Origin of the sequence: Streptomyces vulcanius (genome assembly GCF_042653945.1) — a bacterium.
GTDB classification, from domain to species: Bacteria; Actinomycetota; Actinomycetes; order Streptomycetales; family Streptomycetaceae; genus Streptomyces; species Streptomyces mangrovi.
The window spans coordinates 1-55,227 of the sequence record NZ_JBHSFK010000063.1; the positions used below are offsets into that span (position 1 = coordinate 1).

At 68.5% G+C, this 55,227-nt stretch carries 55 protein-coding genes and 5 pseudogenes; 41 read left to right on the forward strand and 19 right to left on the reverse strand.

Features of this window, described 5'->3' with window-relative positions; genetic code table 11:
* Positions 1–562 (reverse strand): annotated as a pseudogene (locus ACFPIH_RS52195) (IS5 family transposase); the annotation flags it as partial.
* 183 nt (positions 563–745) lie between these two features.
* Here ACFPIH_RS52195 and ACFPIH_RS52200 point away from each other — a divergent pair.
* A complete protein-coding gene (locus tag ACFPIH_RS52200; RefSeq protein ID WP_381167406.1) occupies positions 746–1,990 on the forward strand; it encodes a helix-turn-helix domain-containing protein in 1,245 nt (414 codons plus the stop codon).
* A 123-nt stretch (positions 1,991–2,113) separates the two neighbouring features.
* Entirely contained in the window at positions 2,114–2,719 is a 606-nt protein-coding gene (locus ACFPIH_RS52205) for a hypothetical protein (protein ID WP_381167408.1), read from the forward strand.
* Positions 2,720–2,775: 56 nt separating this feature from the next.
* Here ACFPIH_RS52205 and ACFPIH_RS52210 read toward each other — a convergent pair whose 3' ends face one another.
* Together ACFPIH_RS52210 and ACFPIH_RS52215 are read right to left on the reverse strand one after the other, a co-directional pair.
* Complete coding sequence (locus ACFPIH_RS52210) at positions 2,776–3,264, reverse strand: TrmO family methyltransferase domain-containing protein (protein ID WP_381167410.1); 489 nt, start codon at positions 3,262–3,264, stop codon at positions 2,776–2,778.
* A gap of 66 nt (positions 3,265–3,330) precedes the next feature.
* On the reverse strand, positions 3,331–4,719 hold the full coding sequence (locus tag ACFPIH_RS52215) for a tetratricopeptide repeat protein (protein WP_381167412.1): 1,389 nt from the start codon (positions 4,717–4,719) through the stop codon (positions 3,331–3,333).
* 297 nt (positions 4,720–5,016) lie between these two features.
* Here ACFPIH_RS52215 and ACFPIH_RS52220 point away from each other — a divergent pair, with 297 nt between their 5' ends.
* The 10 genes from ACFPIH_RS52220 (at position 5,017) to ACFPIH_RS52265 (ending at position 12,394) form a co-directional block, all read left to right on the forward strand.
* Complete coding sequence (locus tag ACFPIH_RS52220; RefSeq protein ID WP_381167414.1) at positions 5,017–5,511, forward strand: ATP-binding protein; 495 nt, start codon at positions 5,017–5,019, stop codon at positions 5,509–5,511.
* A 440-nt stretch (positions 5,512–5,951) separates the two neighbouring features.
* A complete protein-coding gene (locus ACFPIH_RS52225; RefSeq protein ID WP_381167416.1) occupies positions 5,952–6,281 on the forward strand; it encodes a hypothetical protein in 330 nt (109 codons plus the stop codon).
* Between the two features lie 255 nt (positions 6,282–6,536).
* On the forward strand, positions 6,537–6,932 hold the full coding sequence (locus tag ACFPIH_RS52230; protein WP_381167418.1) for a hypothetical protein: 396 nt from the start codon (positions 6,537–6,539) through the stop codon (positions 6,930–6,932).
* Complete coding sequence (locus ACFPIH_RS52235) at positions 6,929–8,503, forward strand: sensor histidine kinase (RefSeq protein ID WP_381167420.1); 1,575 nt, start codon at positions 6,929–6,931, stop codon at positions 8,501–8,503. The genes ACFPIH_RS52230 and ACFPIH_RS52235 overlap by 4 nt, the downstream gene beginning before the upstream one ends.
* A 147-nt stretch (positions 8,504–8,650) precedes the next feature.
* A complete protein-coding gene (locus ACFPIH_RS52240; RefSeq protein ID WP_381167421.1) occupies positions 8,651–9,070 on the forward strand; it encodes a roadblock/LC7 domain-containing protein in 420 nt (139 codons plus the stop codon).
* Positions 9,070–9,510, forward strand: a complete 441-nt coding sequence (locus ACFPIH_RS52245; RefSeq protein ID WP_385879203.1) for a DUF742 domain-containing protein — start codon at positions 9,070–9,072, stop codon at positions 9,508–9,510. The genes ACFPIH_RS52240 and ACFPIH_RS52245 overlap by 1 nt, the downstream gene beginning before the upstream one ends.
* Positions 9,511–9,517: 7 nt before the next feature.
* Complete coding sequence (locus tag ACFPIH_RS52250) at positions 9,518–10,156, forward strand: GTP-binding protein (protein ID WP_381167425.1); 639 nt, start codon at positions 9,518–9,520, stop codon at positions 10,154–10,156.
* Positions 10,156–10,782 (forward strand): GAF domain-containing protein, encoded by a 627-nt coding sequence (locus tag ACFPIH_RS52255; protein ID WP_381167427.1) that lies wholly within the window; start codon positions 10,156–10,158, stop codon positions 10,780–10,782. The genes ACFPIH_RS52250 and ACFPIH_RS52255 overlap by 1 nt, the downstream gene beginning before the upstream one ends.
* A gap of 83 nt (positions 10,783–10,865) precedes the next feature.
* A complete protein-coding gene (locus ACFPIH_RS52260; protein ID WP_381167429.1) occupies positions 10,866–12,038 on the forward strand; it encodes an acyl-CoA dehydrogenase family protein in 1,173 nt (390 codons plus the stop codon).
* Between the two features lie 197 nt (positions 12,039–12,235).
* Positions 12,236–12,394, forward strand: a complete 159-nt coding sequence (locus ACFPIH_RS52265; RefSeq protein ID WP_381167431.1) for a DUF5999 family protein — start codon at positions 12,236–12,238, stop codon at positions 12,392–12,394.
* A gap of 52 nt (positions 12,395–12,446) precedes the next feature.
* Here the strand turns inward: ACFPIH_RS52265 and ACFPIH_RS52270 are convergent, their stop codons facing one another.
* Positions 12,447–12,965 carry a P-loop nucleotide/nucleoside kinase family protein gene (locus ACFPIH_RS52270; RefSeq protein ID WP_381167433.1) on the reverse strand — a complete coding sequence of 173 codons (519 nt, stop codon included), beginning with the start codon at positions 12,963–12,965 and terminating at the stop codon, positions 12,447–12,449.
* A gap of 89 nt (positions 12,966–13,054) precedes the next feature.
* A complete protein-coding gene (locus ACFPIH_RS52275; protein ID WP_381167435.1) occupies positions 13,055–13,279 on the reverse strand; it encodes a hypothetical protein in 225 nt (74 codons plus the stop codon).
* Here ACFPIH_RS52275 and ACFPIH_RS52280 point away from each other — a divergent pair.
* The 13 genes and pseudogenes from ACFPIH_RS52280 (at position 13,278) to ACFPIH_RS52340 (ending at position 21,597) form a co-directional block, all read left to right on the forward strand.
* Complete coding sequence (locus tag ACFPIH_RS52280) at positions 13,278–13,460, forward strand: DUF6302 family protein (protein WP_381167437.1); 183 nt, start codon at positions 13,278–13,280, stop codon at positions 13,458–13,460. The genes ACFPIH_RS52275 and ACFPIH_RS52280 overlap by 2 nt on opposite strands.
* A 5-nt stretch (positions 13,461–13,465) precedes the next feature.
* Positions 13,466–13,690, forward strand: a complete 225-nt coding sequence (locus tag ACFPIH_RS52285) for a DUF6302 family protein (protein WP_381167439.1) — start codon at positions 13,466–13,468, stop codon at positions 13,688–13,690.
* Between the two features lie 93 nt (positions 13,691–13,783).
* On the forward strand, positions 13,784–14,497 hold the full coding sequence (locus tag ACFPIH_RS52290) for a hypothetical protein (RefSeq protein ID WP_381167441.1): 714 nt from the start codon (positions 13,784–13,786) through the stop codon (positions 14,495–14,497).
* Positions 14,497–14,922 (forward strand): HAD hydrolase-like protein, encoded by a 426-nt coding sequence (locus tag ACFPIH_RS52295; protein WP_381167443.1) that lies wholly within the window; start codon positions 14,497–14,499, stop codon positions 14,920–14,922. Before ACFPIH_RS52290 ends, ACFPIH_RS52295 begins: the two co-directional genes overlap by 1 nt.
* Positions 14,923–15,184: 262 nt before the next feature.
* A pseudogene (locus ACFPIH_RS52300) lies at positions 15,185–15,952 on the forward strand (glycoside hydrolase family 15 protein); the annotation flags it as partial.
* Positions 15,953–16,125: 173 nt separating this feature from the next.
* On the forward strand, positions 16,126–16,647 hold the full coding sequence (locus ACFPIH_RS52305; RefSeq protein ID WP_381167445.1) for a helix-turn-helix transcriptional regulator: 522 nt from the start codon (positions 16,126–16,128) through the stop codon (positions 16,645–16,647).
* Positions 16,644–17,987: an MFS transporter gene (locus ACFPIH_RS52310; RefSeq protein ID WP_381167447.1), complete on the forward strand. Its 1,344-nt coding sequence runs from the start codon at positions 16,644–16,646 to the stop codon at positions 17,985–17,987. The genes ACFPIH_RS52305 and ACFPIH_RS52310 overlap by 4 nt, the downstream gene beginning before the upstream one ends.
* A 100-nt stretch (positions 17,988–18,087) precedes the next feature.
* The gene (locus ACFPIH_RS52315) at positions 18,088–18,378 is read left to right on the forward strand and encodes a hypothetical protein (protein WP_381167449.1); all 291 of its coding nucleotides are present in this window, start codon (positions 18,088–18,090) and stop codon (positions 18,376–18,378) included.
* Positions 18,375–18,797, forward strand: coding sequence for a hypothetical protein (locus ACFPIH_RS52320; RefSeq protein WP_381167451.1), 423 nt, complete (start codon positions 18,375–18,377; stop codon positions 18,795–18,797). The genes ACFPIH_RS52315 and ACFPIH_RS52320 overlap by 4 nt, the downstream gene beginning before the upstream one ends.
* On the forward strand, positions 18,794–19,096 hold the full coding sequence (locus tag ACFPIH_RS52325; RefSeq protein WP_381167453.1) for a helix-turn-helix domain-containing protein: 303 nt from the start codon (positions 18,794–18,796) through the stop codon (positions 19,094–19,096). Before ACFPIH_RS52320 ends, ACFPIH_RS52325 begins: the two co-directional genes overlap by 4 nt.
* Positions 19,093–19,704, forward strand: a complete 612-nt coding sequence (locus ACFPIH_RS52330) for a DUF6624 domain-containing protein (RefSeq protein ID WP_381167455.1) — start codon at positions 19,093–19,095, stop codon at positions 19,702–19,704. The genes ACFPIH_RS52325 and ACFPIH_RS52330 overlap by 4 nt, the downstream gene beginning before the upstream one ends.
* Positions 19,705–20,030: 326 nt before the next feature.
* Complete coding sequence (locus tag ACFPIH_RS52335; protein WP_381167457.1) at positions 20,031–20,963, forward strand: hypothetical protein; 933 nt, start codon at positions 20,031–20,033, stop codon at positions 20,961–20,963.
* Positions 20,964–21,003: 40 nt separating this feature from the next.
* Positions 21,004–21,597 carry an AAA family ATPase gene (locus ACFPIH_RS52340; protein WP_381167459.1) on the forward strand — a complete coding sequence of 198 codons (594 nt, stop codon included), beginning with the start codon at positions 21,004–21,006 and terminating at the stop codon, positions 21,595–21,597.
* On the opposite strand, the gene ACFPIH_RS52345 is transcribed toward ACFPIH_RS52340, so the two are convergent.
* Positions 21,534–21,959, reverse strand: coding sequence for a helix-turn-helix domain-containing protein (locus ACFPIH_RS52345; RefSeq protein WP_381167461.1), 426 nt, complete (start codon positions 21,957–21,959; stop codon positions 21,534–21,536). The two genes, ACFPIH_RS52340 and ACFPIH_RS52345, sit on opposite strands and share 64 nt — an antisense overlap.
* Before the next feature lie 293 nt (positions 21,960–22,252).
* On the opposite strand from ACFPIH_RS52345, the gene ACFPIH_RS52350 reads away from it, so the two are divergent.
* The 7 genes and pseudogenes from ACFPIH_RS52350 (at position 22,253) to ACFPIH_RS52380 (ending at position 30,291) form a co-directional block, all read left to right on the forward strand.
* Positions 22,253–23,476 carry a class I SAM-dependent methyltransferase gene (locus ACFPIH_RS52350; protein ID WP_381167463.1) on the forward strand — a complete coding sequence of 408 codons (1,224 nt, stop codon included), beginning with the start codon at positions 22,253–22,255 and terminating at the stop codon, positions 23,474–23,476.
* A gap of 127 nt (positions 23,477–23,603) precedes the next feature.
* Positions 23,604–24,320 carry a uracil-DNA glycosylase family protein gene (locus ACFPIH_RS52355; protein WP_381167465.1) on the forward strand — a complete coding sequence of 239 codons (717 nt, stop codon included), beginning with the start codon at positions 23,604–23,606 and terminating at the stop codon, positions 24,318–24,320.
* 91 nt (positions 24,321–24,411) lie between these two features.
* Complete coding sequence (locus ACFPIH_RS52360) at positions 24,412–25,191, forward strand: nucleoside 2-deoxyribosyltransferase (protein ID WP_381167467.1); 780 nt, start codon at positions 24,412–24,414, stop codon at positions 25,189–25,191.
* A gap of 170 nt (positions 25,192–25,361) precedes the next feature.
* A complete protein-coding gene (locus ACFPIH_RS52365; protein ID WP_381167469.1) occupies positions 25,362–27,146 on the forward strand; it encodes an AMP-binding protein in 1,785 nt (594 codons plus the stop codon).
* Positions 27,143–28,276, forward strand: a pseudogene (locus ACFPIH_RS52370) (beta-ketoacyl synthase N-terminal-like domain-containing protein); the annotation flags it as partial. The gene ACFPIH_RS52365 and the pseudogene ACFPIH_RS52370, both read left to right, overlap by 4 nt.
* Positions 28,277–28,402: 126 nt before the next feature.
* A pseudogene (locus ACFPIH_RS52375) lies at positions 28,403–29,248 on the forward strand (beta-ketoacyl synthase N-terminal-like domain-containing protein); the annotation flags it as partial.
* 41 nt (positions 29,249–29,289) lie between these two features.
* Positions 29,290–30,291 (forward strand): thioesterase domain-containing protein, encoded by a 1,002-nt coding sequence (locus tag ACFPIH_RS52380; RefSeq protein ID WP_381167471.1) that lies wholly within the window; start codon positions 29,290–29,292, stop codon positions 30,289–30,291.
* Between the two features lie 76 nt (positions 30,292–30,367).
* On the opposite strand, the gene ACFPIH_RS52385 is transcribed toward ACFPIH_RS52380, so the two are convergent.
* Positions 30,368–30,757: a hypothetical protein gene (locus tag ACFPIH_RS52385; RefSeq protein ID WP_381167473.1), complete on the reverse strand. Its 390-nt coding sequence runs from the start codon at positions 30,755–30,757 to the stop codon at positions 30,368–30,370.
* A 573-nt stretch (positions 30,758–31,330) separates the two neighbouring features.
* Here ACFPIH_RS52385 and ACFPIH_RS52390 point away from each other — a divergent pair.
* Positions 31,331–32,347, forward strand: coding sequence for a phosphotransferase enzyme family protein (locus ACFPIH_RS52390; protein WP_381167475.1), 1,017 nt, complete (start codon positions 31,331–31,333; stop codon positions 32,345–32,347).
* A gap of 163 nt (positions 32,348–32,510) precedes the next feature.
* On the opposite strand, the gene ACFPIH_RS52395 is transcribed toward ACFPIH_RS52390, so the two are convergent.
* Complete coding sequence (locus ACFPIH_RS52395; protein WP_381167477.1) at positions 32,511–33,038, reverse strand: NUDIX domain-containing protein; 528 nt, start codon at positions 33,036–33,038, stop codon at positions 32,511–32,513.
* Between the two features lie 396 nt (positions 33,039–33,434).
* On the opposite strand from ACFPIH_RS52395, the gene ACFPIH_RS52400 reads away from it, so the two are divergent.
* The 6 genes and pseudogenes from ACFPIH_RS52400 (at position 33,435) to ACFPIH_RS52425 (ending at position 38,518) form a co-directional block, all read left to right on the forward strand.
* Positions 33,435–35,375, forward strand: a complete 1,941-nt coding sequence (locus ACFPIH_RS52400) for an ATP-binding cassette domain-containing protein (RefSeq protein WP_381167479.1) — start codon at positions 33,435–33,437, stop codon at positions 35,373–35,375.
* Between the two features lie 208 nt (positions 35,376–35,583).
* Positions 35,584–36,042 (forward strand): hypothetical protein, encoded by a 459-nt coding sequence (locus ACFPIH_RS52405; RefSeq protein WP_381167481.1) that lies wholly within the window; start codon positions 35,584–35,586, stop codon positions 36,040–36,042.
* Between the two features lie 177 nt (positions 36,043–36,219).
* Complete coding sequence (locus tag ACFPIH_RS52410; RefSeq protein ID WP_381167483.1) at positions 36,220–36,489, forward strand: hypothetical protein; 270 nt, start codon at positions 36,220–36,222, stop codon at positions 36,487–36,489.
* 32 nt (positions 36,490–36,521) lie between these two features.
* Entirely contained in the window at positions 36,522–37,271 is a 750-nt protein-coding gene (locus ACFPIH_RS52415) for a class I SAM-dependent methyltransferase (RefSeq protein WP_381167485.1), read from the forward strand.
* Positions 37,272–37,320: 49 nt separating this feature from the next.
* Positions 37,321–37,464: pseudogene (locus ACFPIH_RS52420) on the forward strand (NUDIX domain-containing protein); the annotation flags it as partial.
* 268 nt (positions 37,465–37,732) lie between these two features.
* Complete coding sequence (locus ACFPIH_RS52425) at positions 37,733–38,518, forward strand: PIG-L family deacetylase (RefSeq protein WP_381167487.1); 786 nt, start codon at positions 37,733–37,735, stop codon at positions 38,516–38,518.
* On the opposite strand, the gene ACFPIH_RS52430 is transcribed toward ACFPIH_RS52425, so the two are convergent.
* The 9 genes from ACFPIH_RS52430 to ACFPIH_RS52470 all read right to left on the reverse strand — a co-directional run bounded on the left by ACFPIH_RS52430 (position 38,510) and on the right by ACFPIH_RS52470 (position 47,887).
* Entirely contained in the window at positions 38,510–39,028 is a 519-nt protein-coding gene (locus ACFPIH_RS52430) for a GNAT family N-acetyltransferase (RefSeq protein ID WP_381167489.1), read from the reverse strand. The genes ACFPIH_RS52425 and ACFPIH_RS52430 overlap by 9 nt on opposite strands.
* Before the next feature lie 950 nt (positions 39,029–39,978).
* Positions 39,979–40,965 (reverse strand): L-histidine N(alpha)-methyltransferase, encoded by a 987-nt coding sequence (gene egtD, locus ACFPIH_RS52435; RefSeq protein WP_381167491.1) that lies wholly within the window; start codon positions 40,963–40,965, stop codon positions 39,979–39,981.
* Between the two features lie 36 nt (positions 40,966–41,001).
* Positions 41,002–42,216 (reverse strand): MFS transporter, encoded by a 1,215-nt coding sequence (locus tag ACFPIH_RS52440; protein WP_381167493.1) that lies wholly within the window; start codon positions 42,214–42,216, stop codon positions 41,002–41,004.
* 62 nt (positions 42,217–42,278) lie between these two features.
* On the reverse strand, positions 42,279–43,532 hold the full coding sequence (locus ACFPIH_RS52445) for an ATP-grasp domain-containing protein (RefSeq protein ID WP_381167495.1): 1,254 nt from the start codon (positions 43,530–43,532) through the stop codon (positions 42,279–42,281).
* A gap of 128 nt (positions 43,533–43,660) precedes the next feature.
* Positions 43,661–44,053 (reverse strand): Rossmann-fold NAD(P)-binding domain-containing protein, encoded by a 393-nt coding sequence (locus tag ACFPIH_RS52450; protein WP_381167497.1) that lies wholly within the window; start codon positions 44,051–44,053, stop codon positions 43,661–43,663.
* 816 nt (positions 44,054–44,869) lie between these two features.
* Positions 44,870–45,562, reverse strand: coding sequence for an HAD family hydrolase (locus ACFPIH_RS52455; protein WP_381167499.1), 693 nt, complete (start codon positions 45,560–45,562; stop codon positions 44,870–44,872).
* Positions 45,559–46,728, reverse strand: a complete 1,170-nt coding sequence (locus ACFPIH_RS52460; RefSeq protein ID WP_381167539.1) for an MFS transporter — start codon at positions 46,726–46,728, stop codon at positions 45,559–45,561. The genes ACFPIH_RS52455 and ACFPIH_RS52460 overlap by 4 nt, the downstream gene beginning before the upstream one ends.
* A 258-nt stretch (positions 46,729–46,986) precedes the next feature.
* Positions 46,987–47,343, reverse strand: coding sequence for an SH3 domain-containing protein (locus tag ACFPIH_RS52465; protein WP_381167501.1), 357 nt, complete (start codon positions 47,341–47,343; stop codon positions 46,987–46,989).
* A gap of 421 nt (positions 47,344–47,764) precedes the next feature.
* Positions 47,765–47,887, reverse strand: a complete 123-nt coding sequence (locus tag ACFPIH_RS52470; RefSeq protein WP_381167503.1) for a hypothetical protein — start codon at positions 47,885–47,887, stop codon at positions 47,765–47,767.
* Positions 47,888–48,599: 712 nt separating this feature from the next.
* On the opposite strand from ACFPIH_RS52470, the gene ACFPIH_RS52475 reads away from it, so the two are divergent.
* On the forward strand, positions 48,600–49,694 hold the full coding sequence (locus tag ACFPIH_RS52475) for an ATP-dependent DNA ligase (RefSeq protein WP_381167505.1): 1,095 nt from the start codon (positions 48,600–48,602) through the stop codon (positions 49,692–49,694).
* On the opposite strand, the gene ACFPIH_RS52480 is transcribed toward ACFPIH_RS52475, so the two are convergent.
* Entirely contained in the window at positions 49,636–51,549 is a 1,914-nt protein-coding gene (locus tag ACFPIH_RS52480; protein WP_381167507.1) for a helix-turn-helix domain-containing protein, read from the reverse strand. The genes ACFPIH_RS52475 and ACFPIH_RS52480 overlap by 59 nt on opposite strands.
* 1,216 nt (positions 51,550–52,765) lie before the next feature.
* Between ACFPIH_RS52480 and ACFPIH_RS52485 the strand changes: the two genes are divergently transcribed.
* Positions 52,766–53,440, forward strand: coding sequence for a TetR family transcriptional regulator (locus tag ACFPIH_RS52485; RefSeq protein ID WP_381167508.1), 675 nt, complete (start codon positions 52,766–52,768; stop codon positions 53,438–53,440).
* 77 nt (positions 53,441–53,517) lie between these two features.
* Here the strand turns inward: ACFPIH_RS52485 and ACFPIH_RS52490 are convergent, their stop codons facing one another.
* Entirely contained in the window at positions 53,518–54,510 is a 993-nt protein-coding gene (locus ACFPIH_RS52490) for a cytochrome P450 (protein WP_381167510.1), read from the reverse strand.
* Between the last annotated feature and the right edge of the window lie 717 nt (positions 54,511–55,227).

A 55,227-nucleotide genomic window follows, 5' to 3' on the forward strand; every position in this document is an offset into this window, starting at 1 on the left:
CCCTTGTCGGCGTGCAGCTTGGCGGGCTTGCGTCGGCGTGGGCCGCGGCGGGAGCGGATCGGCGGGATCCCGCGGACCAGGGGCTGCAGGGCCTGGCTGTCGTGGAGGTTGGCGCCCGATATGCCGATGGAGATGGGCAGACCGGTCCGCTCGGTGATCAAGTGGATCTTCGACCCTTTCTTGCCGCGATCAACAGGATTCGGACCTGTCAGGTCCCCCCTTTCAAGGCCCGCATGTTCACCGAGTCGATCGCGCACCTCGACCAGTCCAGGTCTCCGCGAGCACCGAGTTCGTCCAGCACCAGGCGGTGCAGTTTGGCCCAGACCCGGGCTCTGCTCCATTCGCTGAACCGGCGGTGCGCGGTCGGCCCCGACGGGCCGAAGGTTGGCGGTAACTGCTTCCACGTACACCCTGACGTGGCCACGAACACAATCGCGGCCAGCACCTCGCGATCCCCATACCGTCGCCGGCCACCACCTTGAGGCCGTGTCGGGGCCGGTGGCACCACCCGCGCGAACAACTCCCACAACTCATCCGGCACCAGACGCTCCACGATGTCCACGACCGCAGACTATCGAACGCGCCAAATGAGATGACCTCTAACGCGCCGCTGGTGGCACAGCGTGGATCAGACAGCCCCGTGAACACGACAGCGGCCTCCGCCAAAGACGAAGGCCGCTGAGCGCATTCACCGGGGCGGCGCCCCGGGTACCGTTCTGTTGTCGACGCAGAACGGAGCTTCACTATGCCCGAAGACATGGACGCTCACATCGGTGCTCGCGTTAGGGTCGCCCGCAATGCGAAGGGGCTCACCCTAGAGGAGCTGGCCGGGCTGCTCGGCCGTACTGGGGACTGGTTGGGCAGGGTGGAGACCGGGCGGATCCCGCTCGACCGCTATTCGCTGATTACCGACATCGCAGAGAACTGCGATGTCGACGTGGTGTGGCTGCTCGGTCAGCCGTACCGGCTGCAGCAAAACGGCGGAAACATCGCCCACTCCTACATTCCGGCCATGCGGACCAGCATGCGCCGGTCCGGCCTCATCCTCTCCGGTCATCCGGGGCTGAACCCGCAGGGGATTCCAGTCCCGCTGGCGGAGATGCGGACAAGGTCCCGCCAGGCCAACGCCGCTAGGCAGAACGCAGACCTCCCGAAGGTCGCCATGCTGCTGCCCGGCTTGATCGAGGACCTCAACACCGCCCTGCTCGTCTGTGAGGGCAGCGACCGGGAGGAGGCACTGCGGCTCCTGGTGGACGCCGCCCGTACGGCTCGGATGGTGTTGAACCAGCTCGGCTACCCGGACTTCGCTTGGTCCTCCGCCGAGGTTGCCGCGAACGCCGCGACCCAGGTGGATGACCCGCTGGTGAAGGCGCAGGTCGCTTGGGACCGCTGCGGTGCCCTGCTGCATCAGGCGTCGCTCCCCGAGACCGTGGCCGTCGCCGAGGCAGCACTACGCGATCTGGAACCGCTTGCCTCGGCTCGTCAGCCAGCGAACGAAGTTCTTTCCCTTCGGGGCGCACTGCACCTGCGCTGCGCGATTGCTCACGCCCGCGGGTCCAGGGCAGATGATGCCTGGGCACGTGTTGACACGGCCCTGGAAGACGCCGACCGCCTTGGTGCGGAGTGGTACGACCTCGACGCGCACACCGTATTCGGCAGGGGCACCGTCGCGGTACACGCCGCCGAGGTCGGCGTCGAGATAAACCAGCCTGACGCGGGACTGTCCAAGGTACGTAACGTCTCCGTGGAGGACATCCCCAGCAAGGAGCGGAAGATCCACTATCAGATCGACAAGGCGCGTGCTCTGCGGCGCATGAACCGGTTGCCCTCCGCCGTGATGACGCTGAAGCAAGCATCGGTTGAGGCGCCCTACTACGTGAATTCTGATCCGATGGCCCGCGCCCTGGTGAAGGACCTGGCCGGCGTTGGCGTTCCGTCGCAGGCGAGTGTTCTATCGTCCCTGGTACGCAGCATGGAACTGGTGCACTAGCGTCGAACGCCAGTACTGCGGCGGGAGTTGAAAAACTACCCGGAAAATTCTTCCGGGTCGCGGGCGGTTTCTTGGTCCATCGTGATGTGTCGTCGCTGACGACACATCCGCAAGGGGATCGCCATGTCGCCGCAGCTCATCAACACTCAAGACGCCGCCGTCTGCGGTGCTGCGTACACCAGCATCTTTGGGTGGTCGATCACCCCTGGGCATAGGCACCGGCCCAGGGGCGGCTGCACGTGTGGCGAGTCGAGCGCCTGCCCCGGATCCGGCGCGCACCCGCTGCCTGGACCGCTGATCCCCAGCCCAGCGGACGGGCTGGCCGCAGAGCTGAATGCGTCGCCCGGGGCCGCGCTGATCGCCCCCACTGTCCCCTTCGATGCCCTTGTGCTGCCGAAGTGGAGCGGTCTCTCAGTTGTGATGTGGCTCGATCGCTACGGCAAGGCCGTGCCGTGCATTCTGTACGGCGAGGACAAGGCCGTGCTGCTTGTTCTGCCAGCCACCGGCCGCTACGCACTGCCCGAGGGCACAAGCCCCTCGACCGTGGAGGTCCGGTCCGGCCCCGAGCAGTGGGTCGCTCTGCCGCCTTCCCACGGCATGCGATGGGAACAGCCGCCGTGGCACGACCAGACCCACCACCCGCTGCCGCTGATCCACGGCAAAGACCTGCTGGCTCCCCTGGCACGGGCACTCCAAGCGACAGCCGAGCCCAGTGGAGCACGGCTGTGAACCTCAACGACCAGACTTCAGCCGCGCCGCCCCTGCCCGCACACAAGGGTGTCCAGTTACGGGCGCTCCTCGGCGTTCGCCCAGTAATTCGCGAGCATCTCTGTGGGCCAGGCAGGCTGGCACACGGGGCCGCGCGGCAGCATCTCTTTGAATACGGCCACGAGATCGACGATCGGTGTGCCGTCGTCGGCGTCCAGGTCCTCCACGTACAGGTCCAGCCCCTCGACGTGCAGCAGGCGCGGGTACGAGACCGCGATGCGGGCGGGGCGTCGGTGATTATGGTGTACGTACGTGCCGGTGGCCGGCCACTCCGGGTTGTCGCGAGGGCTTCGTGCGTGAAGGGCGACATCGTCCGGCGATCCGGCGTGGAAGTACCAGACGACCTGCAGGTGGGAGAACTCCTCGATTCCCTGCAGCGTTTCTGCGGGTGTCTTGGGGTTCAGACGGATGATCGACTGGACCCCGCCCTTGTAGTCGTCGAGGCGGCTAGCGTGCCCGCCGACGACCGTTGCAATCACCGGCACTTGAATGTGCGCATCGAACACGTACTGCCCTTCGTCGGGGCCAGGAGACCACTGCTCCTGAGCCGTTCTGGCGCTCTGCAGTGTGCGTCAGGCTACGTTGCCGAGTACCGCACGGGCTTTCGCATCCAGTTCCGTGACGTGGCTGCCCGCACGGTTTCGGAACGGGCTGAGGGCACGGCGCATCTGTACGACAGTCTCCCGGGCCCGGCCGGACTGTACTCCGGCCATGGCGTCCAGTGCCCTGTGCCATGTTGCACACGCGGCGTCGAGCTGACCTTGCTGGATCTGGACGGCTCCGAGGTAGCCCAGCGTCACGGAGTGGGTCCGCTGGAACTGCTGGCGCCTGGTGCGCACGCTGTGCTGGAACTGTCGCTCGGCGCCCTTGGGGTCACCGAGGTCGCGCAGCGCCGCGGCGGTCTCGTGGGCGAGGCTGGCTTCGCCGAAGAAGAACACGCGGCCAGGTTCGTCGTCTCCCCCGGAAGCGTGGCTGAGGTCGCTCTCGGCCTGGAGCAGGGTGGCCAGTGCCGCCTTTTTCTGGCCTGTGGCAGCAAGGCCGCGGGCGTGGACGACGCCCAGCAGGGCTCGCTCCCGCCAGGTGGCGTTGGTGTACCGGCGGGCGGACAGCGAGTCTTCGGACAAGCGCACGGCCTCGCCGGGCTGGTTCAGGTCAACGGCCTGGTGGGCCATGGCCCGGATGATGTGCCCGGCCAGCGGTGCGTCCCCGGCCTCCTCGGCGAGTTGTGTTCCGACACGGAACCATTGCAACGCCACCGTGTGCTCGCCGGCGTCGAAAGCGGTCCAGCCGGCGAGGTAGGCCAGTTCTCCTGCTGCCGAACTCATGGCCCTGCGCACGTTTTCGGAGGGGTAGTGGCCGGAGAGGAACTCGGCGACTTCGTTACGGAGGTAGGCCACGAGAGCGCTCCGGCCGACGCCTCGGCCGCCGCGCTGCTGGTCGCGGCGGGAGAAGAACGCCGCCATCTCTTGGACGTTTTCCACGTCCTGGGCGGTGACCGTGTGCATCGACAGCGGCTTGCGGCTGCGTGCGCGTTCGGCCGCCTCCTCCCAGCACGATTCATTCGGCAGCGCCAGGCCGGCAACCGAGTACGCCGAGTTGACCAGCACGCGCCGGCGATCCATGTCCATGTCCGTACCCCCGAGCGTCACCAGCGTCGTCAAGGTGTCGACGCTCCACTCGGGCGGCTCCAGCTCGGTCCCGGACTCGGGTGCCAGGCCGATGTCGGCGAGTGTGACGACGCGGCCAAGACCACGCGAGAGCGTCTCGCACAAAATACCGGGTGCCCGGCCGCTGGGCTTGGTGCCACCAATCCAGCGGGCGATGGACGACTGGTTCGTTGCGTCCAGTTCGTGGGCACCGTTCTCCGCCGCCACGGCTCGGAATCTGGCAACCAGACGTGCTTGTGGCAGGCCCACCTCCTTGACCACAGCTTCCAGCCTGACGTTGCGCGTGCGCCCCATGGTGCACCCCTGTCCCCGAAACGATCTTGCATCACGTGCATTGGACCCCCGTCCCCGACGGGATACCAACTGGCCCACAGACGCGGTTCTCTCGTGAAGACGATATTCCTCCAACGCCCCTGCGTTTTTAGGGAATCGGCCACCTCATGCATACGCGCTCGGGCTGTGACCAAAAACAGCCCTTCACAATCCGGCCAGAAGGAACCGAACGTGCACTACCTGAAGCGGAGAAGAGCCAGCGGCTGTCGGCCGCATGCCGTCGTCGAGCACGACGGCGCGGTCCGAGGAGCGTGCGCAGTGACCAGAACCCCGATCGACGCGCTTGCTATCGCAGGGGACTTGACGAAGCCATCGGACGGCGAGGCGCCGCGCTGCTTCCAAACCGCGGACGCCCTCCGCGCCGACCTGGCTTCCATCCCCCCGACGCGCCGCAGGCTGCGCGCCTTCCTGTGCCGGTCGGGCCTGGGGGAGATCGCAGACATGGCCGCCCTGCTCTCCACGGAGCTCCTGGCCAACGCCGTGACGCATGGCTGCAGCGAGTTCCCCCCGAAGACCGAGGTCACCATGACAGCGACGTACGACGGCCAGCGACTACGCCTGGCGGTACACGATCCGTCCGACAGCCAACCGTGCCTGCGCGCGGCTTCCGAGGACCAGGAACACGGGCGCGGCCTGATGCTCGTGGCTTCTCTCGCCGACCGGTGGGGAGTCACTGCGAAGGCCAAAGGCACTGGAAAATCGGTCTGGTTGGAACTCGAGTGCTCCTCCTCCCAGAGCGAGGAGGGCCTGTGAATATCCCCAGCCCGGCAGTCGTCACATCTCTCTCCGGCCGTTCGGAGCATGCCCTCATCCGTTCGATCGCCGTGCCGGCTCCCCCTTAGCCGGGCGACGACAGGGTCTCCGTTCTGGTGCCGCGCCGTCCCCGTCCCGCTGCGGCCCGGCACCAGAACGGGTTCGTCCCCCAGCCCACGACGTCACGACAGCGGCGTGGGGGCACGCCCGATGAAGAGCCTGCAGATCACCACGTTGTTCCCTGCCCTGATCGCCGTGGCTCCTTGCCGTGAAATGCCGCGCCGGCCCATTCGACCGACGGAATTCCCGTCCTGACCGGAGAGCTGATGCTTCCCCTGCTGACCACTCGCTTTCCCTGGCGGATTCAACCCGGCGAGACTCCCCTCCCGCCCATACTCCCAAGCGACTTCGATGTCGTCCGCGTCAGCATGGGCCTCGGCATGGCTTCGATCGACGCGATGCTCGACGCAAGCCGCGAGGTCGGGCCGCTGCTGTGCTGCATCACCCACCGCGTGCTGGTCATCCCGATCGGGTCCGGCACCGCTGACCGGTGGCAGGCACCGCATTCCGCTTGCAGTAGCGGCCCGGCCTTCCAATGCCTCACCAGCGGGTACCAGCCGCTGTGCCGAGCCCGGTTCTGGCTCAGCGTGCCTGAGCCGACGGCGGCCGCGGTCACGGAGCGGGCATGCCTTCACGAGTCGCTCAGTCAGACGCGAGCCCGGATGCGGCAGGTCTGCGGCACGCGTGGGCTCGAGGTCTGCCATGCCTGACTACATCGCGCTCGCCCAGGTCGCCATCACCACCAGCTGCCGTCGGCGAACCCGCGCCGCGTACACCTCGAACCCGGGAGTTCCGCAGTGAAGCCGCCGACGCAGCGCACCGTCCCATTCGTGCGCCCGACCGACTCAGCACCGACGCAACAGCCTTCGGGAATCGGGGCCGAACATGGTGACGGCGCACAAACAATTGTGCCCAGTGTCCCGGTCCCCGTACCGGACGATGCGCCGTTCAAGCTGAGCGCCGTCTTGACCTGGCCGCTCTCCGGGGAGACCGCGCGGAATCTGGTACTCGGCCGGCTCCGCAAGATCGGCTGCGTCGGTGACGAACACGCGGCAGGCTGCGTGGCGGACGTCCTCGCGACCAACGCCGCAGCACACGCGGCACCCCTGGACTGCGACGGAACCCCGCTGAGGCTGGTCATTCTCCCCGACAGCCAGCTCCTCATTGAAGTCGACGACGGCACCCCGGACTTCGCTGGCTTCGACAAGGACATGGAGGGCGCTCCCGTCGGGCGCGGCCTGGGGTGGGTCAGTCACTACCGAGGCCGGATGACCCACTACCCCCTGCTGGACGAGCAGGGCAAAACGGTGGGCAAGACCGTGCAGGTGCTGCTCCCCGTGACGCGGGGGGATGCCGCGTGAACTCCACGTCGGTTTCGCACCGCCGCGGCCGTCGGCGCCGCACGCAAGCGGAGCGCTACGTCCTCGAACAGGTGCGGGCAGCCATAGCGATGCCCCTGGTCTTTCTGGCCGCCCTGCTGGGCGTTGCCGTAGTTACCTGGCAGGTGGTGGACCTGTCGGTGGTTCCTCTCCTGCTCGGTCTGGCGTTCGGCATAGGTGCGGCCGCAGTCCTCGGAGCCCTCCGCGCCCAGTCGGCTGCCGCCGCACTGCAGCGGGCACGGGAAGGGGAACTCACCGCCATACAGCAAGCACAGGCGGCGGGACTGCAAAGGATCACGGACGCAGGGAATGCCGTCGAGAAGGCCCTGCTGTGGACGGCCGACGAGCTGTGCCGAGGCGGAAGGCCGCGGGTTCCCGACAGTCTCCCGCCGATCGTGGGCGAAGGGTCGGTGGCGGAACTCGAAGGACTGCTGGCAGAGGTACAAGTCCAGGCCGTACAGGCTCTGCTCCGCGTGCACGACGAATCGCAGCTGGCTGTTCTCGTGGGGCTTCTCCACCATCTGTCGCGGCGTGAACACGCTTTCATCAAGCGGGCCTTGGAGGCGCTCGACGAGCTCGAGGCCCTGACCGATGACCCGGAGTTGCTGGCCAAGGCCTACGAGATCGACCACCTGGTGACGCGGATGCGCCGCTTGGTGGAGAGCAAGGCGGTGCTGGGCGGCGACTCACTGCGCAGCGAACGCCGCCCGGTGCCCGTCGTGACGGTACTGCGCGGCGCCGTCTCAGAGGTGGAGCACTACTCGCGGGTCGCCGTGGCGGCGAGCACGGTCGGAGCCGAGCTTGCTCTCCCCGGACACGTGGGGCCCGACCTGTCCCACCTGGTGGCTGAGCTGATCGAGAACTCCTGCACATTCTCCGACCCGAACACAAAGGTGCACGTCCGGGCGCAGCCGGTGCCGACCGGCCTGGCAATCGAGATCGAAGACCGCGCGATGCCGATGGGCTGGCAGGATCGGGAGAAGCTGAACCAGCTCCTGGCGGCGCCGGAAAAGGTCGACGTCAGCACCCAGCTGCGCGAGGCGAAGATCGGCCTCCTCGTGGCCGCGAAGATCGCCCACCGGCACGGTATGTCGATCAAGCTGTCCGAAAACGCGACGGGCGGCACCACCGCCCTCGTGGTCGTACCGGCCAAGCACCTCGTTCCGGTCGAGGCTGAAGAGGTCCGCCCCGCCCGCAGCGCAGCGACAGCCCCGGCTCCCGGCCGGCCGTCGCCCGCCGCTCCGCCCTCTTCTCCGACATCTTCGGAGGCGGGAGAGCGAACACAGCCCGCAGCCGTCGAGACACGCCAGGCACCCGCCCCGGCCACTCCCGGGCATCCCGTAGTTCCACCGTCGCTGCCGCAACGCGTACCCGGACAACTGCGCATCACCGACCCCGCTCACCGGCCGGGGCCGCCCACGAGAGCAGCCCGAGCGAACCTCGCCGCCGCGTTCTTTGACGGCCAGAAGGCTGCGCAACCCCAGGAAGGCGCCCCAGCCGAAGCGCCGCCGCAGCCATCCGGTACGGGCGAACCCCCGGCCGCCCACCCGTAACCCCCACCCCCGCGGCCTGCCCTCGTAGGGAAGGCCACTCATTCCGCATGGAGCGAATTCACCGTGACCACTCCAGACCTGAGCCCCCACAACGGCGACGACAGTGCGGCAGCTCCTCCGGTCGACACGAACGACCACCAGAAGAAGATGGCCTGGCTGTTGAAGCAGTTCGTTTCCCAGATCCCGGGTGTGACGCACGCCCTGCTGGTATCGCGAGACGGCATCAAGCTGCTGGACAGCGACATCCACCCGGACTGGGCGGACCCGTGGGCCGCCGCCTTCTGCGGCTTGGCCTCGCTGGCACAGAACATCAAGGGGCCGCGCGGCGAAAAACTGCCGCCGTCGCAGATGATCATCGACCGAGCGGACTGCTTCTTCTTCCTGCAGTTCGCGGGCACGAGCGCGGTCTTCAAGAACCATCCCGGCAGCGTCGGTGGCACGCTCGAGACCGTGCTCGGCGTGATCACCGAGCCGGACGCCGAAGTCAGCACCGTGGGATACGAGATGCAGAACCTCGTGAACAAGTTCGCGCCGTTCATGGTCACCCCGGTCCGCCAGGACGTCTGATGAGCCCGGACAGGCGGCACACCGCGTTAGCAGCCAGGACCGACACGGACACTTCCTCGTTCGTGCGGAACTACACGCTGACCGGAGGGCGCACCCGTCCCCGCTACCCGCTGAGCCTGGAGACGGAGCTGGAGCCCGGCTCCGGCAGACCAGGCCCGGGACTGCCTGAGGAGTGCCGGCAGATCCTGGCCTTGTGCCAGCAACGGCGGCGCTCGGTCACCGAGCTGGCCGGCACCATCCGCCGGCCCGTGGCCACCGTGAGGGTCCTGCTCTCGGACCTGCTGGACACAGGTGCCCTGGTAGTGCCCGTGACGACTGGCTACACCGAGCCAGCTGATAAGTCCCCGCTCGGGCCGCGCCCGACCCGACAGTTGCTGGAGGCACTGAGTGTTGGCCTCGCCAAGTTGTCCGATCAAACCCCCTACCCCAAGGCCGGCTGAGCCGGTGGTGCCCTCTGATGCGGACGACCGGCTGAACGACGTCGGCGGGCCTGTCTCCCTGAAGATCCTGGTCGCGGGAGGGTTCGGGGTCGGCAAAACCACGTGCATCGGCGCCGTCAGCGAGATCGAGCCGCTGAACACCGAGGAGTACCTGACCCAAGCGAGCGCCCGCACCGACAACCGGGCGGGCGTGGAAGCGAAAGACACGACCACGGTCGCCTTCGACTTCGGCCGCAAAAGATTCGAGCCGCCGGACGTGCCCCTACCGCTGGAACTGTTCCTGTTCGGCACCCCAGGCCAGGACCGGTTCGTGGACCTCTGGCACGACCTGTCGCGCGGGGCGGTCGGCGCCGTCGTCCTGGCCGACACCCGCCGTTTGGACAGCAGCTTCGCCGCAGTCGAGTTCTTCGAGCAGATCGGCCTGCCGTTCATCGTCGCCGTCAACGAATTCGAGGGCGCCTACCGCTACCCCGAAGACGACGTCCGCCAGGCCCTCGGAGTGGCGGCCGGCATTCCCTTGGTGGCCTGCGACGCGCGGGTGACCTCCTCTGTCGCCAAGGCCTTGCTCACCCTTGTCCGGCACGCCCTCACCAGTGCCCCGACCGGCCCCGCCCACCCCACCGACACCGCTCTACAGGACGCCTGATGACGCAGAACTCCCACATCCACGTGCCTCCCTTCACCGGCCCCAACGCCCGCCTCCCCACTCGGAGCGAGCGCGGCCTGATCGTCCCGCCTCCCGGCGCGATACGCACGGGCAGCGAAGTCCAGGCTGAGGAGGAGGCCCGCCAGGCCCTGATCCGGCGCCTGGGCATTCCCACTCACGCGCATGCGTTCTACGACCACTTCGCCAGCCAGATGGCGGAGGCCTCTGGCTTCCTCTACGGGATGGTCAACCTCTTCCTGGAGGAGCAGACCTTCATCGGGTTGCACAACCCGGCGGAGGACAGCGGCCACCCGATCATCGGCCGCACCATGAGCCGGCGCGACGGCTGGTGCCCCGATGTGGTCCGGCGCAAGAAGGCGCTGCCGCTCCACGACGTCCGCGCGTCCCCCCGCTTCTACGGCAATCCCGTCGTCGATGCCGTCGGCATTCACGCGTACTTCGGCGCCCCCTTGATCCACGAGGAGACCGGAATCGTGCTGGGCACGGTGTGCATCATCGACCCGGAGCCGCGGCTCCTCACCGATGCCCGCCGCCACAGGGACATCGTCAAGGGCACCGGCAATGCGGTCATGAAAGAGATCACCGCCGCCGCGCCACCGTCCTGATCCTCCGCCGCCTTCACCCGGGCTACCCATACGCGGATCCGGCCGCACCCAACTTGCGACCACCCAAGGGAGAAGGACCGACCATGCCGACCACGCTCATCCCGAATCTCACCCCCGAGCAGGATCTGCTGTGGCAGGAAGCCGACGCCTTCGCCGCAGAGGAGATCGCCCCCCGCGTGGCGGGCATGGAGGAAACGCCTCGCCACGTCGAGCGCGACATCCCGCAACTTCTCGCTGCCCGCGGCTGGTTCGGGGTGACGATCCCGGAGGCCTTCGGTGGCCTGGCCGCCGGCCACGTCGCCAAGACGATCCTGATCCACCGCATGTCGAAGGTGTCCGGGGCCGTAGGCGCGATCCTGCAGGCTGACCTGATACCCGTAGCGGCCCTGGTGAACTGGGCCAACGACGAGCAAGAGGCGTACTGGCTGCCGCAGGCCGCCCAGGGCTCGGCGCTGCTGTCGATCGCAGTGACCGAGCCGGAGACGGGCGGCCACATCGGCGGCATGGAGACTGTCGCCGAACGCGACGGCGACGACTGGGTAATCACCGGCGGCAAGGTGCACATCGGCAACAGCCACCTCGCCAACCTGCACGTCGTCATCGCCCGCACCGCGCCTGAGGGCACCCGTCCCTCGCAATCTCTGACGGCGTTCCTCGTCGAGCGCGACCGCAACGGCCTGACCGTCCAGCCCCACCGGCCCGGTCTCGGCCTGCACGGCTTCTCCCGCGGCCGTCTCGACTTCGACCACGTACGTGTGCCCGATGCCAACCGGCTCGGCGAAGTCGGGAAGGGCATGGACGTAGCCAAGTCCAGCAGCATCCGGTGCGGGCTGCCCAACCTGACCGCGGTCAGTCTCGGCATCCACGAGGCAATGGTGGAGCTCACCACCCGCTACCTGAAGGAACGCCGACGCTACGAGGGCACCCTTCTCGACCTGCCGGTCCTACAGGACCGCATCGGAGACATGGAGGCCAGGTTCCAAGCCGCCCATTACCTCGCCTACCAGGCGGTCGGCCTCCTCGACCAAGGCCTGTTCCCCGAATCGGCCTTGGTCACCGCGAAGTACATGGGCCACAAAATGGCGGTTTCCTCGGGGCAGGACGCCATGAACCTGCATGGTGCCCGGGCCCTGGACTGGGACTACCCCATGCAACGCCTGTGGCGGGACATCCAGCACACATACGCCCCCGCCGGCACCGGAGAGTTCCAGCGCATCCGCCTCGGCCAGAGCCTCCTGGCGGAGAGCCCTCCCTAGTCGTCCAAGCGTCTGGCGGCATCATCCCGCCCAGCTCGCCCCCACCCCGCCCGACTCCCTCGCGCTGGCAGCGTTCCCTCCTTCCGCTCCAGCGCGCGGGTTCCCCCGCCCTGCCGCCGGGAGCAATTTCTGTTCCCCCCTCCCGGCGGCAGGGTCCCAGAGACACCTACACGAGCATCGCCGAGAGGAAGCCCGCCATGTGCCGGCACGATCCGCCCTGTCCCCCCGCGCACGCACCCGACCGGGACGCGGCTGCGGTAACCGCGCGCCGTGACGCTCAGGGCTGGGCACTCCTGTGCAACGGCATCGTGCGCTTCGACGTTATGTCGATCTCTGGCACCTCTCGGTGCCTGTGAACTGGTGGTTTGTGAGATGGACATGTCTATGTCGAGCGGTGGATCCGGTCGTTCAGCTGGGAACGCTGGCAGCGATCGTCTGGGCAACTTGGGTGGGCGAAAGGTGAGTGGTGTCGATGATTTCGGCTTCTCGCCGCAGCCAGGAAAGGGCCTCCCGGTAGCGGGAGATGTTGTCCAGGCGCCATTGCCGAGCACCGGTTTCGACCGTGTCACTCTCGATGCGTTGGGCCAGCGTGTCCGGATCGGTGTGGAGCACGAAGTGCTGCACCGGAATGCCAGCCTTCGCCAACCCGGCGTGGATCTCTCCCCAGTACTGCTCGACCAGCACCGTTTGAGGGATGACGAGCACTCCGCCGACGAAGTCGAGAACCTGCGAAGCGGTCTCCACGACCAGACCACGCCATGGCAGCCATTCCTGGAAGTCCTTGACGGGAACCGAGTTGAGGACGTGTCGCAGCATGTAGCCGACGCTCTCGGAGTCGAAGATCCTCGCGTCTGGAAGGAGCGCGGCAAGTTCCTTCGAGGTAGTCGTCTTGCCGGCGCCGAAGGTTCCGTTCAGCCAAACAATCATGCCGGTGACCCTATCCGCCGGGACGGAGGCACTGCAGGCGTCCCGAACAGTACCGTCGGCGGGGTATCCCAGCCGGCGCGGCACGAAAGTCAGCGGCGCTCAGCAGCGCCGTTCGATGGCGCGGCGGTCAGGGTGCGGAGACGGCGGATCTCGCCGTGCGCGGTCTCCAGTTTCCGGGTGAGGTCGGAGACCTGGTCGCGAAGTTGCCGGTTGCGTTCGAGCGCGGTCTCCAGCCTGCGTTGCAGGGAGGCGTCGCTGGCAGCGTGCCGAGGAGCACGGTGGGGAGCCGGGGCAGAAGCTCGCCACGTAGCCATGACCACCTCGGCGGCCGAACCGCTGACGGTGCACCTCCGGCCCGCAACCGAGGCCTACGACTACGAGCACTACCGAAACCTGCTCGCCGACCCGTCGGTACTCACGGACAGCTTCGCGGTCTGTGTCTACCGAGCACCGCTCCTTGCCGTCCCCGTCGGAGGCCCCCGCCGTGGCGGCTAGTGTCCGTGACGCAGCCCAAGATCGGCGAGTCCATCCGCCGGCTGCTACTCGGGCGGCCCGGCTTCTGGAACCTGCGGATATACCTGTCGCCCTGGACGGACACCTGCCACGTCCTGCGATGGGGCCACGAACCTCCGTGCGGCGGCCACGACGCTGTCCTCGGCCGCTTCTACGGATATCGGCCCTCAACCATCACGACGTATCCCCGCGAACGTACGGAGGTCGGATGATCCAGCCGGGCCTGACAGCGAGCGCCGCATTGCCGTACCCCACAGGTGATCGCGCTCAGCACGCGAACCTTGAAGCTTAACGAGGAGATAGACGTGCAACGCCTCGACCGCTCTGCCGGTGCGACAACGGAACATCTCCTCCAATCCAAGGAGGACATCGGCAGAGGGCTGTTCATCGCCCCGTACGAAGGCGAATCTCTCTGCGACGTCGCAGTCGTCTTCGACGACGACGGCCACATCGGTTACGCCGACGAGCGCCCGACGGACCGGGACATCGACGGGATTCTTTGGCAGCGGTGGGGCGGTACGCAGACCGGCCCCCTCCAGTGGTCACATCATCGCCCCGACCGTCAGCGCGCGGTGATGGAGCGCCCGCATCGCTGCGGGGGGTGCGCAGGAGAACCGGACCACGACGAGCGCGGGGTGCTGTGGCTCCTGAACGCGAACGAACAGGCCCAGGCAACCCTGACGTTTCCGCGCGACATTCGCACTGCCACGCCAGCCATGTGCCGTCAGTGCGCCGAGCGTGCCCTGCGGGCATGCCGCGTACTTCAGGCCGGCTTCATCGCCCTGCGGGTCCGCGAGACCGAACTCGTCGGCGTACGGGGAATTCTCTACTCCCTTACTTCCCCTCCGCAGGCCGACCGGTTCGTTCGCTTCGACGACGACGCGATCCACCGGGTGGTCGCACGCCAGCTCATGCTGGAGCTGCGTGACGCCGAGCTTGACGAAGACACCCTGTCGCCGCCAGGCCACGGGGGACGTGCGCCTACTGCCGTGCCCGGCCCCGTGTGGGGGTGGCAGTAATGACTGTTCGCCGGATTGCCCTGTTCGACCTGGACAACACTCTCACCGACCACACGACGGCGTTCACCCTGTGGGCCACCGAGTTCTCCGGCAGCACCGGCGTTCCGGTTCCTTGGCTCATGAAGGCTGAGGAGCGGCACGACGGCGCGCGGCATCATAAGCCCGATCCCGAGTTGTTCCGACTGGCGCTCGACGAGCTTCAGGCCCACGCAGGAGCAGGGGCGGCGATGGTCGGCGACTGCCTGGCCACGGATGTCGAGGGCGGGTTGCGGGCGGGGCTGCACACCGTGTGGGTCGCGGGTGAGCGTGCCCGCCTGCCTCCGGACCCCATGCCCACGCGCACCGTTCAGACCGTGGTGGAGGCCGCCGATTGGCTGCGCACCGCTGTTCTGTCCCCGGCGCGTGCGCCTGCGCTGACGGCCTAGATCCCGGATTCCCGGAATGAACCGCAAGAACGTGTGGCGGGTGGCCACCTTCGTGCTCGCCATCGCGGTGCTGATCGTCGCGGCCGAACTACACACACCGCTCTGACCAGTAAGAACAGGCCGCCGCGCCGCCCGCACCACCACGCTCGACCCGCGCGTAAAGGCCGCCCGCCGCTGAGCGGGAGGCGAGCCGCAGACACGACATATCCACCACGGTGGCCCCTTCCGAAGGGGCGGGACCACCCCCACAGGACGGACATCCATGGCTGGGCGTATCGAGGACTACGCACTCACCGGCGATCTGCAGACGGCTGCGCTGGTCGGCCCGGACGGGACGATCGACTGGCTGTGCCTGCCCCGCTTCGACGCCTGCGCCGTCTTCGCCGCGCTCCTCGGCACCGCCGACAACGGCTTTTGGCGGATCGGCCCAGCCGTCGAAGATGGCCAGGCTCCGCTGGCCGCCGACCGGCGCGGCTACCGCGGTGACTCGCTGATCCTGGAGTCGGAGTGGGACACGCCCACCGGCACGCTGCGAGTCACCGACTTCATGCCGCAGCGCGACGGCACCCCGCGCCTGGTCCGGGCCGTCGAGGCCGTCACGGGCAGCGTGCCCGTGGACTCCACCCTGTGCCCGCGGTTTGCCTACGGACGGGTCGTCCCCTTGGTCAGCAGGGTGGACGGCCGAACACGCGCGGTCGCCGGCCCCGACGCGGTATGGCTCGACTCAGACGCCCAGCCCCAAGGCGAACAGCCCTCCACTCATGCGCAGTTCACCCTCAACGCTGGCGAACATCTCGCGTTCACTTTGAGCTGGCAGCCCTCGCACGCCGGCCCGCCCGAGCAGCTCGACACCGCCGAGGCCTTGGAGGCCACCGAGAGGTTTTGGGCGGACTGGGTGTCCCAGTGCACCTACACCGGCCCCTACCGCAGCGCTGTGGTCCGCTCGCTGATCACGCTCAAGGCCCTGACGTACGAACCGACCGGTGGGATCGTCGCCGCGCCGACAACCTCACTGCCGGAGGACCTCGGCGTCGCGGAGGTGGCCTTCGAGATGGAACTCAGTGACCACTGGGCTTCGCACCCCGCGCTCGAGGGAGCGGTCCGATGAGTCTGAACGCCGTTGCCGAGGGCTTAACCCCTAGGGGCGGCGCTCCCGCCACGGATCTCGTCAGCAGCACCGTGGCCCCCAGGGACTTCGTGGTCATGACCGCCGAGCGTGTCGACCGAGCCTGCCATGACGCTCTGAAGTCCCACTACGACCGCCACCCCGACATCGCGGTCGTGCTGGTGGTTGACCTCGTCGGCGCTCACGACATCGTCGCTGTCGCGCCGTACGGCGTGGCAGCAGTGGTGCGGACCGCCGAGCTGTGTGACGACCCGGACCTCCTCCAGCGCGTGAAGGCCCTGGCCACCGAAGGCGGTCACCGTCTCCCGATCGGTATGGGCAGCTGCATTCGGACCGCCGCGGCCGAGCCGACGCGTCAGCAAACGCTCGGGCAGCCCGGTGTCCTCTTGAAGCCCTCGGAGGTCGACGTCCTGGTCCTCGTGGCTGAGGGGCTGACGCGTACGGGCATCGCCCGGCGGCTCGGCCGAACCCCCGAGCAAGTCCGGTCCACGCTCAAGAACATCTTCGGCCGGCTGGGCGTACACCAGCGTGCCGAGGCAGTCGCCTACGCCGCCCGCGCGGGCCTTCTCTGGGCCATGTCCGACCGGGAGGCGCGGTGAGCACTCCGCCCCCTCGACCGGCACACGCCGGAGCGCTCGTTGCCGCCACCTCGGCGTCGGCACCCTCGTTACGCGGCCACCGCAGCTTCCAGGCGTACCGGCTAAGCGAGGCCACAGCCCTGGCCGGCTCGTTGGTCTCCGCCGTCGCCCTCCCCGTGATCGCGGCGATGGAACTCGATGCCACCCCGACCCAGGTCTCCACCCTCGCCTCCGCCGTGATGGCGCCCGGGTTCCTCCTCGCGCTGCCCGCCGACGTCGCGGGCGACCGCTGCTCCAAGAAGCGGCTGATGGTGGGCACCGACCTGGCAGCAGCCGCGGTGGTCCCCGCCTGCTGGGCCGCCGGAACGCTGTCCATGCCGGTCCTGGACGGCGCGGCGTTCCTGCTGGGGGCGCTGACGGAGCTGCACCAGGCCGCGGCGATCGCCATCGTGCCCGAGCTGATGGAACCCGAACTCGTGCCCGATGCCAACGCACGGGCGATGGCCGCCTTCGCCGTCGCCGGATCCGCCGGGACCTACGTCGGAACCGCCGCGGTCAGTCTGCTCGGTGCCGCCCGCTGCCTGCTCCTGGACTCCGCTTTCTACCTGATCGGCGCCTGGTGCGCCTCGCGCATCTCCACCGTCCACGCTGCCCAGCATCCGGCCGGACCAAGCACCGGGATGATCACGTCGATCCATGAGGGCATGGCGCACGTGCTGCGAGATCCGCTCCAGCGGCCCCTGGTTCTGACGATGGCCTACCACGCTTTCGCCGAGGGGATCGCAACGACGTATTTCGCGTACTACCTGCTGACCGAGCTCGACTACGGTGACACCGGTCTCGGACTGGTGCTGGGCGGGGTAGGGGTCGGCAGTCCCGTGGGCGTCCTGGTCGCCGGCCGGCTGGTGCGCCGGGTAGGACCCGGAGCAGTCCTGCTCGTGGGTTTCGCCGCGTACCCCATATGCGGGGCGCCGCTCCTTCTCGCCCGTCCGGGGCACGGGTGGTTGGTTGCTCTGGTGGCCGCCAGTGCCGTCAAGGCGGTGGCGGTCACAGCGGCGGCTTCAACGCAGAGGTCCCTTTCCCAGCAACTGTGCCCACCTCACCTTCAGTCCCGTGTCCAGCAGACAAGCGCGTGGCTGGTCGCCGGGGCCCGGCTCCTGGCAACCCTGGCGGCCGGCACCGTCGCTGCCGTGGTCGGTGTGTGGGGCGCGCTGCTGACCGGCATAACGCTTCTCCTCAGCCCCGTAGCGCTGCTGTGGTTCTCGCCCGTCCGCCGGCTGAAGGTCATGCCCGGCACCACTACAGCGCCGCCCGAGCAGACCAGTCGACCGCTGGCAGAAAGCGGAGACCGTGTCCACTGATCGCGCTCGATACGAAGCCGCCTCTTCCCTCGTGCGGCAAAGGCAGAGCACTCACCAAGCCTCCTCCATGTCCTGTATCCCTGCCGTGAAGGAACCTCCCGTGAAGGTCTCGATCCCACCGACCCGCATCACCCCGGCCCGCCAGCAACAGGCCTCCGTTTCGCGACAGCGTCCGCGCGCTGAACAGCGTGGGGAGGTGTCGGCGGCGCTGGCCCTGCGCGATCTGCCCTTACGCATATCGGTGGCGGTAGCGGGCCTGCTCCTCGCCGTTCGGGTTCCCCTTCCGGGGTTCGTCCCGACCGGGCCGTACGCCACCTTCCACACCACATCTGCGCGGTTCCAACCGGTGTGGTCGGGTCATGAGTTCACGGCTGCTGGGGGCCTGGCATGACCAGTGTGCCGACGGCTTTGCACCGTGACGCCGCGGCGTCTCGCCTGGGCTTGCTGCGACGCGCGCAGCTGGAGACGGTCCTGCGGGGTGTAGCGGGCGAGAAGCGGATCGCTCTCTATGTTCTGGTCGGCTCCCGGCAGGATCCCGCTCCCCGTCTCGCCGCCGCGCAGGCCCTGGCGACCCGGCGGGGCTGGACGGTCGCCGATCGCACCTTCGACGTCACGGGACCGACCGCCCCGGCCACACGACCCCAGCTCGCCCGGCTGCTCGCCGCGGCCCGGCGCTGGGAGATCCACGGCATCCTCGCCGCCTCCCGGGTGGATATCAGCGACGACGACAAGGAGTACGAGGCGATGCTCGAGCAGATCCGAACCCTGGGCGCCGGACTCGCCCTCGCGCGCGAGGAGAACGTCCTGTGACCTCACCGAGAACGCACGCGGCCGCCGTGCCGACACGGAGCCCGGAGTCGGACCCTCCCCCCGGACGCCTCGATCCGTCCTTCATCGAGACAGGCAGGAAGCTCACCGGCTCCGCGCGGGAGGAGTTCGCGAAGAAGGTCGTAGCCGCCTACCGCACCCCGGGCCGCACGGTCACCATCCGTGATAGCTGCGAGGCGACGAACCGGTCCTACGGAGCCATCCACTCTCTCCTGAGCGAAGCCGGGACCACCAAGCGCGGGTGCCGCACCGCCGGCACGGAAGAGCAGGTGAACTCGTGAACGAGCCCCACCCGCCCGAACCGCGCTACCCAGCGCTCGCGGAGGACCTGCTGGGCCGCGCGCAGCGCGCCAAGGAGCACTGGCGCACGTCCGGCGCCGAACGCCTCGGCATAACACCGGACGCGCTCGCGGCCCTCGCCCAGACCCAGCACGACAACACCGCCGGCCTGAAGCGGATCGTCGAACGGCTCGGGCAGTGGCCGGACCGCAGCACCGTAGGACCAGAGGCGTGCCAGGCCGCCGTGGACATTGCGGTGCACAGCGACCACAACCCGGCGGTCCAGCGGACGCTGCTGAGTCTGCTCCAGAAAGCCGTGAAAGCCGGCGACGCCACCAGCGCCCAGCTCGCCCACCTGCACGACCGCTGCCTCGTCAACGCCGGGCAGCTCCAGGTGTACGGAACCCAGCACTGGTACCGCCCCGGCGGCCTCCTGGAACCGCACCCGATCACCGATCCCGCCCAGCTCGACACCCGCCGGGCCGGCGCGGGCCTGCCGCCGTACGTCGAGCAGGCCCGCCGTCTGCGCGAGCGGCACGGCCCGATCGCCTCCTTATCCGCTCCTGCCGCAGTCGAGCTCGCCCCCGAGCCTGAAAGGCGGGCGGCATGACCACCTTCCGCTCGTACCGGCCCTGCAACCCGCCATCCGTTCAAGGAGATGACCGCTTGTCCCGCGTAGGGCCCGCCCTCGACACCGACGTGATCCGCATCGCGTGCTGGAACGGGGAGCGCAACGGCCTGCCCGGCCACACCGGCGGCGACGGCCGTCGCCGGCACCTGCCGTAGTAGAACTACCCCGAGAGGACTCCCGTGTCACCCCTGCCGTCCCCGCGTATCTGCGGTGTACGCATCGTTGTCAGCACGGACTTACGCGCCCACGCACTTGCCGCCCGGCCTGAGATTCCCGGGATGCCACGCGGCTCCGTCATGTGCGAGTTGACGGAGCACGGCCCAGAGCAGCACGCGGGCCGCATCCGCCCGCTCGCGCGCCCCGAGGGCGGGGCGGTGTGGGCCACCTGGACCACCCCGGACGAAGTCGTCTGCCTCGCCCTGTACGACTGCGCCAAGCACAGCAAGGACCAGGAGCGGCCCTGTTCCCTGTTCGGCGCGCATCTGGGCCCCTGCTCGCTTGCCCGCGATGACGCCTTGGTGGAGGACCCTGCGCGGGCCGCGCGCATCGACGCCGCACTGGGCGTCCTGACCGAGGCCGACCAGCACGACATGCCAGCCGTCCGATCCGCTGCCCACGATGCCGCCCTCCTCACCTGGGACGAACTTCGTGCCCGCCGCATCTGGACCAAGCTGCCGGCCTGCGACCGGGCCGCGATGTACCGGCTCCTCGCCCGCGCCGACTCCCTTCGCTCGACACGCGCATCCGTCGCCAGCACCGCGAGCAAACTCGCGGCCGACGTCGCACAGATGACACAGCTTTGGGAGCCGTACTCACCGCAGCGACTACCCGACGGGGACACCGCCGCAGCCCTCCTCGACACTCTCGATCGCCTTCCCCCGGAATGGCGCACTTTGGCGTTGGGCGGCCAGCGTGAAAGGCGCTACCAGGCCCGGATGCCGCTCGACGAAGCCGTGGCCTGGGCCGACCGCCACAGCTCCGAGGGACTGGCCCCGCCGCCCCCCGAAGACGACTGGACGGCCGAGTGGGACCGAAAAGAGGACAAAAGGCAGGGAGCGACCACCAGCGAACGGCTCGCAAAACTACCGACCGGCTGGCAGGTCGACGCGGTGCGCCGCATAGCGCTCGGCGCTGACGCGCTCGGCACCATCGGCCACACGGCCATCAGCATCAACGTGATCCGCCTCTATGGCGTCGACCGCGCCCTTCCTGACACCGGACGTCTGACGTCCACCTGACCGTTCGTTCCCAGAACACCTGAGGAGAAGGGCAACACGGATGATCGTGTGGATCAGCGGTGCGCACGGCGTTGGGAAGACGACGCTCGCCACCGCTCTTGCCAGCGAGCTTTTTGGGGCGGTGGTTGCCGATCTCGAGTCCATCGGGCGCGCTGTCCAAAATACGCTCCGAGGCCATCCCTTCGCACAGCAGGACTACCAGAGCTGCCCTCCGTGGGACGCGACCGCAGTGGCCTTTCTCTCTGGCCTGCACGCCTACATCGACGGCCCGGTCATCGTCCCGATGACCGTCATCGACCAAGACCTGCTGGCCACACTGCTGACGGCCCTGAGCGAGTCGGCGGACGTACACCACCTCGTGCTGCACGCCGACCCCACGGTGCTCAAAGAGCGCATCATCTCCGCCCGCGTGCCCGGCGAAGGCTCGATCGATGCCGCCGAGCCCTGTGCGGACCGACTGCGCCACCTGGACAGTGGCTGCTGCGCAGCCGTGGGCGGGCTCCACGCCGACGGTCACGTCATCGACACGAGCATGCTCACCCAGAAACAGGTCCTCACCTCTGCGCTCGCTCACCTCTCCGTCAGAGAAGCCACGACCCGCGCGGCGTGTGAGGACGGGCAGGTACCGCGATGACTGGGACCAGACGAGGCGGCCATGCTGACTTCGGTGAGGTGGAAGCGTCCGTCGTCGTAGCGGAGCGCCGCCTCGTCCTCCACGACCAGCAGGCCGGTGCCGGACGGCGGGTCGCTCTGCTCGGCCGCCTGCGGGGAGGCGTCGGTGCGCTGCCATGCCCGCCACAGTGCTCCGCCGGCGTCGAGTTGGGTGTCCGCCCGGCGGGCGAACTCGGAGCTGCCGTGTTCCCGGCCGGCCTCAAGGTGGCTCACGTACGAGGGGTCGATGTTCAGGCGCTGGGCGAGACCTGTCTTCGACAGACCCCGCACGCTGCGCCAGTGCGTGAGTTCCGCAGCGAACGTCGCCCGTTCCTCCCTCTCCAAGGTGGCTTTTCTCTCCGGGAGTTGCTGACGACCGTGAGTGAGCGCTCCTCATGGTCGCCTCATCCTGCCCGGTTGAAGCCCAATGGTGCTTTGCAGCGGCGCCGGCGAACCTCCAGGACGGCGTGCGCCTCGTCCTCCAATCGTTGCCACGGCGTCCTCATCCGAAGTTCACGTTCCGTGTCACCACGAAGGATGCCCGTGAAGGTGATCACCCGCTCGGTTCTGCAAACCAACAGGAGGCCCAGTGCCGCCGAGGGACAGAGGCCCACATGAGTCCGAACAGTACCTACTGGATGAACTACGCCATTAGCGTCGCACAAAGGGCGTCGCAATCAGGCCGGCGGGTCGGCGTTGCGCTCGTTTCCGAACACAACGAGTTGATTTACTCCGCCTTCGAGGGCGAAGCACGCGGCGCATCCTGGTATCGCACTCTGCGGAGCAAGATACAAGAACTCGGAACACCCAGCGCACACAGCGCATATCTGACGATCAACACCCTGTCAGCGGACTGCTCGTTTGAGCTCGGCGAGCTCTTGAAGGAAGTGCGCATCGGCAGGGTCTATGTCGGTCTGCCAGACCCCGCGCTGACGAGTTACCTCGACGACGATCCCGTCACTGCACGAGGTCTCACACACCGCTTCCCCGACGATCTGAAGCGCGAGATCCTCGAGCAGAACCGAGACTTATACGCAGCGAGCGAGCAAAATATCGAGTGCAACCCCCACTACTCCACACATCGCATCAGTGAAGCCGTCTCCTCCAGGCTGAAGTCGAAGGGTTTCGCACTTTCCAGGAGTGATGTCAATGCGAACAGGGGGAGGATCGCGCTCGCTTCTCTGATCTGCCAGAGGTATGGGATCGAGTACAACGAGGCTGATCGCGCCGTAAACGACGCACTGTCCGAAGCCTTTGACGCGAAATACGGCACCTATGACTACGCGTACGACGCTCGTGCCGCCAACTTGAGGTGGACCGACGACTTCATGTCGGTTTACGGGAGGTCGTCCACAAGGCCTCTGTCTACCGTCAACATCCTCAACGTCGGCGTCGGAGGCGGCTACGAAGCAGCAGCTCTGTTTTCGGATTGCCCGCAGATCACCTTCGTTGACATCGCGGAACGTGGCCTTGCAAATATAAGCGAACGTATTCCCTCATCGAGAACCGTCGTCTCCAGCGCCGAAGACCTGTCTGCCCTACCGGAAGACAGTTACGATCTGTATGTCTCCTTGAGAACGTACAACTCGTCGTTCTTCGATACGTCTGCAGCGGCCTTAGAGGCGCACAGAGTACTGAAACCTGGCGCGGTGATCATCGTCTCCGTGGCCAACGGATTTCTGTATACTCAGCGGGGCTGCGTCGTCCCAGGACTGATCATCCCCGGTACTGACTTCGTCGACCTCTATCGCGGGATGGACACAGTCAATCTGATTGGCGCGGAGCTCGACTGTGCCGGATTCAAAGATATCCGAATGTTCCCAACAAGCACCGAGATCTACCTGTCAGCTGTCACCGCCTGACGTTTCCACCGCCCCTCGAGCCGGCCACGTCCGCGACGTCCCATCAGTTCCGCGGGAAGGCTGAATCGCAGACGGCCCGGTGCGACCGGACTGTTCAGAGTGACCAGCGCGAAGGAAGGACTTCTGCATGAACGGGCCAGTGACGGTTGCCCGTCGGATCCTGCAGTTCAACGAGGAACTTGCGGAAACGACGCTTGACCTGCCTCCCGGATTCACGGTCATCAATCCGTTCAGCGGCCCCCGGAAGGAGCGTGTCCGCGAGGTCACGACTGCGTTCTACAACAAGTACTACGACGACGATAAGCCGCGCCGTCTGGTACTGGGGAGCTCGCCCGCCCGACGCGGCACGGCCGTGACCGGGGTCCCGTTCGAAGATGCCAAGCTCCTCGAAAGCGAAACGGGAGTCGATGTCGACGGCTATGCGGTGAGCCGGCCTTCCGCCGGGTTTCTGCACGACGTCATCAGCCGCTACGGGGGCCGCGGTAAGTTCTATGCCGATTTCGTCATGAGTTTTGTGTGCCCCCTTGGCCTGGTGAGAACGAACGCCAAGGGAAAAGAGGTCAACTGCAACTACTACGAGAACAAGAAGCTGCTGGAGATCCTGCACTCTTTCCTCGTGGACACCTTGGAACGCCAGCTGGCATTCGGAACTGACACCTCGGTGTGTTACTGCATTGGAAGTGGCGAGAACTTCGCGTTCCTCTCGAAGGTGAACGAGGGCCAGCGCTTCTTCCAAAGGATCGCGCCCTTGGAGCATCCGCGTTTCATCACTCAATACAACCGGGATAGAGAGGAAGAATTCGCCGAGAAGTACCTCAGCGCGTTCCGCGGACAAGGCGATTAGTCGCGGCGTCCTCCGGAATGCTTGCCAACCTCCCAGCTAATTCGACGAAGGCCGTAGGCTCCCAACGCCGGAACGAGAAGGAGAATATACATTGGCGACAGAAGGCAGGGTCCTGGTCCATTTCGACTCGGAAGGCGTGAGCGTTTACCGTTCCCGGAGCGGCGAGTTGAAACTACTCAAAAGGGAGCGGCTCGCGTTCGAAGGCAGCCGCGCTCACGAGGTGCTGGCAGACAGAGTCGGCGAGTTCTGCGCCGGACTCACGGAGGTCAACGAGGTCGTCGACAGCACGACAACGCGCCTGTACGCCACCGGGGTCTTTCAGCAGCTCCCGCAGCTGGAAGCGGCCACACTGGTCAACAGCGTCTATGTCGACACCGGTCTCTATTTCAACATAGTCGGGCCTGAGTTGGAGCGGTTCTACCTGGAAACAGGAATGTCCGCGTGCGGATCGGACGACATGATAGAAGGTCTGATCCGGCGGGAATTCCGGAATGCTGTCGTCTGCGGCAGCTTCCAGCAATCTCTGGGGTACATCGAGGACACCATCGCCCGTCTGCGTGAGATCGGCACCGTCGTGCTGAGCCCTCGGTCCACAAGGATCAAGCCGGAGACCGCGGGCACCGACTTCATCCTCTTCGACTACCAGGATCTCCTGAAGAACGAACGCGACACGTGGCGGCACAAATACATGCACATGGACGCGTTCAGGCGGGCCGACGCTGTTGTCTTATGCAACCCCGGCGGTCGCGTCGGAAGCGGCACGATCTTCGAGCTCGGCTTCATGGCCGCGCTTTCCAAGAGAGTCATCTTCACGGAGGAGCCCCGGGGCGTTTCCGTCTTGTTCCCTTGTGAGGTCGGCCTGGGAGCCTGAGCACTTCCGCTGAACGCTGCGGCACTCTATCCCGTTCTTGAATCCCCGACCGGAACCCGGCGGCGTTTCGGTGAACGGAACGGGGCCGGGAGCAGGTCTCCGGCTCATCCTCGCTCTCTCCAACCAGATCTCAATTCTCGGCTACGAAGATACGGAAAGGACCTCCGCCGGTGCGCGATGCAGAACCCGACATAGTGCGCGACAGGCTGCGAGAGATCGTGGCGTCTGTCCTCGAAGTCGAGAAGGACGACATCGAGTCTGGTGCCCTGTTCTACGAGGAACTCGGCATCAGCTCCCTGGAGAAGGTTGCGATCGCGGCCGCGATCGAGCGCGAGTTCGGAGCCCTGTCCGCTGAGGATGCGGCAGCCCTCACCAGCCTGGACGCCGCGGTGTCCGTGCTCAGTGCCCGTGCGACAAGCCTCCGCGGGGTCGACCTGATCGACCGCCTGGTGGCGGGTCACGTCTCCGCCGGCCGGGGTGAAAGGACCAGCTACCTCGACCCCCAGGCAGGGGAGATCACGTACGCCGGCCTCCTGGAGGCGGCACGTGGGTACGCGGGCGCCCTCAGGGCAGCAGGTGTGCCTAAGGGCGCCCGCGGCCTCCTGGTCGCTGACGACTCCGTGGCGACCGTCGTCGCCGTCCTCGGCCTGTGGTGGCACGGCTGCGTCCCCGTGGTGATCAGCCCGATGCTCACGGACGACGAAGTCCGCTACGTCGCCGAGAACTGCGCCGCCGCGGTGGTGCACCTCGACGCAGCCCCCAAGCGGCAACGCGCCTTGGAGGAGCTGTTGGAGACGACCCCCCAGTTCGCCGGCGCTGACGTCCGCGCCGCTCTGGCCACGGCCGCGCCCGGCCCCGCACACCGCCCGCAGGAGGCCGGGCCCCCGACCGCGTGGAGTGCGGGGCGCGAGGCGCTCGTGCAGTACACCTCCGGAAGCACCGGCATGCCCAAGGGAGTCCGGCACTCGGCGGGAGCGATCGCGGCGATGACCGACAGCATCGGCACCGTACTGACGCTGACTCCCGAGGACACCGTGCTGTCCACCGCCCGGATGTCCTTCGGCTACGGCTTCGGCAGTTCCGTCCTGTGCCCGCTGGCGGCCGGCTCCCGCGTTGCGCTCATCAGTGGCACGGTCGACGTCCACTCACTCACCGCCGCGATGCAGCGCCACCAGCCCACCGTGCTGTTCTCCGTCCCACGGCTGTACGCCGCGCTGCTGAACGCCTCCGAGTCGGCGGCGCTCGCCTCCGACTCCGTGCGGCTGTGCGTGGCGGCGGGCGAGAATCTGCCGGCTCCGCTCGCTGAGCGGATCCGCACCGCCTTCCAGGCCGAGCTGCTCAACGGTCTCGGCGCCACCGAGGTGCTCTACATAGTCGTCGGCACGACGCCGGGGAAGGAACATCCGGGCACCTTCGGGGTCCCGGTGCCCGGGATCACCGCGACCGTCCGCGCGGTGGACGGCACGCCCGTCGCCGACGGGGAGGAGGGCCGGCTGCACATCGCCGGCCCGACCGTCGCCCTCGGCTACATCGGCCGCCCGGAGGCTGCAGCGGTCACCTTCGCCGACGGCGGTGCCTACACCGGCGACGTGGTGCGCCGTGCACCGGACGGCACGTTCACCCATCTCTGCCGCGCCGATGACCTGCTCAACCTGGGCGGCTACAAGGTCTATCCGCGTGAGATCGAGAGCGTCGTCCGCGGCGCTGACGGCGTCCAGGACTGCGTGGTGGTCGGCGGCCGCGACGCTGACGGCCTGGAGCAAGCCGTGGCGTATCTGGTGGCCGGGCCGGGATTCGACACGGCCGTGGTGCGGCGTACGGTGATCGCCGCGATCCGTGGCGGTCTCGCCGTCTACAAGCGGCCCGCCCGTCTGGAGTTCCTCGACAAGCTCCCGACCACCTCGACCGGCAAGCTGGCCGCCTTCGAGCTGAGGAAGGCGGCTGGACAACCGTGACCTGGGACATCACGGGCATGGCCGCCGTCGCCAACATCGGTGCCAGCCCCGAAGAGATATTCGCCGCGCTGTGCGCGGGCCAGGAGAGCCGCACGCCTCTGCGAGCGTTCGCCCCCGACAAGTACCGGGCGGCCTACGCCTACGAGATCGACGACCGGCCCGAAGGCGGTGGCGACATCCCGTGCCGCGCCACCCGCTGGCTCACCACCGTTGTCCGTCAGGCAGTCGCTGACGCGGGCCTGGGCGAGGACCTGTCCCAGGTACCCGTGTTGGTCGGGACCACCATGCGCGAGCAGCGCAGCCTGGAATTGTGGTGGCGTGATGACGCGGACGTCGCCCTTGCGGACCTGCACTTCGGCACCGCCCTGAAGGCGACACTCGGGGCGTCCACCACATACACCTTCGCCAACGCCTGCTCAGCCACTCTCTACGCGCTCGGCATGGCCACCGACATGATCGAGCTCGGAATGGCCGACACGGTCGTCATCGCCGGCACCGACGCCGCCACCGAGAGCGGCTTCGGCACGCTCGACCGGGTGCAGAACGACATCCCCGACGCGCTCCGCCCCTTCGACACCACGCACAAGGGCATGCTGATGGGGGAGGGCGCGGCAGCCGTCGTCGTCCAGCGCGCCGGCACCGGGAACGGGCGCGTGCACGCCCGGGTGCGCGGGGTGTCCATGAACTGCGACGCCCACCACGCCACCGCGCCCGACCCCGACGGCATCACACGCGCGGTCCAGGACGCCTACAGCAGAGCAGGAGTACAGGCGCAGGACATCGACCTGGTGATGCTGCACGGCACCGGAACCCCCCGCAACGACGCGACGGAGTCGAGCGTCCTGAGCCGCATCTTCCACGGCGCCGGATCCGGGCCGCGGATGACCGCCATCAAGGCGATGACCGGCCACACCCTGGGCGGTTCGGGACTCCTCAGCCTCGTGATGGCTGTGCTCGCCATGAAGGCAGGGACGGTACCCCCCGTCCTGGGACTCACCGACCCGATCCCCGAGGCCGCGGGACTGGACCTGGTACAGGGCGCCCCCGCAGCCGGCGGCCTGACCATCGCTCAGATCGACGCGTTCGGCTTCGGAGGGATCAACGCCGTCGCGATCGTGGAGGCCGCCCGCCCGATGAGCGGAACGAGTACCGCACGGATGAGCATCCCGAGCGCCCGGGAGGTCGTCGTCACGGGCATCGGACTGGCGCTCCCCGGTGTCGCGAAGTACGGCGACCTCCTCGGACCGCTGCCCGGCGAGGGCGGCTTCGACCCGGCCACCGGCCTCCGCGGACGCGAGATGCGCCACAAAGACCGGGCGTCCCGGCTCGCTCTGCGGGCTGCCGAGTCGGCCCTCCACGACGCGGGCCTGACCGACGCCACTGCGACGTTCACGGGCGTGGCCGACTCGACCGCCGTCGTGGTCAGCACCAACCTGGGCAACGTGGACAGCGTCTGCGAAGCCGCCGACACCATCGCCAGGGAAGGCGTCACGGGCCTGAGTCCGTTGGGCCTGCCCCAGACCTCGAGCAATGTCGTCGCCGGCTGGGTGGCCATCCGCTTCGGGCTGCGCGGACCCAACCTCACCGTCTGCAACGGCGTCACCAGTGGTCTGGACGCCCTCGCCTGGGCCCGGAACCTCATCGAGGTCGGGCGCGCCGCAGCAGCCGTCGTCGTCGGCGTCGAACCGGCCAACCACGTGGCGACGAGGCTGGTCGGCAAGCAGTCCACCGACGCGGCGGTCGCGATCGTCCTCGAATCAGCGAACGCAGCAGCCTCCCGTGGCGCGCGGCCGCGCGCCACGATCGCCGGGTACGCACGGGCCCGCGATCTCGCCGTGGCGCTGACTTCCGCCGGTGTGACTGAGGAGAAATCCGTCGGACTCTGGCTCGTCGACGAGGCGGGCGCCGGAGCGGGCCAGCTGCTCGCAGCCACGCGCCAGATCGACCTGGAAGCCCAGCTGGGCCCGCTCTCCGGGGCGCTGGGTGTCCTGCAGTGTGCTGCCGCGGCCGCCCATCTGGAGAGGGACGCCACCGGGATAGCGCTCGCCACAGCTGGAGGCCCACGTCACGACGCGGCAGCCGCTCTGCTACTGACCCCTTGACCGACCACTCGACCATCCACGTAGGAGCCAGGGAAACACCAATGACCACTGCGTCCGTGAACATCGAGGAGCTCCGCGCTCTGATAGCCGGAGCACTGGAGATCGAACCCGAGGAGGTCACCGACGAGGCGCACTTCACCGACGAGCTCGAGATCGACTCGCTGCTGATGCTCGAGATCTCAACCCGCGTGGAGAACGCGTTCGGCGTCCCGGAGAACACCGTGGTCATCAGCGGTGCTAAGACCCTCGCCGAGCTGCATGCCTTCATCACCTCGAAGCTCCTCGGCCAGACGTCGGCCCAGCCGGTCATCCGCCCGAGGCCGCTGAGCGACCCAGCGGCGCGCCTCTTCCTGTTCCACCACGCCGGCGGCTCCCACCTGCTCTACCGGGGCTGGGCCGAGCACTTTCCTAAGGACTGGGAGCTCTGCCTCCTAGAGGCCCCGGGCCGAGGCCAGCTGCAGTCTTTGCCGCTGATCGACGACTGCGACCGGCTGGTCGACTACTTCCACACCGCGATCGCGCCCCTGCTCGACCGGCCCTTCGGGTTCTTCGGCCACAGCATGGGCGCACTCATCGCCTACCAGCTCACCCGCCGACTTCACCACGAAGGAGACCCGCTCCCCAAGTGGCTGGGTGTGTCCGCCTACGGCGCCCCGCGAGGCGCGGACGGCGCCGATGGCCTCCCCCATCTGATGTCCGACGAGGAACTGCGTGGCTGGCTGCGGAACGTGGGCGGCAGCACGCCGCAGCTCCTCGACGACGACGCCGTCTGGCACCAGTTCGCCCCGGTGTTCCGTGCCGACTTCAAACTCCTGGACACCTGGGCTCGTCCCCGCGACCACGAACCTCTGCCCGTTCCGCTCTCGGTATTCGGGGGCCGCCGCGACAAACTGATCGACGAGGAACGTCTGCTCGCCTGGCGAGCGTTCACCACGCACTTCCGCGGACTCGAAAGGTACGAGGGCGACCACTTCTACTTGATGAACCACCGGCGGCCTCTCGCTACCGCCATCACGGCCGCGATGCATTCCGCCGCTGCTTGAGCTCGCTCTCACCACCTCGCCATCCGCTAGATGCTCAATTCCAAGGGGTGTCTGCGGAGGGTGTGAGGCTGAGCGCTCAGGCGTCGGGGTCGACTTCGGGGTGCGTGAACCGCACGGGCCGGCCCAGCGACCGGGCGTAGGCGATTTCGGATCGGGTGCTGTCTCCGATGTAGTCGCCGACCACGAGCACCTCATCAGCAAGCAAGATCTTCGACCGGTGCAGCTCGTCGAGTCGAACCTTCAACGCCTCGGCCTCAACAGGATCGGACCACAGTGCGTGCGGCGACTTCAGGTCACAACCCGGCTTGACGACAATCCTTCCGGCCTTGGTCTCCCGCAGATCGGCCTCAGCCATCTCGGCCATGAAACGAGTGGAGCCGCAAATCGCAACAATACGCGGGAAACTCAGCTGTTTCTTCGCTTCAGCGAGCTTCTCCTCGGGGGTGATCACTTGCGGGGATGACACTGGTTCCTCCTGGTGGTACGGCCCGAGGGATGCCTTCGGAGACGAGAACGAAGGGTATCCAAGATCGTCTTGTGGCGAACGGCAGGGACACCCGTGCGCCCGCACTTTATGCGACGAGCATCCCTGCCTGGTGCCGCAGCGCCCGCCGGTCGGCCCCGCGCCCCGCCTGTGCATCGTTCCGATCAGCCGATTCACGCTGCAGGGGGCCGCGGTGTCGACTGGGTCGGCCAGTCCCCTGCCGGCAGCAGGTGGCGGTGCCGGGGCGAGCTCGGGTACTGCGACAACCCGAACGGGGGAGGCGCGATCAGATGACCGCATTGACGGAGCGTTGTCCGTCGGCCATCTTGCGGTCCCTCTGCACCCGGCGCGGCTGGCCGCGGAACGCTGAGCACTTTCGGGCCACGGTCCGTACCCGCGCGTCCTGATCGACCCGACCACCTGGCGCCCGCCCGTCATCTGACCGCTATCACTGTGCGCTTCGACGAGGAGACCATGTCCACCGCATCTCACCAGCCCGCCCCCAAGCCTGCCTCCTCTTCCGCACCCGGCCGCACCGCGGAGGAAGAGCTAATCATGGCGGTCGCCGCCACGCTGGTGCTCGCGTACGGGCTGCACCCGGCAGACATAACGCGTATCCCGGAAGGGACCGCGACGGACAACTACGCCGTCGTGGACCAGGCAGGCCAGCTGCACTTCGCCAAGGTCTACCGGACTCGAGATCGCCTGGATCTGGAGCTGGCGTCGGTCGAACTGTCCGAGTACTGCGCCGACGGAGGTGTCGCGACCGCGCGGGCAACCCGCACGCGCGAGCATGAACTCATCGAGACCCACGGTCGCCTGCCGATGTCCCTGTGGTCGTACGTGCCGCACACCGCGACCGCCGAAGGCGGCCTGACGGGTGCACGGTGGGCAGCGGTCGGCACGGCGATGGGCCAACTCCACAGCCGGCTCGCCACTCACCCTGCCGCCGCACCGACCCTGGAACCTGGTGCCGCCGTGTGCGACGTGGCCGCCTCATGGGACCGCTTCGAGCGCCTGATTCATGCGTACCAGCAGAAACCCAGGCTTGGGGAGTTCGAGACGTGGGCGCTGCAGGCAGCGCGTGAGCGACAAGCCATCCTGGGGGACGTCGAGCGTGCCCTCGCTTTGCTTCCACAGCTGTCCGTCCAGGTCCTGCACGGCGACATGGCCGGCCCCAACGTCCTGTTCAAGGACAACGAGGTAGCCGCGATCGTGGACTTTCGACCGCCCGCACCCGGGTACCTCGCCTGGGAGATCGCGCGTCTTGGCTGCGACCCCAAGAGCGTGTTGGACAACAGTGCGGAGAGCTGGCTCACCGGATACATCGATCTCACCCTGGCCTACCGAGACGCCAACCCGAAGGCGTCCGCGGGCGACCTCGTGTCCTCGCTTCGTGTCGGCTGTGCAGCCATGCTCTGCTCGGCCTTTCCGCTGTCGGTACCAGTGGAACGACCGCACATCGTCGACGCCGCTATGGAGGCCTACGGGCGGGTGCGGCACGAGGCAGCGCTGATGCTGCTGGGCCGGCTCCCTGTGATCGAGGAGGCCCTGCATGACGCTCTTCGCTGAGTTCATGACCTCCATGGCCGACGTAACTCACGCAAGCCGCAACCCCGGACAGCGAACTCGCCTGTCCGGGCCCGCGGTAGCAGCAGGGCACTTAAGGGCCGGCGCGCCGAGCTCGGGATGGAGCCGGGCGGCGGCCGCGGTAGGTCAGGAGAGCGGGCGGCGATCATCTGGTGAGCTGGTCCACCCGGCGCAGGTCGTCGGGGCTAGTGTTGATCGCGGCGATGTTGGCGAGCCACTGCATCCACACCGGCTCGATGCCGGGCGCGGCCTCGAACTCGGCGTCCGTGATGCGTCCCTGGGCGTAGGCGACCGTCCGGTCTGCCAACTCCTGCAGAGCATCAGGAGTGATCCAGCGGACGTTCTTCGTCTCGTGGGCGCTCGGGGTGACGTCGCCGGTGACGGTGGCCCGGTAGACGGTCCATTCATGGCGGTGGCCGGTGCTGCGTGCGCCGGGAAGGCGGCGGCATGGGTTGTCCCGCCAGCCGCCGGTGACGTGGGTGAGGCCGGTAACGGTGAGGCCGAGCTCTTCCTCGACCTCGGCGCGGCCCGCGTCCTCGGAGGTCCCGTGGTCGTCGATATGGCCAGCGGCAGGTGCCGTGCCGGACGGGAAGGTGGCGCGGTCGAACATCAGGTAGCGGCCCTGGTGATCGGTGATGACGATGCCGACCGAGGTGTTGTCGCAGGTCTTCATGGTCGCGTTCCTGGTGGGTGCTGGAGGTCGGGCGGCGGGGCGGTCCTCCCGCTGCCAGGCTAGTCGAGACCGGCCGCTCGAAGGCGGCCACCAAGCACGTACACAGTCAGCTCCACACGGGTCGTGGCGTTCCGGAAGCCCCGCACTCTACAAGTCCGCCCGACCCCCGCACGCACCAACGCGCTCTCTGGCGTACGGCGCTTGGGAACCTCGGCGATTCGGCCAACCGCCCTTGGTGGCAGCGCCGTTGCAGGAGCTGGGTCGGTGCAGTTTCCACGGTTCCTCGAACGCTCTATCCCGGGACTTCAGGACCGACCGAAAAACGTGTGTTCGATATCGGGGGTTGCGTCGTTGAGCCTCGCGAACCAGCCGTGACCGACCGACAGGGGGATTGACTTGACCTCGGGCAGCACAGCAGCACAATCGAGCACGGACGAAGCGGAGGGGACTCCACCGGACAGCGGGAGCACGGCGCAGGAGGAGGAGTTCCAGTACCGGGACGAGTCCCGGCTCCAGGCTGGCGCGCAGATGACGACGACCACGATGGCGCGGCGCCTGCCCGTGCTGGTGCGCCGGTCGTTGCGGATGGCGTGGCAGGTGGACCGGGGCGCGACGGCCGGGCTGCTCGCGTGCCAGATCGGCACCGGTGTGCTGGCCGCGCTGGGTCTGTTCGCCGTGGCCGGGACCCTCACCGCGCTGATCTCCTCCGGCGACATCACCGAGCGGCTGCGGGAGGCGGCTCCGCAGCTGGCCGTCATCGCGGTGGCTGCCGGGCTGCGCGCCCTGCTGGGGGTCACGGTGACCTGGCTGACCGGGCGGCTGAGGCCGGTGCTCGCCCGGGCCGCGGAAGTCAGCATGGTCGAGGCGGCTCTCGGCGCGGAGGCCGCGGCGAACAACAAGCCGGGGTACAACGACCAGTACGACATCGCCGACCGCGGCGCGCAGGTCACTCCCGACCTCGTGGAGGAAGCCCAGGACGTGCTGGCCGCCACGGCGACCCTCGCCGCCGGCGCGACCGTCCTCACCGTGATCCACCCGATTCTTTTGCCTCTGCTTCTCCTGGCGTGCCTGCCGCAGGCCGCCGCGTACGTGCGTGCGGCCCGCGTGGTGTACCTCGCGAGCCTGGAGACGTCGGGGCGCCGGCGGATGCTGCACAAGCTGCGCTGGCACATGTCCTACATGGAGTCCAGCGAGGAGATGCGGGCCTGCCTGGCCGGACCGTTCCTCCTCGGCCGTTACCGGCGCCTGGCCGCCTCCGTCAACGTCTCCGAGCGCGAGGCCGCGAACACCGGGGCCTGGATGGGCCTGGCCGGTGCGGCGGCCGGCGGAGTCGCCTCGGCGGCGGTCTGGGCGACCCTGCTGTGGCTCCTGGTCTCCGGCCGGATGGACCTGGCGGCCGGCGGGGGCGCGGTCTTCGCCCTGCAGACGGCAACCGGCTCCGTACGCGGCATCATCAACGGCGGGGCCCGGCTGGTGCGCACCGGCTGGTACGTGCAGGACTGGCAGAACTTCATCGACAACGCGCACGGGCAGGCGATGGTGGCCTCACGTGGCTCCGAGGTACTGCCGGCGCCGCCGGAACGCTTCGAGGTCCGCGACGTCACCTACCGGTACGACGGTGCGGAGAAGGACAGCCTGGCCGGTGTGTCGCTGAAGGTACGGCGCGGGGAGATCGTGGCGCTGGTCGGGGAGAACGGTTCGGGGAAGACGACGCTGTCCCGGCTGATCTGCGGGCTGCTGCTGCCGGCCTCCGGGGAAGTGGCCTGGGACCACACGACCACCGCGCGGCTGGAGCCGTGGGAGGCGTGGAAGCACGTAGCGGTAGCACCGCAGCGGTTCACCTACCTGCCGCTGACGCTGCGCGACAACGTCACCCTGGGGCAGGGCGACACCAGCGACGCCGCGCTCATGGCGGCCTGCGAGGCGTCCGGAGCCGCGGGCATGCTGCCCGCCCTCCGTTCCGGCCTCGACACCCTCCTGACCAGCGAATGGTTCGGCGGCCACCAGCTGTCCGGCGGGCAGTGGCAACGCGTCATCCTGACCAGGGCATTTCACCGGAAGGCGAGTCTTCTGGTGATGGATGAGCCCACGGCCGCCCTCGACGCCCGGGCAGAGCACCATGTTTTCACCGGCCTTCGGGACCTGGCCAAGGACAGGGCCATCCTTCTGATCACGCACCGGCTCGCCAATGTCGCCGTGGCGGACCGGATCGTCGTCCTCGACCAGGGCCGCTTGGTCCAGGAGGGAACGTACGCGCAGCTCACCCGCGAGCCCGGGCTCTTTCGGACCCTGTGGGAACTGGAGCAGCGCACCGGCGGTGCGCCCGGTCCCACCTGAGCCCCCGCCGCCGTCCTGAGCAGACCCCGACCGTCCGACGGCGGCCGGGAGTCCTCTGACCCGCCGACCTGGCCGGCCGATCCGGCACCCCGACGACCAACGCGACCGACACCCCCCGGGAGGAACCGTGCTCCCCGACCGCACCGAACCTGATGGGCGGTGTGCCCTGCCGCTCCGCCATCCCGCGCCCGGGCGCGAGCTCTGCCGGATGAGCGAGACGAAGCCGCTGCCCGCGGCACTGCAGCGCTGGGCGGAACAACGGGTCGGCCCCGTCGTGTCCGTCCGCGACGCCTCGCACGACTGGGCGCCGTTCCCGGGTGTGGGACCTGGAGGGCGAACGCAGGGTGCACCACTACCTGAAGGTCTCGCCCTCGGGAAGTTCTTCACCCGCGAGAGCCGGGCATATCGCCACATCGTCCTCGCCCTTGGACACACCAGGGCGCCCCACCTCATCGACAGCCGTGCCCAGGACCTGGCCCTGCTGCTCACCGCGGTCCCCGGCGCCCTGGTCCTCTTCCTCGGCGTACGCGGCACCCTCGCCGTCGGAGCGGTCCTCCAGATCGTCCCCGTGGTCCTTCTGCTCGTCTCCCCTGTCCGCGCACTCCGGGACATGCCCGTCCCGCCCGCGCGCACTACCGTGCCGCCTGCCCGTGAAGGAGCCTCATGACGACGACTTCGACCGCCGCGTACTGGGAACCGCTCTGGGCAGGCGGTCCTCGCTACCGGCAGCTCGACGACCCCGAGAACCGGCTGATGGACGATGCTCGCCGCCGCCCACAACGAAGGCCCCGCTCCCGGTCCGGCGTGGTGGTGCGCCGATATCACCACCAGCGACCTCACGGGCTTGCCGGAGCCCGCGTACGCGGTCATCACCTGCCGCCTGGTCTACCGGTGGATGGATGACAAGGCGGCCTTCCTCAACCGGGTCCGCCACCTCCTTGTCCCTTGCGGGACGTTCTGGGTGGTCACCGAGATCGCCGGACGCCGTGAGGACACCGACCCTCTCCAAGGTCTCGGGATCAGCCCCGCCGAGACCGAAACCCTCACCTCCGGCTGGTCTGCCGTCCAGACCGCCGACCTTGACGTGCTCCGCTGCTACGCCCTGCGCCCCTGATCCCCACTCACCCCTTGCCGATGGAGGACTCGGTGGCTACCGAGCAGGACACCGTCGAAATCTGGAACACCTACGGCACCCACCAGCTCACCAGAGGACTTCAGCTGCCCGAACTGGACCGGTGGGACTGGGGAATCCCGGAAACCGGCCCCGGCATCAACGCCCTCGGCGAGGTGGCGGGACTACGCGTCCTCGACCTCGGCAGCGGCCTCGGCCGGCACGCCGCGAACCTGGCAGCCCTGGGCGCCAAGGTCACCGCCGTCGACACCTCACCCGCCCAGCACCAGCGCGCCCTCACCCGCTACCAGGACCACCCCGGCCTGCACCTGGTGTGCGCCGACGCGGTCGCACACCTGCACGCTGCCGACCCGTACGACCTGATCTACTCCGTCGGCTCCGTGCCGTACCTGGACCCCAACCGGCTGCTGTCCGCCCTGGCCAAGGGCCTCAAACCGGGCGGACGCCTGGTCTTCTCCGCGCTGCACACCAACTCGGACAGCGCCGGGCCCTCGAACGAGGTGACCCCCCGCCCCGAGATCCTGCGACTGCCCGGCACAACCCAGGACCACCCCGTGAACATGTGGTCCTCAGCGTGCAGCTGTGGGAAGACCTCCTGGTCCAGCACGGCCTCACCCTGGAATCGGTCACAGCGATCGACTCCCCGACGACGGACAACGCAGTCTCCTACCGGCTGTACACGGCCCGCCGTCAGGCACGCGTGCCGAGCCGTCCCCGCGCCAACGCACCTCCCCCGCCGAACACCGCCCTCGGGGTCGGTGTGATCGTGCACGGCCCTGACGGCGTCCTGCTCGGCCAACACCGGCGCCGTACCTGGGAGCTTCTGCCGGCGGGACCGTCGAACCGGGCGAGACCTTCGCCGAGGCCGCCGTCCGTGAGCTCCGCGAGGAGGCCGGCCTCGTGGCCGAGCCCGACGACGTGCAGGTGCTGGGCACGCTCCTGGACCGGGTGGGCGACGTCGTACGGCTGACGGTGCCCGTCCTGATCACCCGCTGGTCCGGCACCCCCCCATCAACGCGAAGAGGCCATCGGATCCTGGCGGTTCTGGCCTCTTACCGCGCTGCCCCAGCCGCTGTTCGTGCCCAGCGCCCAGTGCCTAACCGCCTGGAACCCCGCCCTCCCGCTCGATCACCCCCGCGCCCACTTCCAGCCGTACGCCTCCCCCGGCCGGTAGCCCGGCACCGACCACCTCCCGCGACCGCGTTCGACAGAAAGGGTCTTACCCGTGCCTCCGTCCTCTTCTGCGTCCCGGCCGTCCCTGCTGGGCGTCTTCGGCCATCCGGACGACGAGTCCCTCCTGGCCGACGGCGTCCTCGCGCAGCACGCCGCCGCGGGCGCCGCGAGCGCCGTGGTCACCGCCACTTGGGCGCCCGACAGCCACCGGGCCGGTGAACTCGCCGACGCCCTGGACATCCTGGGGGCGGGCAGGCCGCGAATGCTGGGATTCACCGACGCCCGTATCCCCGACTCCGCGCCCGGCCGGCCCCGGCTCTGCGACGCCCCGCTGGAGGAGGTGGCGGGGCTGATCGTCGAACACATCCGCGCCGTACGGCCACAGGTCGTCGTCACCCACGACGCCTACGGCCAGCTGACCGGCCACCCGGACCATCTCCGCACCCACCAGGCGACCCTGCTGGCGTTCCACGCCGCGGGCCTGGAACACCTCTACCCGCAGGCCGGGGCTCCCTGGCAGCCCGACGCGCTGTACGCCGCGACGCACCCGGATTCGGGAGTGGGCGAACTGGGTGCGCTGTTGACGCGGGTCGGCAAGAAGGTGCTCCGCGTGCCGGACGAGCACGTCACTGAGACGGTCGACGTGAGCGACTGCATGGACCGGAAGTTGGCCGCGATCTTGGCGCACCGCAGTGAAGCGGCGCGGGAGCGGCCCCTTCCCGGGATTCTCTCCCGGCTTCCCGCAGCGGAGCGGGAGTCGATCATCGCGACGGAGTACTTCACCCTCCTTGGCAGGAGGCCTGCTCCGGGCGGGGCGGTCCTCCAGCAGTCACGGTGAGCTGCTGCCGAGGGGCTTTGTCATGGCCCGGTTGACTCGGTGGTCGCGTCCGGCGACGTAGGAGGGGCAGGGCAGGTAACCGGTGCGGTGGTAGAGAGCCAGGGCGGCGGTGTTGCGCCGTCCGGTCTCCAGCATGATCCGCGTTGTCCCGCGGCTGATGGCGTGCCGTTCGAGGTGTTCGAGGAGGTACCGGCCGACTCCGTGGCCGCGGGCTTCGCCGGAGACGTACATCCGTTTGATCTCTGCGGTGTGGTCGTCGAGGAGACGTACCCCTCCGCACCCGACCGCCTCTTCGCGGACATGGGCGATGAGGAACAGGCCGCGGGGCGGGTCGAAGTCCGCCTCGGGGGTGGTGTCCGGGTCGTCGGCGAAGCTGTACAGGCCGAGTTGCTCGGCGCGCAGGGCCTGGGTCAGGCGGCGGGCGTCCGGATGGTCGTAGGGCGCGGCGGTCACGGAAGGCGTCAGGCGTATCGCGGCTGGGGCGTGGGGGGCGGTGGGCACGGAGGTCATGAACCCGATAGTGCCCTGTCGACGGCGGTGAGCGCACGGGCGCCGTCCGGTGCGCGCATGCGGGCGCCGCCGGAGCGGCGGATCCGGTGCAGGAGGTTGCGGCAGCGGATGGACTGCACGTCGGTGACCCGGTCGGAGAGTTGCCGGAGGGTGGCTGGGTGGCTTCGGGGTCGCGGGCGAGGAGGTGGGCGTGCGCAAGGTGGATGCCGTGCAGGAGGGCGGAGCGGGGGAATCCACTGGTGGGGCCGTGGTCGGTGATGTTGTCGTAGGTGCCGCGGAAGGTGGTGCCGGCAGGGGCGAGGATGATCGCGCCGGGGCGGGTGTGCCAGGAGTGTGTCTTGGCGCCGAGGTAGCCCGTACTGCGGTTCGGGCGCGCAGTTCCTCGCCGTCCATGGTGCCGTCCGCCCGTACGGGAACGGTCACGCGGGTCATGCGCAGGCGACGGGCGATTTTGCGGACGCTGTAGTGGGCCTGGTCGGAGGTGTAGATGGGGGCATGGGGCAGGCGGTCGCAGGCGAGGTGCAGGCCTCGTTCGATGCCTTCGGCTCTGCCGCTGGTCACGTATCCGTACGCGGCGCCGAGGGAGGTCTCGGCGCATTCGGCGAGGAAGGCCACGACGGCGAGTTCGTGCTGCTTGGACGAGACGCCGCTTCCGTCCGGGCTGTCGGGGTCGCCGACGTGGTTGACGGACACGTCAAGCAGTGCGGCCAGGTCGTGGTCGCGGAAGTCCAGCGCGCCTGGATAGCCCAGGACACGGGACTGTTCACGCCTGAGGGTGTCGGCCCAGGCGCGGAGGCTGTGCCGGTCGGTGTTCGGATCCGCCGAGGTCACACCGATGCGCAGCGCGGGATCAACACCCGGGCCTGCGGGAGCTGTTGCCGGATGCGTGGGCTGTCCGTCGCGGTCTTCCTGCGCATCCTCCAAGTTGGCGGGATTGGTGGGGTGGGTGGTCATCGGGTCGCCTCGGGGGCTTCGGCGCGGGTCGCCAGGGCCAGCGCGTACAGGCCGTCGGGGTCTTTCCACAGGCGGTCGAGTTTCAGCCCGGACAGGGCGAGTTCGCGGGTGAGGCCGTCGTCGCGGAACTTCGCGGAGATCTCGGTGCGCAGGTCCTCCCCGGCGGTGAAGGCGACTTCCAGGTCGAGGGCGGCGATCTTCACCCTCTGGCGGGTGCGGGAGCGCAGCCGCATCTCGATCCACTCCTGCCGCGGGTCCCAGACGGCGACGTGGTCGAAGGTGTCCGGGTCGAAGGCGGCGTCCAGTTCGCGGTTGATGACCGTCAGGACGTTCTTGTTGAACGCGGCCGTCACTCCGTCCCGGTCGTCGTAGGCGGCGATGAGGGTGTCCTCGTCCTTGACCAGGTCGACGCCCAGCAGCAGACCGTCCCCGGGAAAGAGGAGGGAGCGCAGGCTCGACAGGAGTCCGGCGCGTTCGACGGGCAACAAGTTGCCGATCGTGCCGCCGAGGAAGGCGATCAGTCTGGGCCGGGGTGTACCCGGCAGGTACAGGCCGGCGGTGAAGTCCCCGATCAACGCGTGGACGGTCAGGCCTGGTCGCTCAGCGAGCAGGGTGTGTCCGGCCTGGACGAGGGTGCTCTCGCTGACGTCGAGGGGCACATAGGCCTCCAGGTCGGGCATCGCGTCCAGGAGGTAGTGGGTCTTCTCCGAGGAGCCGGAGCCCAGTTCGACCAGGGTCCGGGCGCGGGTGGCGGCGGCGATGTCGGCGGCCCGAGTGCGCAGGATGTCGCGCTCGGTACGGCCGGGGTAGTACTCGGGAACACCGCTGGTGATCCGCTCGAACAGCTCGCTGCCGTGGGCGTCGTAGAACCACTTCGGCGGCAGCCACTTGGGGGAGGCTTTCAGCCCGCGGAGGACGTCGTCGCGCAGGGCGGCCCGCACGGCGTACTCGGGTGTCGTACGGGTCATCAGAAACGGACTCATGCGGTTCTCCTTCGATGGAGGGGCGGGGGCGGCCGGTCAGGCAGGACCGGGACCGGGTGATGTGGGGGTGAGGCGAGTGCGGGTGGTGGCCAGCATCAGCGCGGCGCAGGCGGCTGCGGCCGGGAGCACGAGAGCGCTGTGGGTCGCAACGGCGACCGCGGTGCCGAGCGCGCAGCCCGCATCCAGCGCCGCCACCAGCAGCGCATGTGACTGGATGGCGTGTCCGGGCGGGGCGAGGAGGCCGGTCAGCGTGTAGCCGGCGGCGAGCAGCGGCGCCAAAACCGCTCCCGGCAGCGCGACCGCGAACACAGCCCAGACCGGATGCGGCGTGGTCAGCGCAGGCAGCCAGCCGGCCGCGAACACGGCGGCCAGTACGGTCAATTGGCGAGTGGTGCCGCCGGGCCAGGCACGGGCGCCGTAGGCGAGCCCGCCCACGAATGAAGCGCACGACAACGCCGCAGGCAGGGCAGGAGACAGCGCCGGTGCATGAAGCTGCCCGGCCTGCTGGACCGCGAGCGGAGTGAGCGCGCCGATGGGGATCCCGACGCAGCCCATCGCGAGGTAGAAGATCCGCAACCCTCTGCACTGCAGGGGCACCCACCATCCGGCGTGCCCCTTCGCACACTTTTGGGGTAAGCGGGTGGTCGCGGGCAGGGTGCAAACGAACAGACCGGTGCCGGCCGCGCCGACGACAGCCGCTGCGGCCAGGGTCCAGCCACCCGACGCGGTGACGGTCAGCACCCCGACCAGCAACGGGGCGGTGATGTGGAGAAGTTCCTGCGTCGCGGAGTCCAACGCGAGAGCCACCCGCTGATGGGCGAGTGACGGCATCATCCCACGCGCGCCGAACCGGGCACGCAGCGCGGCGTCCAGCGGCGGATGGGCCAGGCCCGCAACGGCCACGAGCCCAGCCGCAGGACCCGGCTCCCGGACCCCCGCCGCCAAGACGGCCATCGCCATGCTGCTTGCCGTCGCAGACACCGCCAGGACGGCGCGCGGACCGTGCCGGTCCGCGGCCCGGGAGGTAAGCGGGCCGCCGACACCACTGGCCACCAGATACAGAGCGGCCAGCGCTCCCGGCGCGGGCACCGGGCCCAGAAGGAGAGCTAGGGGCATCATGCCCGAGGGCATCCGGCCCAGGAGCGTGCCGGCCAGCAGCCGCCGCGCGTGCGGCACCCGCAGCACGCTGCGATAGGTGGCCGGCGTGGGCGGGGTGCGGGCATCCCCGGGGACGGCGCGGTGCACGGGCACTCCTTGCACGAGGTGGGGCGAGAGAAGAAGGGGAGAGGGAGGCGGTGGCCCGGGCGGCGGGCTCAACGTGAGCAACTCGCCGCGCGCACAGGCCGGTTGACGGTGATGTCCAGGTGCGTGGCGACCTCGTCCAGGAGCAGCTCGCAGTCCGGGGCGTTGTCCGCGGTGACGACCCAGTGCGCGAGGCGGTCGGCGATCGTGGAGTGCGGAGGAGCCACCACGTGCTCGCCCGGCGATCTGCTGAGGACCACGCGGTCGACGAAGGGCAGCGCGGTCAGCCCGGGCGGGAAGCGGAGGTGGTCGAGAGTCCCGGTGACGGTCGGGTAGGCGAAGCGGATCCCGGCCGCCCTCGACCTGGTGGCCCTCAGCTGCGGTGTGGTACCGGTGGCCAGCGCGGCGGCGATCTGCGCCAGGTCGATGCCGAGCGCGTGCTGCACCAGCAGGGGCAGCAGGTCGCCGCCGAGCCTGCCATTGATCTCGACGATCCGCGGACCCGAGACGGTCAGCATCACCTCGATGCACAGCACCCCGCAGGTCAGGCCCAGCGCACCGACCGCGGCACTGATCACGTGAGCGAGGTCCTCGTCGTCCAGCAGCGGGTCGTTCGCATCGACGATGTGCCCGGACTCCTGCGTGGTCCCGGCCGGTGAAGGCGCCTTGCGAGTGACGGCAAGCATGTGGGCCTGCCCAGGTCCCAGGACAGCGGTCTCCACGCTGATTTCCGTGCCCTCAAGGAACTCCTCCACCAGGACGCCGCGCGGCCCGTACTGCTCCAGTCCGTGCAGCGTTCCGGCGCGGGCCTGCTCATAGGCGGCCCGGACCTCGGCATCGTTGTCGGCACGCACGACGCCGACGCTCGCCGCCAGCGACCGTGGTTTGACCACGACCGGGTAGCCGATCGCGTTGGCGTGCTCGACGGCCCGGTCAGCACTGGTGGCCTGCCGGGCGTGCGCGGAGGGCACGGCGGGCCGGGCGTCGGCCAAGCGCTGGCGCGTGAGGGCCTTGTCCCGGCAGGCGGCCATCGCTTCCGGGCTGCTGCCCGGCAGGTCGAGCAGCTGGGCGATCTCGGCCGCGGCGACCACGTGGTGTTCCAGGTAGGTCATCACCCCGGTGATGCGGTTGTCCGGCACGACCTCCTTGACCGCGGCCGCCACGGCGGCGGTGTCGCTCAGGTCGGCCGGGATGTGACCGGCCACGTATGGCGCGGTCCAGTCGGGTACGGCGTCGTCGACGAGGACGATCCGGTGTGCGGCCGCGATCCGGGAGAGCACGAACTCGCGGTAGGGGGCGCCGTCGGGGCCGCCCGATCCGAGCAAGAACAGAGAGGGGTGTGGGGACACAGAAGACTCCAGGTCAGGGGATGTGGTCACGCCGGAATCGGGGGCCGGTATCGGCACGCCCCATGGCAGGAAGGGTTCTTCGAACCCGGGGTGGCTCGCCGGCATCAGGCGAGGAACTCGCGCGGGGTTGAGCAGTTCCTGGGGCGCTGGCCGTTCTTCACAACGCACACCTGGATCCGGTAGTGCGAGCCGTCGATCAGGTCGAAGGTGGTGGGCGTGCACTTGCCGTTGTTGAGGTCGTCAGCGGCGCGGGTGACCAGGGAGTCATTGACCGTCAGGATCTGGACCAGAGCTTTGTAGCCGTCGGTCCTGATGTCGCAGGCGGTGATCGTGTCGCCGACACGGGTGAAATAGCCCTTCGCCCCGCGGCCGTTGGAGTACCACCATCCGGAGTCCGCGGAGGCCGGGGTGGCGCCCACGACCAGCGCGATCGATCCGGCCAGGGCAGCCAAGGGCAGCAGACGGACGGCGAGAGGGGAGCAACGCGTAGTGCTCATGGAAGGAGACTTTGTCGTGTTCGCTGAGCTCAGTGAGTGATGGAGGCTGCCGGGCCGGGCGCGGGCGGGGCATGAGGACGGCGAGCGGCAGGCACAGGGCGGCGCCGAGCAGGCCGCAGGAGGCGATCAAGCCAGCGACAGTGGGGTGACCGCCGTGGGCCAGTGCCCACCCGCCGAGGAGGAGGGCGCACAGCACTGCGGCGGCAAGGGTCGTGCCCCAGATCCCCGCATACAGGGCCCGGCTTCCGGGTGGGCTGATGCGGTTGAGGACGTCGGAAGCCGCGACGAACACCACGATCTCGCCGGACACCGCACACGCGACGGCGAGGCTGTAGCCGGTCGTGGAGGTGGCCAGGCTGGCCGAGCCCATCCCCACGCCCAGGACCAGCCCGCTCATGCTGGTGCCGTAGAGGGCCGGGCCGTGACGGTCGCCGGAGTGGACGACGAGCTCCGGCAGGTAGGGATGGAGTTCGGGACTGGAGGTGATCTTGAAGGCGAGGCCAGCGTAGGTGCCGCGGCGGTGCTGGCTCCGGAATTCGTGGCTGGTGCTGCTGGAGGGGAAAGTCGCGATGAACTCGTCGAGGTCTGCGCCGACGCGGACGCGGTGGGCCCAGTACAGGACGACTTCGGCGTCGGGGGTGCGGGCCTGTCGCACCAGGGTGGGCTCGGCGGGGAGCGCGACCACCGAGAAGTGCCACATGCTCGTCACGGCACGGGAGTTGGGGCGCAGGGTGGTCATGGTCGTGGTCGGATCTCCGGGTTCGGTGATCGGGGTGCGGCGGGTGCCGGGCCGTCGGGACGGCGTCGCGAGGGCGGTCATGTGCTCGTGGCGAGGACGGCGGGGCGGGTGACGGCGGGCGGCCGGGGAAGCCGGCGGGCGAGTGCGGCCGGGTCGCCGTTGTAGTGCAGGGCCTGCAGGCCGAGCTGCTTGGCGGCTTCGACGTTTTCCAGCCGGTCGTCGACGAACAGGGTCTTTGAGGGGTGGGGCATTCCGGCGGCCTCGAGCGCGGCCTCGTAGGCCCGCCTGTCGGGCTTGTTCACTCCGATACGGGCGGAGTAGACGGTCCGGCTGAACAAGGTGGCGCACCATTCGGCGTCGTCGAGAGCGTCTGCCAGCGGTTTGGGCGCGTTGGACAGGAGTACGAGACGCAGTCCGGTGGCGTGGGCTGTGCGCAGGAGATCCAGCACGGCGGGGTCCGTGGCGGTCCACATGTCGGTGTCGGCGCGGCCCAGGTCGGCGAGGAGGGTGCTGCCCGCAGGCGCGGTGCGCCCGCTGCGCAGCAGTCCGCTCCAGAACCTCTGGGTTTCGGTAATGCCCTGGTCGTAGGGTTCCCGCCACTGCCAGAACGCCTGTTGGAAGGCGTGGGTCTCGTGGGGGTGCCATCCCGCGAGTTCGGCGAGCCGGGTCCACTGGGCCGAGCTGGGCTGGCGTCCGATGACCCCGTTGTAGTCGAGGATCACGGCCTCGAGATCGGCGCCGTTGGGAGTGGTGGGCTGGGAGGCGGTCAACGGGACTCCAGGGCTCGGTAGGAGGCGAGGGCGACGGCCGCCGCCAGGACGACGGGCAGGGCCAGTGCGGTGGTCAGGCTGGTGAAGGAGGCAATCGCTCCGATGGCGGCCGGTCCGGCGAGCAGGCCGAGGTAGCCGGTCGCGGCGACGGTGCCCACCGCGCGTGGTCCTCCTCGCCCGGCGGCGGTGATGAGGGAGGGCATGGCCGTGGACAGGCCGGCTCCGAGGGCCATCCAGCCGAGCAGGGCGGCCGGTGTGCTGCCGGCGATCAGTGCGGCGCCGAGGCCGGCGGCGGCCAGGGTGGCGCCGACGCGCACCAGGACGGGCGCTCCGTAGCGGCTGGTCAGGCGATCGCCCGCGAGCCGGCCCGCAGCCATGGCGGCGCTGTAGAGCGCGTAGGCAGCGGCCGCTGTTGCCTCGGAGCTGTGGAGGGAGTGCAGGTGCACCGCCGACCAGTCGGCGGCAGCGCCTTCGGCCAGCAGGCACCCAGCGGCCAGGGCACCGAGCAGCCACACCGTGGCGTGGGCGGTCTGCGTCGGCTTGGCCTCGTCCGGGTCCGCTTCGGTGTGTTCGGGGGCATGGTCGAGGGCGGTTGCCGCTCGCACGCCCGGTACCGCGGTGAGCGCGGCGAGAACCGTGAGGGCGCCGATCATCACGAACAGCACGTTGTGGGGCATCCAGGTGGTCACGGACGCGAGCGCGGCCCCGCACAGTGCACCGATCGAGTAGGCAGCGTGCAGCCCGGACATGATCGGCCGCTGGAAGGCGAGCTCGCAGTGGACGGCAGAGACGTTGCAGCCGACGTCCAGCAGCCCGTGGGCGAGGCCGAAGACGACCGCGCCCACGATCAGGGTCGGCAGAGTTCGGCACTGGCCGAGGAGTGCCAAGGCGAGGCCGAAGATGATGGCGGGGACGATCAGCAGCCGGGAGGGGCCGTGCCGGTGGGCCAGGCGCCCGCCGAGCTGGAGTCCGGCGACCATGCCGGCTGCGGCGCCGAGGAGGACGAGCGACAGATGGCCTGGGCCGAGGTTGGCCGCGCGCTGGACGGCGGGCATCCTCGTGCCCCAGACCGCCATGACCAGACCCAGTACGGCGAAGACGCCGAGCAGCAGTCGTCGATCGCTTGTCGGCGGTGCGGACTGCGCGGCCGGTGCGACCGTGGTCATCGGCCTGCCCCCGGCGTGGGTGTGGGCGAGACGGTCGACACGGCGGGCCAAGGCCGCGGTGATGCCCACGAGTTGGGCCGCGTGCTGCTGTGTCTCATGGTCGGTTCTCCGGTTCGGCGGTCAGGAAGCGGCGGGGACCGGGCCGGTGGCCGCACGGGCGGCCGTGCGGCGATGGGTGAGCCCGCGAACGAGTGGGTCGGCGGGCCGTTCGTGGCCGGGCCGGTGATGGGGGTGGTGAGCGGGATGCGGGCCGGTCTGTCAGCCGGCCAGCTGGTAGAGGCCGTCGTCGCGCACCCAGCCCCTGGTGCCCTTGGGGATGCCGGACTTGGAGCGCTGGGTGAGCTGGCTGTAGTCCCAGCTGCCGCGGCTGCACAGCACCGTCAGCTTGTCGCCCCTGTACAAGTAGCCCCTGCTGGCGTAGGCGGTGGACGGGCCGGTCCGGTAGTTCCAGCCGTTCTTGGCCACGGTGGCGCCGAAGTTCGACCAGTTGACGGTGCACTTGCTGCTCTCACCCACGGCGTGCGCGGCGGGGGCGGAGGTCACGGTCAGGGTGGCAGCGGCCGCGAGTGCGAGGCCGGCGGGGGCAACCGAGCGGAGGGCGAGATTGCGGATCATCGTGAAGCGACCTTTCGAAAGGGAGAAAGGGGCGCGGGGTCTGCCCGCGCCCAGCGCCAGGGCGTGGCCATAGGCATGCGCGACGGTGGCCCCTGAGGCAGGACGGCCGACGCAATGCCGTCCTGCCGGGGCCGGGAAGAGTCACGTCCGGGTGCCCACTGCACCAGGCGCGGCAGAGCGGGGTACGCGGGCAGGCAGGGCGTTGTCCGGGAGGCGCGCGGCCGGGTGCAAAGGCCTTCACCAGAGGGCCTGTTGCCGAGGCGCCATGCGCGGCGCGGCAGGAGCAGCTGCTGGGAGGCCGCCTTGCTCCTGCTGCGCGCCGCTCGCTCGGGGGAAGGAACTCTTCCCCGGGCGGAAGGGCCAGCCATGGATCTGGTAAATCCGTGACCGGCTCGGACGCGCCGTCGGGCGTGGTCGGGTGCTAGCCGCTCAGCCCGGCTGCGCCGATGTCCTGCATGCGGGCCAGCTCCGCCCGGAAGCATCGGCGGTGAGCCGACACGGTGGTGCTCGGTGCCGGCTGGTCCGTCGCGTGATTGGAGGTCATGCGGTTTGCCCCGTCTGGCTCGGGGGACCCTGGGCTCAGGAAAATGCAGTGGTCACGCTGTTGTCGCGCGGCGCACTGGTCTATCCTCAGCACCGTCGGCGTGGTCCAACACGCCGGTGGAAGGCCCCAGTGGGTTCCTCAGATCTGCTGGTGGTGACTCTGCTAAGAGTCGTTCTGCACAGGCCCTGGCAGGGGCCTGGTTTTGCGCTGGCGAGAGCGGGTGCCGGGACGGTAGTTGGAACCGCCTTCTGGTGCCCGCCTCCTGGTGCGTGCGGCGGGTTCACCGCCGCTGGCCATATCGGCTTCCCCGTGGGCGGTTTCGGTGTGAGCCTCACTCACCTCGTAGTTGGCCGGGCCTGCATCGGCAACGCTAGGCATATGCGTGCGGCGATGCCATTTCGCCGGTGCACAAACTGGCCGTTGGCACCTGTCGGCATTGCACCAGTCGGCCACATGCCAGCGCGGAAGTGCACCTTCCTCATGACAGGGGTGTCGTGGGTGCACATTTTTCCGGCCGCGCGCATAGCTCATCGAACACCTGGCAAACTTCCGCCCCACCCTCAACACCTAGCCGCGACAGGCGAGCTGGCCGATAGATAGATTTCCCGGTGCGCTCTTGAGGTGGTGTGTGGGGGGGGAGATTACCCCCTGACGAACCGCATTTCCTCGTGTCTTTCTTGGTACCGCGAGGCGTTCGTGGTAGCCCTCCGATGTGATCGACCTTCCCGCCGAGCCGATGCTGGCGACTCCCGTCGAAACGTTTACTCTTCCATTGAACTGGTTCGCCGAACCGAAATGGGACGGCTTCCTGGCGTTCGCGGCACACGGGGCTGCCGGTCATACGGTGCTGCGCTCTCGAACAGGCAGTGATCTGTCCGCGGCCTTTCCGGAGATCATCGCAGCCCTTCGGCGATTTCCCTTTTCCGTCGTCTTCGACGGCGAATTGGTCGTGTGGAAGGAGACCAGGCTCGCGTTCGAGCGGCTCACGCAGCAGTTGCACCGCCGGGGCGCCGCCACCCAGCAGGCCGCTGCAGCCCAGCAGGCCCACTTTGTCGTGTTCGACCTGCTCCACGTCCAGGGCCAGAGCCTGCGCGAACGTCCATACGTCCAGAGGCGGCGGGCACTCGAGACCCTGTTCCAGCGGGAGGGGCTGACCGTGCCGTGGACGTTGGGGCCGTCAACAAACGATGCCGAAGTGGCCCGAGGGTGGCTGGCCTGGTCCGTGGCCAGCGTGGAAGGCTGCGTGTTCAAGGACGGCGGCGAACGCCATCGGCCAGGAGCACGCTCCTGGCGGAAGTGGGTGCGCGACACCCTGGAGATGATCGTCGGTGCGTTCACTGGAGCGCCTCGCCGTCCCAGGAGCCCGCTGCTCAGTCGGCACGACTCGGACGGACGACTGCAGTATGCGGGACGCACGAGTGCCGTGCCGGGAGTTCAGGCTCAGGTCATGGGCGGTTTCTTGCGCCCGGTGCAGGAGGATCACCCGTGGGCCGGGTGGTCTTCCTCCGCCAGCTGGGGTTCGCGGGATAAACTGCAGGTGTCTCTGGTCGTTCCGGAGACCGTCGTCGAGATCAGCGCGGATGTCTCGCGGGGCGCTCGCGGCCGTCTCCACCCACCCTGCGCGCTTTGTGCGGGTGCGTGCGGACATGGCTGCCAAAGACGTGTCACCCCCTCGAGCTGCGAAGGCCGGCCACATGAGGGAAGAAAAGTGGAGTCCCAGGCCGAGTTCTTCTGTCACGCCTCGGCGGTCAGCTGGCGACGACGGACAGCCCTTGCTGATCTGAGCGCAGATCGGGCTGGCCCGTGACGACATGCAGTGAGAACTGCAGATCGCGAACGCCCGCGAGCGTGGCCAGATCACGCTGCATGTGGTCCTCTACGGCGCGCAGGTGGGAACGCACTGTGACTTCGGAGAGACCGAGCGCGCGGGCTGCGGGCACGACGTGTGTGTCGAAGGTGAGCCAGGCGAGCGCCGTGGACTGAAGGTCACGCCGGTCTGCCTGGACGGGTCTGACCATGGCCTGTGCCCAGGCGTGCACCTGGGGCGTGTCCAACAGCCGCGCCAAGGATGGCGGTTCCGAACCGGTCAGCCGCGGCGAAGCGGAAATCTCTCGCTGCGTGACCAGTTCCATGGCCAGGGCGACGGCGATGCGGTCGCTTATCGACCCGAAGTCCATGCGCAGGACTTCGGCGGCTCGTGAGGCGCGGCGCATCACCGTGTTGCGATGCAGGCGCAGCCGGCGGGCGGCCACCGTGTAGGGGTAGGCGAGGGCGGCCGGAAGGGTCTCGCGCATGGACTCCCACTGCGTCTCGTCGCGCATCAGCGGGTGCAGCAGGCAGCGGGCCCAGTTTTGCGCTTCAGCCTGCGACAGGAGACTGACGAGATCGGAGCCGTGCACGGAGAGGACCACGGAGTCCGGTTGGAAGGCGGCAAACTTCTGGGCGGTGATGGCCTCGTGAAGTGCGTCGGCAAGCAGAGTCATGGAGTAGACCCCGCTGCCGCCCAGTAACGAAGGGGGCCCCAGTGCGGCCACCAGCCGGGTGAGTTCGACAGAGACCTCCGCACCGGTGTCTTCGTCGGAACGGATCGGATGAACGATCAGGATCCGCCGGTTGTTTCGCGGGTCAGGGACGACAAGAACTTGCTGGCCGACGGCTGCGCTGCAGCGGCGCGCAGCCAGGTCCCGGCGTGCCTGCTGGGTCTCCACAACGAAGACACGGGCGGTTTCCGTTTCCAGAAGTCCGGGCGCCAGATTGGCCATGACGCGCCGCGCCTTTTCTACCTCGCCGTCCAGAAGCAGCTCGAACGCTGCGCTGCGTGCCGCGTGGGAGGCGTCGGAGGCTGCCCGGTACTCGCGGTGCGCCTGGTCGACGAGGCCCAGCAGTTTTGCCGCATGCCGCAGCAGACGCAAGTCCGCCTCGTCGAATGGGGTTCGGCGGGCCACCGCAAGGACGGTGTCCGCGGCCGAGGTCGGGGCCAGCGAGATGAGCTGGGTGTGGGGTCCGGAAAGCGTCTCGGGGAGAATTCCGTCGACCGACTGCCGGATGATGGCTTGGGCCAACTGCTCGGCGGCAGTGGCCGGTGAGGCGGCGAGGACGCGCTCCGGTTCGCTGACCAGCACCTGGCAGTCGAGGGCCGGGGCAAGCCAGTCCGCGATGCGCTGCATGGCCCGGGCATCGGCCAGTTGGGCCGGCAGTTCCTGTACGAGCGAGCTGAGTTGGGCAGCGCGGCGCTCGGCGAACATCAGGCGGGACTGCTGGATCTCCTCGTGCATACTTTCCCAGAACTCGGCGGGCGCGGCTGTAGTGAGCAAGGCGATGCCAAGCCGGGCGGCCCGGTCCACGATGTCCGGAGGGAACGGATGGCGCGCGCCGGGGGCAACCCTCACGGCCAGACCTGCGCCGCCCTCCCGGCTCATCCGCTGGAGCAACAGCTCGATCACCGGCGTGATGCGGCCGCGGAGGCGAAAGGGCGACGTGCCAGTGATCAGGACGAGCGAGCCATCGGGCAGAACTGACGGGACTCCGCCTTCCAGCAGTTGTTCCGGAGTCACCGTCACCACGCCGTTGATCTCCCTGGCCTGGGCACGCCGGGAACCGCTTGCCGCGAATGTCAGTTCGAGTTCAGGCTTGTCGGTGGACAGTGAGCCCAGGGTCGGCATGACGCACTCCTCGGGAGTTGGGACGAGGTCGTGTAGCGCCCCTGGCACCGGCTGGCCGGCACGGGCGCGCGGCGATCACGGGCTCATGGTTTCGCTCCCGTCAACCCGCACTGCCGACCGTGGAGGCACACCCTGGCACACCGACGAGGAACGGCCACGGATGTGGTGCGGCAGTCCACTTGAGGTGGCGCCCCGCCTGAGGTGCCGCAGTGCGGGCGCGGACCGCACGTACCCGACTGAGAGCCACGCGACGGCAAGGGCGATCCGGCAGTCTTCCCCCGGCTGCCGCATCCTTGCCGCCCATCTGTCCGAGAGGCCGGGGAGCAGTTGGCTCAGCAGATGACTACTGTCGTGCGAACCCGCCGTGCTCGGGGCTGACCCGCGCACCGCGTGAATGGGCATCTCCGGCACCACGACGTCATGTCGACTCACATCCCTGGAGCCCACGCTGGCAGTCGCCAAAGGCTTAGCTGAGGGCCTCCCCCTCTTCGGAGCCCAGGGCAGCTTTCCTGATAGGTCCCCGCGTCGGGCATCGCGAAGCTCCGCGCATAGCCACATCGACGGCGACCGGCAGTTACATATCGCGCCAAAATGGGATGAAGCAAGCCACTGCGGGTTACGGGCCTGGATGGACATTCGCCGGGTTTCCCGTAAGGCGGCCAGCCCGTCTCGTCCGATGCGTCGACGCTCCTGCGCCCGGCCGGACCCTCGGTCTCTTGCCGCCGCACCAGACCCTGGACTCGTGGGGCCTATCGCCGGCGTCGCAGCCGAAGTCCGACCTCCTACCGTTTCAGGTCTTCCCCCCGGGTTGCAGATGAGGTGGACGTCTTCATCGTGCGGCACGGGTCTCCTCCGTCGATGCCCAACCTGCGGAGGACCGTCACGCACGGCCTGGTTCATCCCGCCATGACCACATCGCAAGTCAGGCAGAAGAGTCCCGGCACCGGCTGGCGACCTGGCGAATCCGCGAAAAATTGTCTGAGCGCCCAGTTTATCAAGGCGCCTCACATGATGACGTTCCGAGCGACAGAGCGCAACCGTCCAAGCTGAGCCCCCAAGCGACAGTGACAAACTTGTTTCATCGGCCAGGCTCCGACTGTCCAATCACCTAACGTGAGGTTCGTCCTGCCAGCCGTGTAGGACACGCAGCGCGTCCTCAGACCGCTGTGCAACAAGGACGGACCGCGTTGTCCGCAGACCAGGAGGGACTAGAACGGTGGCGCAGCCCAAGCAGGAACGTTCCACAAGGACTCGGGCTGAGCTGCTGCGCGCAGCGGCAGAGCTGTTCGCCGAACGCGGACTTGCCGGGACGTCCCTTCCTGAAATCGCCGCCCGGGTAGGGGTGACGAGATCTCTGATTCACTATCACTTCGCCAAAAAGAGCGACATAGCAGCGCAAGTACTGGACCTGGGCTTCGTGACGATGGGTGAGTCAGACATAGATGACGACACGCTGCATCTGCAGAGAGTGATCGATGCGGCGACGTCCCTGGCCGTGCTGACCCCAGAGGTGACAGTGATCCGGGCCGCGAACCGGCTGGGCACCGAACAGGGCGAAGAGTTCTTCGGTCGGCAGCAGAAGTACTACATCCCAGCCGTCAAGGAGGTCTTGGAGGCGGCGAAGAGGGCAGGTGAGCTTCTCCCCGGCGTGGAGTGTGAGGCCCAGGCCAAACTGTGGGTCAACAGCTACACGGGCACCGAGCTGGCGACCCGCCACCATCCGGAAACGCTGCCTCGGGAGATCGCAGAGATGAATCTGGCCCTCGCCCGAGGCATCGCCACGCCCGAGACCATGGGGAGATTGGACTTCAGCATCGAGCGGGGCCAGCGTTTGGCTGAGAAGAGTCCCTTGCTCACAGCAGCGCGCGAGGCAGCGCTGAAGGATGGCTGACCCGGCCGAACCCCTCGCAGCGGCCTCGCGCTGGAGGCCTCCGTCGTCCCAGGACGACGCCCTCGAGCTGCATCACCTCACAGCGTGTGCCGCCGGCCCAGCTCGACCGGGATCTTCCCGTAGCCGACGATAATCCAAGAGTCGATCTGCCGGAGGTCCGATGGCGGTACCGCCAGACGAGACTCGGGATACCTCTCAAACCAACGGCGGACGGCTATTTCGATCTCCTTGCGGGCGAGCCCGGCTCCTGGGCAGCTGTGGGGGCCGTAGCCGAAAGCCAGGTGCCGAACGGGCGATCGGGTGACGTCGAAGCTGTCAGCGCTGCGGGGGCACTGTTCTGGGTGACGGCCCGCGGTACCGAAGTTGATGAGTATTTCTTCGCCGCGAGTGAAGCGTGCTCCTGTCTCTAGATCGTTGAAGTCGTCCACGGCGAACCTCAACGGCACCCACTCGACGGGCGGCCGGTATCGGAGGCTTTCGTTCACCGTCTGTTCCCAGGTCACTCCCCCTGAGGTCACCAGGAACCGCTGGTCGGGTTGGCACATGAGCTGGACAAGGAGATTGCCGATGCCGTGGACGGTAGTCTCGATCCCGGCAGAGACCACCAGCATGAGCTGATCACGCAGCTGGGTGTCCGACAGTCTCGGGGTCCCCGCGTCGGCCTGCCGGATCAGGTCGGTCGTGAAGTCGTCAGCAGGTGCGGCACGATCATTGTCACGCTTGTCGCGTACCAGTCCGTCCAGGAGTTGGGTGAGACGCTCCATGCGCCCCTTCGCCTCCGTGGACGTCACCCCGGTCTCGAATACGCCAGCAATGGCGTCCCTGAAGTCCTTGTGCTTGTCCGGAGCGATGCCGAGAAGGCGGGTGGTGATGAGCAGCGGTACTCGCATGGCGAAGGCCTCCACGGCATCGACGATGCCCGTGTCGGCCGTGAACTGGTCGAGGAGGCTGCTCACGACCTCTTCGATCACCGGCACCATCGCCTCGACACGCCTGGTGGACAAGGCGCTCTGAATGGGTGCACGCAACCGACGATGCTCGCTTCCTTCACTGTTCAGGGCGCTCTCCACGCAAACCCAGTTCCTCGTAACCCCCTCGACTGCACGAGAGCCGTCGGAGTATCCCGGCCAGTGACGGGGATTTCGGCTGACGAGAGGGCTCGTGAGCATGCGACGAGCCAGTCCCGGATCGACTACCGCCCGCACGCTCAGCCCGTCGGGCAGGTCGACCAAGGGAGCTGGCCCAAAGCTCCCGATCGCACGCGCCACCCCGAGAGGGTCTCGGTCGGCGTGGCTGCCGATGCGGATAGGGCACTCTCCGCCTGGCACGCTCCCTCCAGCAGGGGCACTCCAGTTCATCTGAACATCCGAGTCCGCGACCGCATTCGCGGCATGCTCATCATCAAAGGACACTGCGTCTCTCCCCAGTCATCGCAGACGCGCCTCTTCAGAGCCGTGTCTGCAAGCCCCTGGTACCGGGCTACCCGGTACCAAAACTGTCTGAGCGCCCAGTTTTACAGACGCGGGTGCAGTCCGCCCAGTGGCTTGGCAGCCTCAAGCTCAGATTCAGATGGCTGGTTTGTTTCGGTTTTGGGCGACTGGATCGAGTGACTGTTGCTCGTGCTGTGCGGCGTCTTTCGCGGCAGAGTGGCCTGCTGGAGTGTCAGCGGCCAGTTCGGAATCCCCACGTACGGCCAGTTGTGATGTCACTCTTGGTTACGGCCCGGGCTCGACGTCTGACCCGATCGGTCACATGCGGATGAACGCGACCGGTTGTCGGGCCACGTC

Excerpts from the sequence above, each read along its gene's own strand:
- ACFPIH_RS52200 (WP_381167406.1), top strand. The coding sequence starts at position 746 with ATGCCCGAAGACATGGACGCTCACATCGGTGCTCGCGTTAGGGTCGCC.
- ACFPIH_RS52205 (WP_381167408.1), top strand. The coding sequence starts at position 2,114 with ATGTCGCCGCAGCTCATCAACACTCAAGACGCCGCCGTCTGCGGTGCT.
- ACFPIH_RS52215 (WP_381167412.1), bottom strand. The coding sequence starts at position 4,719 with ATGGGGCGCACGCGCAACGTCAGGCTGGAAGCTGTGGTCAAGGAGGTG.
- ACFPIH_RS52225 (WP_381167416.1), top strand. The coding sequence starts at position 5,952 with ATGGCTTCGATCGACGCGATGCTCGACGCAAGCCGCGAGGTCGGGCCG.
- ACFPIH_RS52240 (WP_381167421.1), top strand. The coding sequence starts at position 8,651 with ATGGCCTGGCTGTTGAAGCAGTTCGTTTCCCAGATCCCGGGTGTGACG.
- ACFPIH_RS52245 (WP_385879203.1), top strand. The coding sequence starts at position 9,070 with ATGAGCCCGGACAGGCGGCACACCGCGTTAGCAGCCAGGACCGACACG.
- ACFPIH_RS52255 (WP_381167427.1), top strand. The coding sequence starts at position 10,156 with ATGACGCAGAACTCCCACATCCACGTGCCTCCCTTCACCGGCCCCAAC.
- ACFPIH_RS52260 (WP_381167429.1), top strand. The coding sequence starts at position 10,866 with ATGCCGACCACGCTCATCCCGAATCTCACCCCCGAGCAGGATCTGCTG.
- ACFPIH_RS52265 (WP_381167431.1), top strand. The coding sequence starts at position 12,236 with ATGTGCCGGCACGATCCGCCCTGTCCCCCCGCGCACGCACCCGACCGG.
- ACFPIH_RS52270 (WP_381167433.1), bottom strand. The coding sequence starts at position 12,965 with ATGATTGTTTGGCTGAACGGAACCTTCGGCGCCGGCAAGACGACTACC.
- ACFPIH_RS52280 (WP_381167437.1), top strand. The coding sequence starts at position 13,278 with ATGACCACCTCGGCGGCCGAACCGCTGACGGTGCACCTCCGGCCCGCA.
- ACFPIH_RS52275 (WP_381167435.1), bottom strand. The coding sequence starts at position 13,279 with ATGGCTACGTGGCGAGCTTCTGCCCCGGCTCCCCACCGTGCTCCTCGG.
- ACFPIH_RS52295 (WP_381167443.1), top strand. The coding sequence starts at position 14,497 with ATGACTGTTCGCCGGATTGCCCTGTTCGACCTGGACAACACTCTCACC.
- ACFPIH_RS52305 (WP_381167445.1), top strand. The coding sequence starts at position 16,126 with ATGACCGCCGAGCGTGTCGACCGAGCCTGCCATGACGCTCTGAAGTCC.
- ACFPIH_RS52320 (WP_381167451.1), top strand. The coding sequence starts at position 18,375 with ATGACCAGTGTGCCGACGGCTTTGCACCGTGACGCCGCGGCGTCTCGC.
- ACFPIH_RS52340 (WP_381167459.1), top strand. The coding sequence starts at position 21,004 with ATGATCGTGTGGATCAGCGGTGCGCACGGCGTTGGGAAGACGACGCTC.
- ACFPIH_RS52350 (WP_381167463.1), top strand. The coding sequence starts at position 22,253 with ATGAACTACGCCATTAGCGTCGCACAAAGGGCGTCGCAATCAGGCCGG.
- ACFPIH_RS52355 (WP_381167465.1), top strand. The coding sequence starts at position 23,604 with ATGAACGGGCCAGTGACGGTTGCCCGTCGGATCCTGCAGTTCAACGAG.
- ACFPIH_RS52380 (WP_381167471.1), top strand. The coding sequence starts at position 29,290 with ATGACCACTGCGTCCGTGAACATCGAGGAGCTCCGCGCTCTGATAGCC.
- ACFPIH_RS52390 (WP_381167475.1), top strand. The coding sequence starts at position 31,331 with ATGGCGGTCGCCGCCACGCTGGTGCTCGCGTACGGGCTGCACCCGGCA.
- ACFPIH_RS52395 (WP_381167477.1), bottom strand. The coding sequence starts at position 33,038 with ATGAAGACCTGCGACAACACCTCGGTCGGCATCGTCATCACCGATCAC.
- ACFPIH_RS52405 (WP_381167481.1), top strand. The coding sequence starts at position 35,584 with ATGAGCGAGACGAAGCCGCTGCCCGCGGCACTGCAGCGCTGGGCGGAA.
- ACFPIH_RS52430 (WP_381167489.1), bottom strand. The coding sequence starts at position 39,028 with ATGACCTCCGTGCCCACCGCCCCCCACGCCCCAGCCGCGATACGCCTG.
- egtD (WP_381167491.1), bottom strand. The coding sequence starts at position 40,965 with ATGAGTCCGTTTCTGATGACCCGTACGACACCCGAGTACGCCGTGCGG.
- ACFPIH_RS52450 (WP_381167497.1), bottom strand. The coding sequence starts at position 44,053 with ATGAGCACTACGCGTTGCTCCCCTCTCGCCGTCCGTCTGCTGCCCTTG.
- ACFPIH_RS52460 (WP_381167539.1), bottom strand. The coding sequence starts at position 46,728 with ATGACCACGGTCGCACCGGCCGCGCAGTCCGCACCGCCGACAAGCGAT.
- ACFPIH_RS52465 (WP_381167501.1), bottom strand. The coding sequence starts at position 47,343 with ATGATCCGCAATCTCGCCCTCCGCTCGGTTGCCCCCGCCGGCCTCGCA.
- ACFPIH_RS52470 (WP_381167503.1), bottom strand. The coding sequence starts at position 47,887 with ATGACCTCCAATCACGCGACGGACCAGCCGGCACCGAGCACCACCGTG.
- ACFPIH_RS52480 (WP_381167507.1), bottom strand. The coding sequence starts at position 51,549 with ATGCCGACCCTGGGCTCACTGTCCACCGACAAGCCTGAACTCGAACTG.